Origin of the sequence: Moraxella sp. CTOTU47616 (assembly GCF_032017465.1) — a bacterium.
Classification (GTDB): Bacteria; Pseudomonadota; Gammaproteobacteria; order Pseudomonadales; family Moraxellaceae; genus Faucicola; species Faucicola tetraodonis.
Genome location: NZ_DALZPU010000003.1, coordinates 230,687 through 288,357, shown reverse-complemented (window position 1 = coordinate 288,357; position 57,671 = coordinate 230,687). Strand labels below are relative to the sequence as shown.

Below are 57,671 nucleotides of genomic sequence, written 5' to 3'. Positions count from 1 at the left end.
TACAATCGGTTTAATACCGAATAAATTGGCGAAAAAGCCGACTGGCGCTGAAATACGCTTGGTACGAATCATACCTTTAAGGTTATCAACTGCCAAATAGATATGGATTTTATCGCGCAGGCGGTTGATTTCGGTGATGATTTGTGGGACTTCCATGCCTTGTTTGAGTAAGCGTGAGGCTTCTTGTACAAGAACCGCTTCGCCATGTGAAATCGTGCGTGAATCATAGAGATAAATTTTCATGCGATGACTAAACATCGAGCTAATATTGAGCAAGTTATTGTAGGTTTGGCTTAAAGAAGAGGATAAACAGATGATTAAAACTTCTTGCACATCTTCTTTGATGAGTTGATAAAAGAATTCAATGAGCTGATTTTCAGTGGGCGCTGAGGTACTGATTTCGATATTGGGGTTATCGAGTAGAACACGCGACAGCCTATCTAGGCTTAGGTCTTGTCCATCTAGATAATTGGCACCGCCCATATGGATATTCATCGGCAACATTTTGACATTGTCTGGAATGCCAAGGTCGTCTAGACATGACGTGGACGTGCTAACAATCATTTTCTTCACAGTAATTTCCCTCCTGTTGTACTTTTATCCTAGCGTGATATTAACATTGTCGCAAAAATAAGCATGATTTTTTTGTAGACTCATCGGGACAAAATTTGCCTTATGCTTTCAAAGATGACTATTTATAATAGGTTGACCTAATTTTGGTTTGATGTATGCTTAAGGTATGTTGATATAGCTACATTGCGTGACCACATTGACGAATTGATTATGATAACGAACTCATTTACAAAATGACAAGATTAGTTGCTTAATGTGACCAAATAGTGAAAGGAAATTACTGCCAAGGATTATTTATGTCAAATAACAGCCAGATATCTACTCATAACACCCATTATCCGCATATTTTTGAACCCCTGGATTTAGGATTTACCACGTTAAAAAATCGTATTGTGATGGGCTCGATGCATACAGGGCTTGAAGATCGGTTCTTTAACTATCCAAAGCTAGCCGCTTATTTTGCCGAGCGCGCCAAAGGGGGAGTTGCCATGATGATCACGGGCGGTATCTCGCCCAATCATGAAGGTTGGTTAGTGCCGGCAGGCGGAACGCTCAATCACAAAGGCGATGTAGTCAATCATCGTAAAGTCACCAAAGCTGTGCACCAATATGACTGCAAAATCATCTTGCAAATTCTTCACAGCGGTCGCTATGGTTATCATCCATTGGCGGTATCAGCCAGTGCCATCAAATCGCCTATTTCACCCTTCAAACCTCGTCAAATGAGTGAAAAAAATATTTTGGCGACTATCAAAGACTATGCCAAAACTGCCAAACTTGCACAAATGGCGGGCTATGATGGCGTCGAAATCATGGGTTCAGAAGGCTATTTACTCAATCAGTTCTTAAGCAATCACGTCAATCAGCGTACCGACCAATGGGGTGGTAGTCTAGAAAACCGTATGCGTTTTGCGCTCGAAGTCATCAAAGCGGTACGCGAGGCGGTGGGAGAAGCGTTTATCATCACCTTCCGTTTATCGATGATTGACTTGGTGCCCGATGGCAACACCATGGATGAAGTCATTACTATCGCCAAAGCCATCGAAAAAGCCGGGGTGACCATAATAAATACCGGGATTGGCTGGCATGAAGCACGTATCCCGACCATCGTCACGTCGGTACCACGCGCAGCGTTTGCCGATGTGATTGCTGAAGTCAAACGCCACGTGACTATTCCTGTGATTGCTGCCAACCGTGTCAATATGCCAGAGACTGCCGAGCAGCTGCTAGCAGAGAACCAAGCTGACTTGGTACAAATGGCGCGTCCGTTCTTGGCAGACCCAGACTGGGTGGCAAAAGCCAGTTTAGGACAAACTGACTTAATTAATACCTGTATTGGCTGTAACCAAGCGTGTCTAGATCATACATTTGACAATAAACGCTCAACTTGTCTGGTCAACCCCCAAGCCTGTTATGAAACCGAACTGGTCTATAAACCTGCCAAAAAAGCCAAAAAAATTGCCGTCGTGGGCGCAGGCATGGCAGGGCTATCAGCGGCGACGGTCGCCGCCAAACGCGGTCATCAGGTCACTTTGTTTGAAGCACAGGATAAAATCGGCGGACAGTTTAACTATGCCAAAGTGATTCCAGGTAAAGAAGAGTTCTTTGAAACCATCCGCTATTTTACCAATTTGGTGGACAGTTTAGACATTGAGCTCAAACTCAATCATAAAGTAAGCAAAGAGGAACTAGAGTCAGGTCAGTTTGATGATGTGATTATTGCGACAGGCGTTGTTCCACGGGCGCTTGACTTTGAAGGGGTGGAGTTACCGCAAGTAATGAGCTATGCCGAATTGCTATCGGGTCAAAAAGTCGCAGGTAAGCGAGTCGCGGTAATCGGTGCAGGCGGAATTGGTTTCGATGTTAGCGAATATTTGACCTCCACCCATGTGAAACCGTTTGAAAAAGATGCGCAAGGCAAGGTGATTTATCAACCCCATCCGCAAAGCGTAGCCTCATGGAAACGTGAGTGGGGTGTGGACACCAACCCACACTATGACAGCGAAGGTGGACTGGTAAAACCAGAGCCCATTACCCCGACCCGTGAAGTGTATTTGATGCAGCGTAAAAAAGGTCGCTTGGGGGCAGGTCTCAATAAAACCTCAGGCTGGGTGCACCGTGCTCATATCAATAAGCATGGCGTCAAACAGGTGAGCGGCATTGGCTATGAGAAAATTACCAATGAAGGCATTTGGATTACTAACCCAGACGGTCATAGCCAATTATTGCGCGTTGATAGTATCGTTATCTGCGCGGGGCAAGAATCGGTCAATGACTTGATGCCTGCGGTGGGTGATGACTTGACAGCCCAATATCACTTGATTGGTGGGGCAAAATTGGCAGGCGAATTGGATGCTAAACGTGCCATTCGCGAAGGCGCGGAAGTCGCTGCCATGTTGTAGCAGCTTTTACTATGTCATAAAAAAGGCGATGAATGAATGTCATCGCCTTTTTTATGTTGGCCGCTTATTATTGAATGGCATCAGACGCCAAGAAAAAATTGCGGGCTTGCTGAGCGTCAATCAGCTTGTCTACCGCACCTTGCAAATCATGCGTAGTATGGGGCTGCTCAATCATCTCGCGAATGGTGTCATACAGCCGTGAAAACAACGAGAAATTACTCTGTAGCAAATAACTCATAATTAACTCGCTCACCCCAGTCACTTCCAAATCAAGCGACGTCTTAAAGCGCAGCTCGCCGTCCATCACATCCATTTCCAAATTACCAATCATCAAATCATAATTTAGATAAGCCAGCATGGCGAGCATCTCAGGACGATTGGCTTCAGCAATCGCCGTAGGATAAATACTGTACACCGCAATCAATTGCTGCTCACTAAAAAAACGAATCATACAACCCCAATGCCGCTCTTTATCTGACACTTGCATCGTATAATGATGAATGCTTTGCTCATCTTGTTCGCTGGCAGGGTGATACATAAATTGATAACCCATACTGGCTAAGATATGCTCTATGTCATCGGGGGTAATCGGTTGTAGCTCGAATTCGTCATCTGCATTTAGCGCGTCACTGGCTAAAATCGGTTCATCTTGTGAATGGCTATCCTCATCAAACGCTGGATTGATTCGATTTTTAGTAAAAGGCTGATAGTCAGTAGCATCGCTATGCTCGCTTGTCTCAGCATAATAGCCAGAGTCAGTTATTTTATCGGCTACAGGGAGTGGCGCTGATTTTTCAGCAGTAAAGAACAGTTTTAGGCGTTGCCATAAACGCTTCGGATTTTTGGACATTGATTTCACTTACCCAAGAAAAAATAGCTAAAAATAGAAAGAAAAACGAAAAGCAGAACAGTTAAAAAACGAAAAAGTTAACAAACAGGTTGGCAAAACTTTGACGCTATCACCAAGCTTTATATGGATACTTTATATTGATAATAGCAAAGACCTGTCGCAAGTTAGTATATAATAAGCGTTCTACACAACTTTAGCCAATTATCTATACAATGGGTATAGGGCTGTGATTTATCAATTTAATCTGTTATCTATTTAATGACTTGCAAATTTTAACCAATGCTATGCCAAATCCAACACCCACTGCTATACCTACCTTAACGACCAGTTCGCTGCTAAACTGTCACAATGTCACTATACAACGTGGCGAATTTCCGCTGTGTGAAGCGGTGAATTTGGTGCTAAACCGTGGCGATATTTGTCATTTGGTGGGTGAAAATGGCACTGGCAAAACTACATTTTTGATGCAGCTTGCAGGGTTGATTCCTGTTTTAACCGGTGATATTAGCTGGCAGGGCAAGGCAGGGCTACCTGTGCAGCCATTTTATGTGGCGCACCAATTGGGTATTCATTTGCAACTCACCGTTGAGCAAAATTTGCGATTTTTGTTAGCCTTGTATGGTATCAAACCAAGCGCAGATGCTCTTGAGCAAGCACTCGATTGGGTTGGGTTAGCAGGTTATGAGAAAATCAACTGCTATCAACTCTCGGCAGGGCAGACGCGCCGCGTGGGTTTGGCACGCTTGCTGTTTGCGCTGGAGTATGTAGCGCAATTTCCTTGCTGGCTACTTGATGAGCCGCTGACCGCGCTTGATGTCAATATGATTGCCAAAATTGAACACTTGATGCAGACATTCGTTCAGCGCGGCGGGGCAGTGCTCATGACCAGCCACCAAACTGTCGCCGTCGCCAACAAGCAATTAGATTTAACTTTGTATATGGTTTAGGGGCAACTGCAATGATTGATTTTTCTGCCCTGTGGCAACGCGAATGGCAAATCAAACAGCAAAACAAAGTGCAGTGGTTATATCCACTGGTGTTGTTTTTAATTATCATCACCTTATTTCCACTGGCGATGGGCACCGAGCCAAAATTACTGCAGCAACTGGGCGTGCCTGCGGTATGGATTGCAGCGTTATTGTCGCTGATTATGGGTATGGAAAACTTATTTCGCCCAGCCCTCGATAACGGTACACTGGCGCAATTGGTTGTCGCTCGTGCCTCGATTCCCACTTGGGTACTAGTACGGCTCATCGTGCATTGGCTAACCAGTGCGGGTATGGTGTGTCTGCTCGCATTTTTGGCGATGCCGCTTTTTGGTTTGACGAGCCAAGCAGCCATTGCCCTGAGTGCTTCTATTTTGGTGGGCAGTCCGATTTTGTTGTGCTTATCAGCGATTGCCAGTAGCTTGACATTATCGCTAAAAAACGGCGCGGTGTTGGTGCCATTGATTTCGTTACCGATGCAGCTCCCTGTGCTGATTTTTGCTACGGGGGCAGTGGGGCAATTTGCCATGGGGCTGAACGGTTATCCGATTTTAGCACTATTACTGGCGGGCAGTATTTTGGCAGTCATCGTCACGCCTTTTGTGATTGCATTTTCATTAAAACTGGCTTGGTTAAGCTGATGATTTTTAGATGAAAAAATCCCCAAATACCAGTAAAATAAGCGAACAAATATCTTATTGTTGATGGCTTACATTCATTTTAGAAAAAAAAGCAAGGCGCATTCCATGGCAGAAATTACCCCAAACGTTGGCAAAAATGGCTTTTTTTCTCGCCTTTGGCAAGGATTTCTTAAAACTGTTGGCACCAAAGAGTTTTATCGTATTTTTGCCCCTTGGGTGAGATATTTAGCTGTCATTGCTGCGCTGCTATTAGCGGTGGGTGCCGTTTGGGGATTAGCGTTTGCGCCTCCTGACTATTTGCAAGGCAATAGCTATCGCATTATCTTTATCCATGTCCCCACTGCCAGTCTAGCCATGTCAATTTATTTGGGCATGGCAATTTTAGGGGTGATTTTTTTGGTCTGGAAAATTAAAACCGCCAATTTGGTTGCCCAAGCGATTGCGCCGATTGGCTTCATGCTTTGTGTGTTAAGTTTACTTACAGGCTCTATTTGGGCAAAGCCTACTTGGGGCACATACTGGGTATGGGATGCGCGTCTCACTTCTATGCTGATTTTGGCGTTTTTATACGCAGGCGTGATGGCGCTATTTGCTGCATTTGAATATACCGCTAGTCGTGGTAAAGCGGCGGCGATTTTATCGATTGTAGGTGCGGTTAATTTGCCGATTATCAAATATTCTGTCAATTGGTGGAACACCCTACACCAAGGCTCGACATTTACCGTAACTGAGCGTCCAAAAATGCCGCCTGATATGTATATTCCGCTGTTGCTGATGATGTTAGGCAGTTATTTTTTGGTGGCTGCGCTTACCATCTATCGTACCAACACCTTGATTTTGCAACGCGAAAGTAGCAAACAGTGGGTGATTGATGAGTGCAAACGACTATATCGTTAAAGTGTTATCGTTAGAGCCTGCTTATTGACATAAAGTATCGCCATTTAACTAGCGATAGCTTTAATCCTATGCCATCAATCTATTCTCTAAACCTACATTCAAACCTGAGGTGACCAATGAGCCCGTATTTTCGTAATTTTGCCGAGTTTATCGCCATGGGTGGGCATGGTAGTTATGTGTGGTCAACTTGGCTACTGACTTTACTAGGCATTATCGCGCTCGTCTTTTTTAGTCGTAGTCAGCGTAAAGCGACCTACCGAGATATCACTACCCAGCAGGCGCGCCAACAACAGCGTCATCAACGTACGGCTAAGGGCAGCGGATAATAGTATTTATCGCCCTAATCAGTGTTATAATAGACAAGTAGCCCCATAGGGTGTGGTTCATCAAAAGTGAGATGAAAAAAAGCGATGAATAAAGTACGACAAAAAAAATTAATGTGGGTGATGGCAACCTTATTTGGCGCAATCATTGCCGTCGTCCTTGTGATTTATGCGGTAGGACAACAAACCGACTATTATTTTGACCCCACAGCAATCAGTCAAGGCAAGGCACCTGAAGATACCCGTATCCGAGCAGGGGGCATGGTCGTGCGCGGTAGTGTCGAGCGAGATAGCACAGACCCACTCAATGTCAAATTTAAAATCACCGATTTTAAATCCACCGTGCCGGTATCCTATAAAGGCATCTTACCAGATTTATTTGCCGAAGGTTCGGGCGTGGTAGCCACAGGTTCGCTTGAAGGCAATACTTTTGTAGCAAGCGAAGTATTAGCAAAGCATGATGAGAATTATATGCCGCCAGAAGTGGCAAAATCACTAAAAACCCAGCATCAAGCTAACGGCACGGATGTTAACCAAGCCCAGTTTATGCCAGCTACCCCTGTTAAACAATAAATTCACTTAGCTAAAAAGCCACTTAGGTAAAAAATTAATTAGCTAAAAAATCAGCGGGCTAAGAAAGCCATGTAGCTAAAAAAGTGGGCATTGACCCACTTTTTTAATATCTAAATAATGTTAAAAATTTTATGCCATACAAAATCTTTAACCATAAAATTTTTAAGCATAAAAAAAGGAAACCGCTCGGGTTTCCTTTTTGTTCAGTTTAAAAAACTGATTATTTTGCAGCAGATGCAGAAGCGTCAGCAACAGTTGCAGCAGCAGAAGCGGCAGCATCAGCTGAAGCTGGTGCAGCAGCAGATGCAGTGTCTACAACAACAGTAGAAGCGTTAACAGTTGCAGCAGATGCAGTTACTGCTGGTGCAGAAGCTTCAACAGTGGTAGTAGTAGTTGATGAAGCAACTGTAGTTGAAGCAGTGGTAGAGGCAGCAGCTGGTGCAGCTTCTTCTTTTTTGCTACATGCAGTCATAGCTAAAGATGCAGCAACTAAACTCGATACAGCGATTAATTTAACGTTCATTACGTGTTCTCCTAAAGAAAATAACCCCGTATTCACTCGACGATACTCTAAATAAACGGTTTATTTAGAATTAAAGACACACGGGACATGAAACTGGCAATATTGTAGCGGAAACTTAGTCAAGATAGAATAACTTTCGCATAAAAAAATATAATAAATCTGATAAAAGGTTGTAACAAAATAACACCGCAATCACAAATACAACTTTTTAGATTTATTGATATCGCACGAGAAAGATATCTTTTTTAGCTTTTCGCGGAAAATGACGTATTATACGCATAAAAATATGGCAAAGATATCTTTATTTTTGTAAATTTACAAAATTTTTTCTATTTCCCGTACTGTATTAAATAATACCAAAAAAATAATTTTTTTTTGGCAATAAATGGTTAATTTTAATCAGGTTTGGCAGATTTTAGATAGGTAATAATAAGTTACATTAGTGGTATATTGTTAGGGTTTATTGTCAAAAATCTGTATAAAACTACGATTTCACACAGTAATTTTTAGGCAAAATGCTACAATGCCAAAATAAGCATATTATAAAAGCAAGATAGTATTTAAGGAGGTATTGGTATGAAGTGGGAAGATCGTGATGGTAGCTCGAATGTATTAGTCAGCGGCGGTAAAGCCGTGGGTGGCGGTATTGGTACTATTATCATTGGTTTGATTTTATGGCTGGTGTTTGGTATGAATCCTATGACTGCGATGCAAACAGGTTCTGCAATCACAGGTGGCAATAGTAGCGGTCAACAAACCCTTGACCAGCAAACGGCTGACCGCGACCAAAAATTTGTCTCAGTGGTGTTAAAAGACACGGAAGAAGTGTGGGGTCAGATTTTTAGTGAAAACAATATGCAATACCAACAGCCTAAATTAGTGTTATTTAATGGTATGGTACGTTCGGGTTGTGGTAATGCGTCTTCAGCGACAGGGCCTTTTTACTGTCCTGCTGACCAACGCATCTATCTTGATACCAGTTTTTTCCAAGAAATGCGCCAAAAATTGGGTATCACAGGTGACCAAAATGGCTCAGGTGATGCACAAAACCAAGGTAAAGCAGGTGACTTTGCACAGGCTTATGTCATTGCTCACGAGGTGGGTCACCATGTACAAAATCAGTTAGGTATTAGCCAAAAAGTAGATGAAGCCAGTCGCCGTGCCACGCAAGCGCAAGCCAACAATTTATCAGTGCGTCAAGAACTACAAGCGGACTGTTTTGCGGGTGTTTGGGCAAACCGTAACCAACAACGTGTTCAATTCTTAGAGCAAGGCGATATTGAAGAAGCGATTAATGCGGCGGAGCAAATCGGTGATGACCGTTTGGCCCAAGCCAGTGGTCGTGCCGCTGTCCCTGATAGCTTTACCCATGGTACCAGTCAACAACGTATGACGTGGTTTTCACGCGGTTTAAAATCGGGTGATATCAACCAATGCGATACTTTTAGTGGTGCAATTTAAGTAGCGTTGCGATTTAAGCCCAAAGGACGCCAATAAAAAAGACACCAACAAAAAGCTCAACACCAGGTTGAGCTTTTTCATTTCTATGAGTCAGCTAATTAACAGGATTAAGCGGTAACATGATTAAGATTTATCTTTACGCGTCATTTGCTCAAAGAATTCATCATTGGTTTTTGAGTCTTTAAGTTTTTCTAGCAAAAATTCGGTAGCTTGTAGTTCATCCATGGGGTGTAGCAGTTTGCGCAGAATCCATACTTTGCGTAGCATCGCTTCATCCATCAAACGCTCTTCACGGCGAGTGCCCGATTTTTTGATATTGATGGCAGGGAATACCCGTTTTTCGGCAATGTCTCGCTCAAGGGTAATTTCTTGGTTACCTGTCCCCTTAAACTCTTCATAAATCACCTTATCCATGGTACTGCCTGTGTCAATCAAAGCGGTTGAAATAATGGTCAAGCTACCGCCTTCTTCGACATTACGTGCGGCACCAAAAAAGCGTTTTGGGCGTTCTAGTGCATTGGCATCCACCCCACCAGTCAATACCTTACCCGATGAAGGCAATACCGTATTATAGGCGCGGGCTAAACGCGTAATGGAATCGAGTAAAATCACCACGTCTTGTTTGTGCTCAACCAAGCGTTTGGCCTTTTCAATCACCATTTCGGCGACTTGTACGTGACGGGTTGGCGGCTCATCAAAGGTCGATGCGACCACTTCACCACGCACCGTACGCTGCATTTCGGTCACTTCTTCAGGACGCTCGTCAATGAGCAGCACGATGAGATAACATTCTGGGTTGTTTTTGGTGATGGATTGCGCGATAGATTGTAGCAGTACAGTTTTACCCGCTTTTGGTGGGGCGACAATAATCGAGCGTTGTCCTTTACCAATCGGGGCAATCAAGTCAATGATACGGCCGGTTAAGTCTTCTGTGGTACCGTTACCCAGTTCTAGGCGAAGCTGCTGGGTGGGGAAAAGTGGGGTTAAATTTTCAAAAATCAGTTTGTGGCGAGAGCGGTCTGGGGTATCGAAGTTGATTTCGTTAACTTTTAATAGGGCAAAATAACGCTCAGAATCCTTGGGTGGGCGAATCGTCCCTGCGATTGAGTCACCCGTCTTGAGATTGAAACGGCGAATTTGGCTCGGACTCACATAGATATCATCGGGACCCGCTAGGTAAGAGCCTTCCGACGATCGTAAAAAACCAAAGCCATCGGGCAAAATCTCAAGCACGCCATCCCCATAGATAGCTTCACCGTTTCGGGCGTGGGTTTTTAAAATGGCAAAAATGATATCTTGTTTGCGACTACGGGCCATGTTTTCTAGACCCATTTGCTCGCTAATCAACAACAATTCAGCAATCGATTTTTTCTTGAGTTCAGTCAAATTCATAGGTAAATCATCAATAACTAATTTTGAACCACCTCAAAACGTGAGTCGAGCAAAGGCGCTGCATCGTTTTAAGACAGTAGGGTGTGAAGAGAATATAAAGAGAAAAAAATAGAAACGTTTGAAATGATTAACTGAGCGTTGCAAACAGACAATACCAAGTACTAAACCAAATAATAGTAAATGCCTGCTAACGTAACGTTAAGCATATCGATAAGATAGTTATTTTGTGAGACACACTATACGACTTGACATATTCATTTGTCAATGTATGGGCATAAAAAACCGCGATTTTTTTACTCACAAGTATCAAAATCGCGGCGAATCTCACTGGTAATTATCAAAAAAATATACCGTTACCAATATAAAAATTCAATTTAACCTATTAACCTACGCTAATGATTCTTACCCTAGCGATTATAAGTGTTTGTTGATAAGAGCAGTCAATTGGGCTTTTGGTTGCATACCCATAGTAGCATCCACTTTTTCACCGTTTTTGAACATAAATAAGGTAGGGATACTACGGATACCATATTGTGCAGCTAGGTTTGGATTTTGGTCAACGTCGATTTTAACAATTCGCGCTTTACCCTCATATTCTGAAGAAAGCTCGTCTAATACAGGGGCAATGGCTTTACATGGACCACACCAAGTTGCCCAAAAATCAACCAATACTGGGGTATCTGATTGTAATACTGCTTTTTCAAAAGTACCTTCATCGGCATGAATAACTGAAGACATAGTAACTCCTACGTGTTGATGTTGTTAACTGTTAGGTTTTGGATTACGGTTAAGTAATGACCCAAATGCTTGTTTTTGCCCAGTGCTTGTTTTTGCCTAATAAAAAAATCTTAATATTGGATACAATCAAACAGTGATAGAAACATTGAAGTGATAGAAACAATGATAGGATAGTGAAATCTATTAAACAGACACCCAAAGGCAAATTACTTTATAGTGATTATTATGATAGGGTCATCTTAGCATAACACAACCCCAAAACAGGGTATGGCTATGGTTAATTGTTTTGATAGTTATGATAAGAAACATTAATGGTATCTAACTAATGGTATCTAAATGATTGTAACGATAGAAGTTTTTAGAAAATGTTAAAGTCAATTTTTTTCACTGATGGACAGGCATGGGGGGAGGCAAAAGTTGCAGTTGCAATAAAATGGCTTTTACTCAGGGGTGAAAATGCGTAAAATGGTGTTTAATCGAATTATTGACTTTAACCGACACTAAGTGAAATATGCCTGACTTACTTGCTAACAACGAACTTATGGCCGCCATTGATATTGGCTCAAATAGCTTTCATCTTGCCATCGCGCGGTTAGACCATGGGGAAGTACGCAAATTAGCATCAATGTCAGAAAAAGTGCAGCTTGCCGCTGGACTTGATGAAAACAACTATTTGTCGCTTGAGGCACAAAAACGTGGGCTGGATTGTTTGACCCGTTTTGTTGGACGACTAGACGCTGTCTCACCACAGCGGTTGCGGATTGTGGCTACCAATGCCCTACGCCAAGCCAAGAATGCCGATGAATTTATTCGACAAGCCAATTTAATTTTACCCAAACCCTTAGAAGTTATTGCGGGGCGAGAAGAAGCGCGTCTAATTTATTTGGGTGTTTCTCATACCAATGCCAGTACCGACAAACGCTTGGTGATTGATATTGGGGGTGGTTCGACGGAGTTTATTATTGGCAAAGGCTTTGACCCGATTTTGACCGAAAGCCTACAGATGGGCTGTGTTGCTTTTACCAAATCCTATTTTACTGACGGCGCTATCACCGAAAAAGCGTTTGAAAAAGCGATTGCTGCGGCGAGAAAAGAAGTGCTTGGTATTAGCCGCTTGTACCAAAAAACGGGTTGGGACAGTGTCACGGGCTCAAGTGGCACAATTAAAGCCGTCAATCAAATTTTGCTGCAACTTGGACTTGCCGATGAAAATGCTCGTGTGACCTACAGCGGTGTCAAAGAAATCCAAAGATTACTGATTAAAGCAAAACATATCGACAATATTGATTTTGCCGATATTAAAGACACCCGTAAAGTAGTGTTGCCGGCTGGTGTCGCGGTGCTGCTCGCAGCGATGAATGTTTTGGGCATTGATACCATCTCTTATTCAGATGGTGCACTGCGTGAAGGCGTCATGTACGATATGCTCGGGCGTTTTGCCAGTGAAGATGTGCGTGATCGCAGTGTACAAGCCTTGATGACGCGTTATTCGGTCGATAGAAAACAAGCAAAACGTGTGGTACGTACCGCGCAGCAGCTGTTTGACCAAGTGAGAAATCGCTTGGGGCTTGATGAAGAAGACGCGGATTTACTTCGCCGTGGTGCCTATCTATACGAAATTGGTCTTGCCATTAGCCATAGTAGCTATCATAGGCACAGTGCCTATTTGCTAGAAAATTCGGATATTGACGGGTTTTCACAAGTCGATAAAACACGCTTGTCGCAGCTCGTGATGCACCATCGCCGTAAATTAAAACCTGATAGTTTTGATGAAGTCAAAATGGTGGGTGGTGACAATCTGGTGTATTTAACTTTGATTTTACGCCTAGCGGTACTGGTGCATCACAGCCGTAGCAAACATGATACGCTACCGATTCACCTAGCGGCTAAAGATAACCATACTTGGGAAGTTTCGGTAAATTTAGCGGATGATAACGCAAGTCTTGTGCTATCAGATTTGCAAGATGAAATTGATATTTGGCAAAAGTGGGGCATGAGCTTATCCATTACCACTTACGAGCCAGCTATTGGGTAAGCAAATGGCTAAGTAAATAGTTAAACAAATGGCTAAGAAAATTTTTAAATAAAGTTAAGCGTTTAGGTCTGTCATACGATATTGAGATGACAACAGTTGTAATAAAACAAGGGAATAACGACAATGAGTGTTTGGGAAAAAGTACAGCTTGCACGTCATGCAAAACGACCATTATTTTTGGATTATGCCAACCAGCTGTTCACGGAATTTGATGTGCTGCAAGGGGATCGCGCGTATGCTGATGACAAAGCGATTTTGGGGGGTATGGCGATGTTTAACGACCAGCCTGTCATGCTGATTGGTCAACATCGCGGTCGCAGCACCCGTGAGCGTATAGAATACAATTTTGGTATGGCAAACCCAGAAGGCTATCGCAAAGTAGTTAGACTGGTGCAAATGGCAGAACGGTTTAAATTGCCGGTGCTGACCTTTATCGATACCCAAGGCGCATATCCTGGCGTGGGTGCAGAAGAGCGGGGTCAAGCCCAAGCGATTGCCCAAAGTATTGCGGTATTTTCATCCTTGAATGTGCCTGTGATTGCCACGGTAATCGGTGAAGGGGGGTCAGGCGGTGCATTGGCGATTGGCGTCGCTGATCGTATCAATATGCTAGAAAACAGCATTTATTCCGTGATTTCGCCTGAAGGTTGCGCATCGATTTTGTGGAAAACGGCTGAAAAAGCGCCACAAGCCAGTGAGGCGTTGAAACTCAGTGCAGCAAATTTAAAATCCCTTGGCTTGATTGATGAAGTCATCGCAGAAGGCGAGGGCGCACATATTAACAGCGATGTCGCTATGACCAACCTTAAAGCCACGCTGGAGCAACAGCTAGCGGGGCTTATAAAGCTGGATGAACAAACACGTCTGCAACAACGCTATGAAAAATTGATGAGCTTTAATTCTACGGTGTCCTTACCAAAAGCCTCTGCTTGATTGTCAGTGATTTAACCTATTTTAATGACCCATGGGCGTTTATTTAGACGCCCATTATTTTATCCCATTTGTTTTATCTCACTGTTTTTCTCTTGCCGCATGAGCTTGAGCGCTATGTGTACTATGTCGTCTATCCTTATGTCATCTGTCCCTATGTCACCTGTCATTGAAGCGATTAAACAAAGTTATCAAACCCATATCAACCCGCACCCCAAGGCTGCCACTAAAATTTATATTGCGTGCAGTGGCGGGCGAGACTCGATGGTATTACTGTTCGCCTGTCAGCAGCTACAACTACCCATTCATGTGATTCATATCAATCATAAATTGCAAAAAGTCAGTGATGAGTGGCAACAACTGGTAGAAGGCTATTGCCACAAGCACCACATCGACTATGACAGCGTTTGTATCGAGTGGCAATCGCAGCAAGTTTATGCCGCCGATAGCACAATCAGCCAAGAACAACAAGCCAGCACACAACAAGCCAATGAACAACAAGCCAATGAACAACAAGCCAATGAACAACAAGCCAATGAACAACAAGCCAGAACCGCTCGCTATCGTGCCATCATACAGATTGCAGGCGAAAACGCCATTGTTGCCTTGGCGCATCACGCCAACGATCAGGTGGAAACCTTGTTGATAAACCTATGTCAAGGGACAGGATTGGCGGGGCTGACAGGCATGACGGCGTTTGGGGTGCAACATGAATTTGGCAAACCCATTTGGTTATGGCGTCCGTTGCTTGGGGTAACGCGTGATGAGATTAGCGACTTTGTAGCAGCGCAACATATCCCTCATGTCGATGATCCTACCAATTTTGGGGTAGCTAATCAGCGCGCTTTTTTACGTAATCAGATTTTGCCACTCCTGGGTGAGCGCTTTCATAAAGTAGTGCAAAATATCACCCGCACCCAGCAAAACCTGACCGAAGCGCATCACATAGTCGATGACCAATATCAACAAGATTTGGCGCTATGTCAGCGGTCAAATGGCTGGACAAATCATCAGCAATGTTTGCATATCCCCGATCTAAAATCATTGAGCCAAGCAAGACGCTTTAACCTATTGCATCATTGGGTCAAAGGCTCACAAAAATTTGCCCCCACTCGGCAATTGATTTTACAAATTGAGCAGTTACTACAATCAGCGCAAACAGACCAGCAAGCGATTTTACAGTGGCAGGGAATTGAAATTAGAAAATACCGCGATACCTTATACCGCCTTGATGCCGATTATGTGAAGGCGATTCATGGCAAATCAGATAACAAGGTATTAGCCAATTTGGCTGCCGATGTGGGGCTATCTGAGGAATTATCTGTGGGGCTATCTCTAGAATTGGCGCTTGCTATCAGAGCCGTGTTGCCCAATGAGTCTTTTCAATTATTGTCACAATCTTTTCACCAATCGTTTAAAAAACTGTGCCAACGATTTGATATTCCTAGCTGGGAGCGACAATTTGCCAAAGTGGTCATACTGGATGACAACAAAGAAAAGGCACTCCCGGCGTCTCAAACACCAAAACGGTTTGCTTTATTATTGCCCAATATCAGTGTTTGGCTGGCAGATGCCAGTGAGCTGAATTTGGCTACCCAAGCAGCTTGTCCGTGGCAATTGGTTTGGACATGCGGTCTTGATAGTGAATGTCATTGATTTAAGCCTGTCATGGGCTAAGACTGTCATGGACTTAGACTATCAAACGGGCATGAATCGCTTGAATTTGCGCCATGTACACCAATTTACGCTGTAAATTTGTCATCAAAATTTGCAGTAGGTATGGTAGACTTATTTGCGAATAATAGCGAGGGCGAACCCTTTAACTGCTTTCGTCACCCTACAAAAAATGACTACAAAGGACATCTATGGCAACCACAACTTCTCTTAATATCGCCTTTATTGGTGGCGGTAATATGGCATCGGCGCTCATCGCAGGGCTATTAGCAAAAGGTCAGCCACCTAGCCTACTGCATGTGGTTGAAACCGATGCTGAGAAGTTAGCGGATTTTCAAGCCAAAGGGTTGAATACCTACGATGCGAGCAATATCGACGATACCAAGCACGCCATCGAAAAAGCTGATGTGGTCGTGCTCGCTGTCAAACCGCAGGTCATTAAAGATGTGCTACTGCCAGTCAAAGACAGCTGGGGCGAGCAAGTGGTTATTTCAATTGCCGCGGGGATTGCTACCGATAGTTTAGCCGAATGGTTGGGACCGCAAGTCAAACTAGTGCGAGCGATGCCAAATACCCCTGCGATGATTCAAATGGGCGCCACAGGCCTGTACGCGACAGCAGCGGTGAGCGAGGCGGAGCAGCAACTTGCGCAGCAAGTGATGTCCGCAGCAGGACTGGTGTTATGGGTAGATGACGAAGACCTACTGCACGCCGTGACTGCTATCTCAGGGTCAGCGCCTGCGTATTTCTTTTATATGTTAGAGAACATGATTGCCACAGGTGAAAAATTGGGGCTGACCCAAACCCAAGCCACGGCTTTGGCAATGCAAACGGCACTGGGCTCAGCGCAAATGGCATTGACCAGTCATGATACGCCAGCTGAGCTGCGTCGCAAAGTGACCTCGCCCAATGGGACTACCCAAGCGGCAATTGAAGTGATGGATGCTAAACAAATGCATCAAACTATTGCCGATGCCATGCTAGCATGTGAGCAGCGCTCGCGTGAGCTCAGCCTAGCGTTTGGCAAATAACTCGACTTGGCTACAACATGGGCTATAACATTGGCTCCAACAGTAAATTTTAATTGACTATCTTAACGGCTTATCGTTAACAAGTGTGTAAGCAGCAAATAAGGATAAAAACAGGGCATGACTAATCTTTTGGCAGGGTTGTTTGATATCGTCGTCGCGGCGGCGATGATACTGGTTTTCTTTCGATTTATGCTGCAGTTTGCTGGCATTACTGCAAAGGATGCGTTTGCCAAACCCATTTATCGTATGACACGCATTGTCGATGTGTTTGGACGTATTTTCCCAACCCTTGGCGATGGCAGAATCAATACCGCAAGTTTGGTGTTGCTGTTTTTGCTGCGGATGATTTTTATTTGGGGCGTGCTTGGCATGATGCGTATTGATAGTCAAAATATTGGCCTGTTCTATATGCCAGAGGTGAACTTAGCCATGGTTGATTATCTATCGCGGCATTTTTCACCTGTCATGATGTTTTTTGTGGCGGCCGTGACCTTGCTGATTGATTTTTTAAGAATGTGCCAGTACATCATCATTGGCTCCTTTATCGGGGGTTGGGTGATGCTTTTTACCCAAAAAATGCCAGCGATTTTTGGCCTGCTCACCTTGCTTAGTGAGCCAATTATTCAGCCATTTCGCAAAGTATTACCTGCCACCGGAATGCTTGATTTGGCACCTATGCTGGGTTTTTTCTTGATTATTTTGCTAGAAACCTTGGTGCAAACCGTAGGCGTTTATCTATTAACCCTATAGTCTTTGTAACCCTATAGTCTTTGGCAAACGACGATTAAATGAGTAAACTTTAAAGCAGTGGGCTAAACAGGCGAATAGCGTTGTCCAAGAATTTTGCCCCAAAGCTACGCTGCTGCCATCCATCGCGCTGTAATGGCTCACTTTGTTGCAGGTATTCATGTTGGCAAGTGAGCATTTGCTGGGTCATGGTACGATTATAAATCGCCATACTCACCTCCATATTCAGATAAAAACTGCGCATATCCATATTGACGGTACCAAATAAGCAATAATCGTCATCCACGCACAAAATCTTGGCATGTAGCAAGCCTGCATTGAACAAATAAATCTGCACCCCTGCTGACAACAGCGGCTCAAAATAAGCCTGTGAGGCAAACCGTACCAACAGCGAATCTACTTTTTTGGGTACATTTAAAATCACCTTGACCCCACGCTTGGCAGCGGTAGTGAGGGCAAGCAGCAGTGCATCATCTGGCACAAAATAAGGCGTGGTAATGACCACTTGTTTTTTGGCGGCAAAAATCGCACACACCAAGGTTTCGTAGATGACATGCCCCGTTAATTCTGGCGCCGATGGAATCAGCTGCAAACTGACTTGACTCACCGATGGGTAGGCTTGTAGGTTGCTTTGCAGTGGCAAAATGTTAAGCAGGGGCGGCTTAGGGGCACCAGTGTTAGCGTTTTGACCTACCTCGCGAGCGTTAGTCACATGTTGTAATTTATGATGATGCAGCTTTGCGGTGCCAATATAGAGCGACTTGGTAAAGCGATTAACGATTTTTTCAAGGCTTGAAAAATTGGCGTTGGTTTCTGCGCTGATATCCGTGGTCGTGACAAGTGACATGGCTTTCACCGAATTGACAGTATCATGGCTTTCCACCCGTATCATGACATCAATCCATTTGCCCACATGCTCGTTTTGTTTGAAAAAATCGGGGTCGATTAAATTAAAACTTCCCGTATAGCCATAGCAATTGTCAAAAATAGCTAGCTTACGATGGTTGCGGATATCAATGCGTTTGACAATAGTTTTGAACAAACCCACGGGCAGCGACTCATGCACAAAGACATCCGCATCTTTGAGTTTTTTCACCCACTGACTGCGAAAAAATGCATGACTGCCAACGCTATCAGCGAGCAAATGCACGGATACGCCGCGCTGGCTAGCCGCCATCAAGGCTTCTAATAACTCAATCACCCGGCCTTGTGGCGACACAATATAAAATTCCAGCAAAATCATCGTGTTTGCCGCACGGATATCGGCTAATAAACTGGCAAAAATATGGTCAGCGTCTGTCATCAGCGTCAGCGTATGATGGTCGTACACGCCAAGCCCGGTTTTTAGTAGGGCGATATTGCTCAGTTGTCGTGCTTCGGTATCTAAATTTTTGGAAATTTCATTAAAATCAATCTGCTGGGCGTTGGCAAAGTCACGCAGTAATTTTTGCGCCATCAAACTGCGCTTACGGTACTGGTGTCCAATATTGATTTCACCAAATAACATATAACCGATGATGCCAACAACAGGCAGGGCAAATAACACCGCAATCCAAGCAATGGCTACGCTTTGGTGGCGCTGCTGTTGAATAACCCGCACAACTAGCCAAAGCGTGATGAGAAAATGGGCGATCACACCTAGCTGTAATAGCAACGTCTTGACAATCGACCACTCCAATAATAACCCCATAGTAGCTTGCCTAACCTAGCATTGAGCTATAATGAAAGCGTTTGGGAATTCTTTGACCATGAGGGTGGACAATGTCAGCGACTTTGAGCACGTGTTGTGTCCAAATATCTGCGCATTGTACCGCTGTCACAAGCTCATCACCCAGTGCCAAGCGACCTGCGATATAACTTGCTAGACTACAGCCTGAGCCATGATATTCACCCGCCAGTCTTGGCAAAATCGCTTGGTATGCCAGTCGGCAGGTTTGGTTGTCATTAACGTATAAATACTGCTCGATACCAGAGGCTTGGTTATCGTGAGACGTCTTGACTAGCACTGCTTTGGCACCTTGTTGACACAAATCTTTGGCGGCGGCGTGGAGATTGTCGATGCCTGTCAAATCACGCAGTTCAATGCTGTTGGGGGTCATTAGGGTCGCAAAAGGGGTTAGCTGGGCAAAGGCAGTCACCAAGGTGTCTTTGTCACCTAAAGCACCGCCACTGTTGGCCACCAGTACCGGGTCAAGCACATACGGCGTACCTGTTGCAATACTGCCATCGGTGAAAAGCTGCGCAAGCATTGCAATATTGTCAGTGGTGCCAAGCATCCCTGACTTGATAGCTTTGACAGGCAAATCATTGAGCACCGCCAGTGCTTGCGCCCTTACCAGCTCACTTGCGCATGCCTCAAACCCAAAAACTTGCTGTGAACTTTGAACGGTCACTGCGGTACAGGCAATCGCTGCATGACTCCCTGCTTGCCCAATCGACTCAATATCCGCTTGCAAGCCTGCACCACCTGATGGATCTAACCCCGAAAAACACAATACAGTGGGGCGCAGTGTCATGCTGGGTACTAAAATAGGGGCAAGGGTAGCAGGGGTTGACATAAGATTCTCACAGGCTGGTTATCAATCCTTATAAAGGATTGGTTAAGTGGTTTTTTTAATCATTAGTTTCAAACAGATTATCACATAACGACTAGGTCATGGGTAGGTATCGTGCTACTGCCAAGGTGCTGCAATTATTCTCACATAATTTTTTTAAAAAGTCTTGCAAATTTGGATTGGTTTGTTATAATGCCCACCCACAATACTTGAGGTTAATGGTAACATTGACTAAAATTATTGTACGGTGTGATAGATAAGTAAGAACAATTCGGTGACGTGGGTGAGTGGCTGAAACCACAGCCCTGCTAAGGCTGCATACGGGAAACTGTATCGAGGGTTCGAATCCCTCCGTCACCGCCATTTATTGAAGCAAAATTAGTTTTAAAATTATTTAAAATAAAGTTTGACAAAATAAATAATCTAACTTATAATAGCGCCCACTTCAAACGAAGACATTAGTTAAGCGCTTGTAGCTCAGTTGGATAGAGCATCAGGCTACGAACTTGAGGGTCGGGGGTTCGACTCCCTCCAAGCGCACCACTAATTACTTTGTTAAAATTAATCGCCACTCTTTGAGTTTAGGCGATTTTTTTTATGCCTTATTTTTTTATGCCTCATATTACTCGGCGGGTTATTTTGCCGTTCCGTTTTTTTCACCACTGCCTCACTATTGCCTAAGGCATTTTTATCCCAGTTATGTTTATCTGAGCCATGCGTTGATGTGTCTCGAAGGGGCGTTTGAGTCATAGCCTTTTGGTTGTATTTAGGCTACAATTTCGCTTAATTGCTACCATCATTCGCTTGCCATACCTATGCCTAAAACCGAAACCCCAATGTTAAAAACAGCTAAAACCAACAACCAGCCGCAATCCATGCAATCAGCGCCATTGCCAGAACAACAACCGGTGATGGCAAAAGCGGCTACTCGGCTGATTGCTATGCTGTATGATGGTATGTTGATTTTGGCGATGCTATTTTTTGTGCAGATGCTGCTTATTGTATTGGGGACTAAACTGCTAGGTTTGGCAGGGACGGATATGAAGCAAGCGGCGACATTACCGCTATGGTATCGTAATGTTGTGCAAATTCCCGCCTTTGTGATTATCTTGGTCGGGTTTTATGGGGTATTTTGGCGTAAGGCAGGGCAGACGCTTGGCATGCAGACTTGGCGACTCAAAACCATGAACCGTGATGGCTCATTGCTAAGTTGGCGGCAATCGATGATGCGGATATTAGCCGCGTGTTTATTGCCGGTGCTCTGCGGGATGATAGGCTATCTTATCCACCAGTCGGTGGGTGCGCTGTATTTTAGTATGTTTATTGGGCTATTGTTTAATTATTGGTTCGCATGGGTCAATAAGCAAGGCTTGGCGCTGCATGATTTGCTGTCAAACACCGTGACCATGAAAATGCCAAAAATTAACCACGAAGGCTTGTTTGCTGGGTTTAGAAAGAAATAATTACTTGTCTCTCGCCCACAACCAGTCTGCCAAATCGAGCAAATAGTTATTAGCGCCAAATTCAGCAATCACCGCATTTTTAGCGGCATCAAATAAGCTTTGCGCGTAGGTTTTGGCAGCTTCCACGCCCAGTAGTTTGACATAAGTGGATTTATCCAATTTCTCATCACTACCCGCGGGTTTGCCAAGCTGCTCGGTATCGGCAGTCACATCCAAAATATCATCTTGTACTTGGAAAGCCAAACCAATCTGCTCGGCAAAGCTATTGAGGGCTTGCCGCTCGCTGTCAGTCGCGTTGGCACAGATGGCACCCATCAATACTGCAGCTTCAATGAGCGCGCCTGTTTTGTCACGGTGGATGGCTTCAAGCGCAGTTTGGCTAAGCTGTTGGTGCTCGCCATTTAAATCCAGCATTTGCCCCATGACCATCCGCCGTGCCCGTGGCGCAAACGTAGCAGAAAGCGGAGTGGCAAACTCGCTGTTTTCACCAAAATACGCATGGGTCAAGGCTTCAAATGCCAAGGTCTGTAGCACGTCACCAGCAAGCATGGCAGCGGCTTCACCATAGGCGATATGGGTGGTAGGGCGACCTCGGCGCAGCGCATCATCATCCATACAAGGCAAGTCATCATGCACTAGCGAATAGCCGTGCAGACACTCCACCGCCATCATGGCACGGCGCACGTCATTAGACAATGGATGGGATGGGTTGGCAAGACTGTTGTCGGTTTTTACCGTGGCAAAAGTTGCGGCAACCAGTAAAGGACGTACCCGTTTGCCGCCATTGCTCATCGCGTATAGGCTTGCTTCATGCAGCGGTGAGGGTAACTTGCAGACTTGGAGGTAGGCTGTGATATCCGATTCTAGTTGGTCAATGACTTGGCGCGAAAAAGCAGTAAATTCCATAATCAATTCTTTTGTATGTGTTAAAATTTTGAGCAATAAAAAAGCTGCCCCCATTAAGGTTGAGCAGCCTTTTTGTAAAATGGCGCAACAAGTTTAACCCATTAGTCTAGGAAATTAAAGCTATCTAAATCCATCGCCATTAACTCGCTTGGTGCCAACATGCTCTCTGAGTGACCTGAGGCGCGTGGCAATAGTTTTTCAAAATAGAACTCAGCGGTTTTGATTTTGGCTTCATAGAATTCTTTGGTTTCGCTGCCGCCATTTTTGAGTTTGTCGTACGCTACTGCTGCCATACGTGCCCAGTGATAGCCCATGATGACATAGCCTGAGTACATTAAGTAATCATCGGATGCCGCTGAGACGATTTCACGGTCTTTACGAGCCGTGAGCATAATACGTGTGGTAAGGGTATTCCACTCTGCACAGTATTTGGTCAATTCCCAAACGAATTTACGCATCCCTTTATCTAATGCATATTCACTACACCATTTCATGATATTGGCGGTGTAATCCAGTAGCACTTTGCCTTTTGATTGGATTAACACTTTACGACCTAGTAGGTCAAGCGCTTGTACGCCTGTGGTACCTTCATACAAGGTTGAGATGCGCGCATCACGGGCGATTTGTTCCATGCCCCATTCTTTGATGTAGCCATGACCGCCGTAGATTTGCATACCATGTTTGGCACATTCAATGCTTAGTTCAGTTAAGAAGCCTTTGAGTATTGGGGTATAAAAGCCCAATTTATCATCCCATTTGTGGAATTCAGCATCGTCACCGAGCATCGCTCCTTCAAACATTTTATCAGCATAGCGTGATGCGTGATAAATCATTGAGCGCGCGCCTTCTGAGAAGGCTTTTTGGGTGAGTAACATACGCGCAACATCGGCATGATGGATAATCGCATCAGCCACTTGGTTTGGCTCTTTGGTACCTGATAGGGTACGCATTGAGCGGCGTTCTTTGGCGTAGGGCAATGAGTTTTGGAAAGCCAATTCCATATGCGCTAAGCCTTCCATACCTGTCCCTAGGCGGGCAGTGTTCATAAAGGTAAACATGGCTTTTAAGCCTTTATTCGGCTCACCGATTAAGTAGCCTGTGGCATTATCAAAGTTGAGTACCGCAGTGGCTGAAGCTTTGATACCCATTTTGTGCTCAATTGAGCCACAGTTAACGGGATTGCGCTCACCAATCTCACCGTTTTCTGTGACCAAGAATTTTGGCACGATAAATAACGAAATACCCTTGGTGCCTTCAGGCGCATCAGGTAGGCGTGCTAAAACGATATGCACGATATTTTCCGTTAAGTCATGTTCACCAGCTGAAATAAAGATTTTGGTACCACTAATCTTATAAGTACCATCTTCTTGTGGGATTGCTTTGGTTTTAACTTGACCCAAGTCAGTACCACATTGTGGCTCAGTCAAACACATGGTGCCCGACCAACGACCTTCTACCAAGGCTGGCATATAAGTGGCTTTTTGCTCAGGGGTGCCGTATTGCATGATGGTATTCATACAGCCTACCGACAGTCCTGGATACATGGCAAATGCCCAGTTTGCCGTGCCCATCATTTCACTTTTGATGAGGTTGACAGACATTGGCATATTCAAGCCACCAAATTCTTCAGGAAACGGTATGGCTTGATACCCAGCTTCAACGAACATATCATAAGCTTCTTTAAAGCCTTTTGGCGTGGTGACAACACCCTTGTCAAAATGGCAGCCTTCAGCATCGCCTGATTGGTACAGTGGCATCAAGACATTGCTACAATAATCTGCAAAGCTGTCTAGCATCATATTCACAGTTTCAGGATCGGCATTTTCACCAGATTTTAAGGTTTTATAGTGTTCGGGGTAATTAAATACTTCATTGGTTAAAAAGCGAATATCACGCAGGGGGGCTTTATATGATAATGGCATACGCTGAAATCCTTTTAATAGGCTATTAACTAAGATAGAAAATGAAAGGTAAAAATAAGTCTGCTCAGTATAAAGGTATTTGCCCCTAAAAGCTTTAAATCATAATAAATATTCATAAATAATACTAATTATCATAAAATTATTTTATGATTTTGTGTGAAAAGCTTCATATGGACAAGAATGCAACAATTACCAACTACCTAAAACGCAGTTGTTTTATTTACACTTTACCAAAAATATTAAGTAACCAAACGTATTGAAAAATCATTTGTGAGCCACTCTTGCCAAATCTTCCCAATCCATCCCCTAATCCATCGCTCTCTAACACGTTGACACTGCCAGCCAAACCTGCACCGCCATCACTCAACAAACGCGAGCGCGGCGCCGTGCTGTGGTCAATTATCAAAAAATTATCCGTTTTTGCAAAACCTTATCATTCATTAATCATAGCGACGTTGCTGCTTACGGTGATTGGTTCATTTGCCGCGCAGGTTAATGCTTTTGTACTGCGTTACACCGTCGATCATTTGACCGAGATTCTCAAGCTCAGCGAGCCGTGGCAGGAAGGTGCAAAACTGCTCATGACTATCAGCATCGTGCTACTGCTCAAAGAACTGTTATACGCGGCAATTAGCTTTGGACAGCGCTATTTTGGTGAAAAAATCCGCATTAATTTATCCCGGGATTTATCGCAAAAAGTCGTGACGCGTATTTTAAGTTACCGCATGGGGTTTTATACTCATCCTGATAACGACAGTGGTAAGCTGCAGACGCGCATTGATTTGGGTGTCAGTAGTCTGACGCGTTTGGTGCAAAACTTTTTTATTGATATGTTGCCCTTATTTGCCAATGCGATGGTAGCGCTGGTAGTGATGTTTAGCGCCAATGTGTGGGTGGGGATGGTAGGGCTGGTGATTGTGCCGATTTATTTTTATATCAGTCAAAAACAAGCCACGCGCTTGCAAGGCTTTCGTCGGCAGATGCGCCACTACCGGGAGAGCAAAAGCGAGCAAATCATTTCGCTCATTAACGCTATCACTGTGATTAAATCCTTTGTCCGCGAGCCGATTGAAGCGCAAAAACATTTTGCCATTCAAAAGGAGATGACCGATAACCAACTCAAAACGCGCGGTATTGGCTTTGGCTATGATGCACTCAAAAGCTTTATCGAGCAGATTGGTGTCGTGGCGATTATTATTTTAACGGCGTATTTTGTGCTGGATGGGCAGATGACCATTGGCATGATTATGTTTCATGTGTTGTTATTTCAAAACGTGGCATCGCCGATTCGCCAGTTGCATCGTATCTATGATGAGGTGAATGATGCGCTGACTTATGCCGAAGGGTTTTTTGATATCTTAGAAGATGATAGCCAAATCGAAGTGGTAGGCGGTGTCAATCCTGCGACGGTGCAGGGCGATATCGAACTTCAGCACGTGGATTTTGTTTATCCCAACGGCAACCAAGCCTTGCAAGATGTCAGCTTTCGCATTCGGCGCAACCGAATTACCGCGTTGGTCGGGTTGAGTGGCGCAGGTAAAAGCACCATTATCAATCTGTTGGTAAAATTTTATCAGCCCACGCACGGGCAAATTTTGCTCGATGGCAAGGATTTGCAAGATTATGATACCCATGAGCTACGCCAACAAATCGGTTTGGTGTTGCAAAAAAACCATATTTTTGGCGGGACTATTGAAGAAAATATTCGTTATGGCGATTTAACGGCCAGTCAAGCTCAGATTGAGCAGGCAGCAATACAAGCCTCTATTCATGAACAAATCACCCAGCTGCCCAAAGGCTACCAAAGCGAAGCCAAATCCTTGTCAGGTGGACAGCAGCAGCGTATTGCACTGGCACGTATGTTTCTCAAAAATCCGCCGATTGTCTTTTTGGACGAGCCGACCGCAAGCCTAGATGCCATTGCCAGCCAGCAAATCAAGCGCAGTTTGGATTTAATCAAACAAAATCGCACGGTGATTATCGTGTCGCACAATATCGCGCAGATTATTGACGCTGATGATTTGGTGGTCATCGAGCAAGGGCGCGTGGTGGAGACAGGCACGCATGATGAACTATACCGCAAGCAAGGCAAATACTATGAGATTTTTAATGCCATGTCCGATAGTTTAAATCTTGATAAAATCACCCAAACGTTAGAGAGCCATTAATTTCGGGTTCATGATGTAGGCTTGGTATGCGTACTGGTAGCGCTAAGCGGATTAACGCCGTAACCTGGCTTACTTAAATTTATGCTACCATAACTGTTTTGTCATATTCACCCAACTTCACCCAACAAGTTAGTCAATACTCATGGAATCTCAAGTCTTAAAAATATTTTTGGCACTGGTGGTACTGGTCAATCCATTTGCCGCGTTATCGTTATTTATTGATATCACCAAAGACGCCAATCGACAACAAACTCGCAAAGTTGCACTGATTTCAGCCATTACCGTGTTTGTGACCATCGCGATATTTTCGTTGGCAGGCGAGCCTATCTTAAAGGTGCTGGGGATTTCGCTTGGGTCATTTCGTATCGCAGGCGGTATCTTGGTATTGATTATTGCTATTGGCATGATGAATGGCGCTGGCAATGTTGCCAAACCGCATGTCGGTAAATCCGGGGATTTAAATGGCGTGGCGTTTCAAGGGGCGGCATCTGCCGTGGTGCCATTGACGATTCCGATGGTGATTGGTCCTGGTGGGATTTCTACCGTGATTATTTATGCCGCGAGCGGGCATAGTTATTTTAATATGCTAGCGATTATCACCGCAGGTTTGATTATCAGTATTATTACTTATCTAAGCTTCATGGCCGCGGGGCAGGTAAGTCGTTTTTTAGGTGATACCGGGCTTAACGTGCTCAATCGTATCATGGGGATGCTACTGGCGGCCGTTGCGGTAGAGATTTTTGTTGGCGGCTTAAAAAGCGTATTCCCGCAGTTGTTGTAAGTTCAATGTTTCAAGCTGCATGGTTCGCTAAATAATTTATCACAGCAACCCTTAAGCATTATGCATTGTAGTCGCTGTGTTAATATCACAAATTATGCTTGATTTTTACCGTTAAAGCCGCCATTTTAATAATCATGCAATATGCCAAACCCTGTTAATAAGCTGTCAACAAGCTTTTAAAAAGATGCAAGCGTTAAACCATGCTACGTTGATTAAAGTGATATCACAGGGTGACTAACAGGTTAATTCTCCTAGTTCATAAGATAGTTACTAAGGTAGTAACCAAAGTAGTCACTGGGGCGGATAAAAGATTGAGGAGCGACGATGCAAAAAGATACAAAATCAGATTACCAAAGCCTACTGCAAGCGGCAAAGGATGCCAAAGCAGAAGCGATGATGCTAGAGTTTGTTGAGCAAGATGACGGCAAGATGGTACTACGTACTTCTAATGATGAGTCAGAAGACTTGGTAAGTATTGAATTTTCTGACAAAGTGAAAGAACTGTTGGGCGATGATACCCAGTTGATTGGTCAAAGCATGATTCATGCTGCCATTCAAACCTTAATGCAAAAGCAGCTTTCGCAGTGGCATGCCAATGTGTATGATGAAGAACCCGTGCATTACAGTTAACGTGTAAAGCCTATTCATTGATTTGTTGAACCCATAAGACTAAAGACTTATGGGTTTTTTTGTGCTTGGATTTTTTATTTGTGGGCAAATCCTTTATAATTAGCCATAATTTTTCTTCTGTGTTTCACTTATCAAAAAGAGCCGCCACCATGCCTATGCAAACCGCCAATTTTTATACCATCAATCATTCCAATTATCCTGTCAAAACCATTGGGATTTTAGGTGGCGGACAGCTAGGTATGATGTTGGCGCAAGCGGCGTTGCCACTCGGTATCCGCTGCGTGTTTTTGGAGGATAGTGCTAATTGCCCGGCACGCTTACTGGGCAAAGTGTTTAGTAGCGAGCAATTTGAAGATTTTGCCCAAAGCTGCGATATTTTTACCTTAGAATTTGAAAACACCCCGCTCAAACCTGCCCAGTTTTTGGAATCGACCAAAACCTTGTACCCGTCGTCATTTGCGCTATCAGTGGCACAAGATCGGTTAAATGAAAAAAACTTGTTTAACCAATTAGATATCGCCACCGTGCCTTTTATGGCAGTGCATAATAAAGCCGATATCCAAGCCGCCGCCGACAAATTGGGATTGCCTTTGGTACTCAAAACCACACGTGGGGGCTATGATGGCAAAGGGCAGTTTGTGGTCAAATCCGCTGACCAAATTGACACCGCGTGGGCAGAACTTGGTGACGCGACCAAAACAGCGCCGCTCATTGCCGAAGGCTTTATTCACTTTGAGCGCGAAGTATCTATCATTGCCGTGCGCGCCCAAAATGGTGAAATCCGCTATTATCCGCTCGTGCAAAATGAGCATAGTAATGGTATTTTAGCCAAATCAACCGCACCAGCACCGAAAGTCGAGCAATTGACCGAACAAGCCCAAAGTAATATCAAAAAATTGCTCGAACATTTAAACTATGTGGGCGTGTTGACGTTAGAATTATTTGTGACTTCTGAAGGCGGGGCTGAAAAATTGCTTGCCAATGAAATCGCACCCCGCGTGCACAACTCAGGGCACTGGAGTATTGAAGGCGCGGTAACCAGTCAATTTGAAAATCACATGCGTGCGGTGGCGGGGTTGCCATTGGGAGACACAGCCATTGTCAAACCCTCTGTCATGCTGAATGTCATCGGAGAGTACCCAAAACTGGACGAAGTCCTAGCCATCGCTGGCGTGCACGTGCACAATTATGATAAAGAAGAGCGCGAAGGTCGAAAAATCGCTCATATCACTGTCATGCCGAGCGATAGCAGTCAGCTCGAAGCGGCGGTTGCAAAAGTCATCGCTTGTCTGCCTTGTGAAGTTACTCTTTAAACGACAACTTGATAAATTCCAATTGCTAACCCAAAAAATTGGGCTGTTGCAGGCGGTTTTCCAAAAATCGCTGATTGACTAATAAAGCTTGTGCGTCCTCATTGTAGATACTGTGTACCACCTGTTGCATACTATTATCAATCAAGGCGAGTTGTTCATTGAGTAGCATTTTAGGTGTTTTACCATCCTGAACGACATGCATAGAGGCATAGACGGATGGTAATTTTAAGTAGTTTTCAAGGGTGGTAGGCAGATAATCGAATACTGTCTTTTTGATAGTAAATAAATCTTGATTGGCAAAGCGACCCGCGACCAATTGTGGCAATACCGACATGATTGAACTTTGAATATTTTGCAAATGCGTATAGGAATCTGGCGAGATTCGGTTTTTGACTTTATGCATTAAGCGGTTTAATTCATCGGTAATTTGCTCGGCAGTTAAGGTCTGCTGAAAGTGCAACATGTCATCTTTTTTGCGGATTAGAAAACCGAATAACCACCCTAGCGGATAAGCCAATATGACCGCTACTAAAAATACCATTGTCGAGCTGATATCATTGGTCGTCAAAGCCAGCCAAACATAGCTTATTAGCGCAATCAACAAAAAAGCTAAGCCAAATATATTGGGTAATCCATAAAAAAATAACCAAAAACGTTGCATAGCGGTTTCGTTTTCCTTGTGATTTTGTCTAAGTTTTATTGATAACCACGGATTTGCTTGAATACATTGGCTAAATTCTCTTTTCGTCCATCGAATACTTTACCAGCCGTCAAATCGGCAATTTTTTGCATTTCGGTCGGATCGGCATCGCCAAATAGCACAGTAAAAGTTTTGACATTCTTGGCATTGGCAGGTAGTGTGTTGTAAAACTTTTCAAATGCTTCAAAATTTTCACCGTTGGTATTTTGGCCATCGGTCATAAGGACAATAGTATCGTAGTACGGTTGGGCAATGGCAGCATTGGATTGTCGCGCGACAATTTCTTGATAGCCTTTGTGTAGTGAACTATAAATCGCTGTACCACCACCTGCAGTAAGGTCTTTCACAAATTGGCGTACTGGTTCACGGGCTTTGGCATCTTTACCGATGGTATATTGCTTTTCTGCCTCTGGTGTACTATTAAATGGAATAAAAGTGACTTGCTCACGTTCAGAGAATTTGGCAAAATCGCCCATTGTAGTACCATCGCCATCGGTTAATGTCATCAATGCTTTTTTTAGCTGCTCCATGCCATTCCCAGACATCGAGCCTGAAGTATCAATGATAAAAATCGGACGAGCGGGCAAGCGTAACTCATTCATATATGAGCCAAGAATGCTGTTAATTACCGTCTTGGCATTTGGGAAAGGTAACTCAACCATCATCGCTTGATTAAAACTTGAATCAAGTTTGACGCTACTATTGACTGGACGGCGAAAGGTTTGTTGCATTAATTTGGTTTGAAATTCTGCTGTTTTAAGATACGAAACAACTTTGTCATACGCGGCTTGTTTGCTGGTATTTAATAACATAAGCGGATAGTCAGCGGTGATGATTCCCTCTTTAGGATATAGCAAAACTAAAGGCTCTTTGAGCTTGCTGCTTTTGTTCAATTGCATCAATACGGATTCGTAATTGATCATGCCGTCCAGGTTGTTGGTAGTATCCAAATTTTTGACGAAGGCATCCGCAAGCCAGCCAGAACTACCAGCAGTCAAGGTTTGACCTTTAAAAAATTGCTTTAGCTTAGGTTGTGCTTTGGCAATATCAGCTTCAGTTGGCGCATCGGATGTCCCAGCAAAAGCAGAAACCACACCCATGAGTGCAGTAAAACCCGAATTGCTAGATGCGGGGTTGGTCATAGCATATTTAAGTTCACCATTGTTGGCTTTCTGCGCAATAGTTTGCCAAGTGATATCTGTTTTGGCGGTCTTGCCATCAGCACTAACCAAATCTAACTGCTGGGCTTTGCTTTGTTTGACACCCATAATCACGGGCGACAGCATAATCGGAGTTTGGGTGATGATTTGTTTGCCATTGATAAGGCTGAGATATTTACCATGTGAAAACCAAGCCCCATCGGCTTTTTTACCTTGTGCGATGGCTTCGGCACCATCAATTGTGCCAGTATAGTCAAGTTTGATAGATATGCCAGTTTTGGCTTTGATATCATCCAAAAAAGGCTCAATATCTTTGAGTTCTGAACCTGCCAAGATATATAGCGAATCAGGGTTATTGATGGCTTGTTCACTGGTAATGTTGACAGTTGCAGGTGCCTCATCTTTTGCGGTGCTGTTACCAGATTTGCTACAAGCAGAAAGGCTAATGATCGCAGCGAAGCCAACACCAAGTGCTAGATAAGTGTTGAAATACTTTGATGGTTTATTATAGTAGTAAGTCATCAAATATCCTTTTGTGATAAAAAGGGGCATTTTTGAGATAAGGTGAAATCACAAACATCCCTGTTTTTGCCAGTCATATTGATTGGCTAGATTTTAACCTCACCCAATTTTTTATCGTCAATTTGCAAGTTGTTTGCAACATCAATCACCGTTTGGCGATTGGCGCGGTCAAGATAAGTTTGGGCTTTATCGACTTCTTGGGTTAGTACGTTGACTGTTTGTTGCATATTACCCAATGCTTTGACTTTGAAGTCGTCAATCGCGTCCATAGTTTCATAGATATTGTTAAAGGCTTTTTGCAGTTTTTCCATATCTACTGAGCTACTACTGGCTTGCTCGTGTACCTGTGCGGTTTGGCGTTTTAATAGCACTGAGGTTGATTCAATCAAACTACTTGTGGTCGAATTTAACGCATTGATTTGGTCAAGTACCAGTTTTTGACTACTCAGCGCTTGTGACACCATCACCGCAGTACGCAGCGCAGCAACCGTTGTCGTCGTGGCACGGTCAACACCTTTGATAAGCTCTAAGTTGTTTTTGCGAATCATATCAAGCGCCAAATACCCTTGGATATTCACCGCCAGTTGGGTCAAAAAATCCATATTTTTTTGGCGGACATAAAACAGCAATTCTTCTTTGACCACGCGTGCTTTTTCAGGGTCGGTGGCTTCAAGCTCACCGATTTTGTGCTCAAGGCGTTCGTCAATTTTTTGACCGACATAAATATATTGACGGAGCGACTGCATGATTGCCCACATATTGACCTTTTCTTGCTCAATGCTGGCATTGTCTTTCATCAGTTCGTCTTTGCCGTGATATAGGCTTTCGATGATGGCATTGATATGGGTCTGCGAAGATTGGTATTTGCGAAAATAATCTTGTACGGATTTGCCCATTGGGATAATGCCCAAAAATTTGCGTGGACTTGACAGCGAACCTTGTCGGGCTGGATCTAGGTCTTCGACCACGCTGCGTAGCTCAGTCAAGGATTTGGCAATCGGGGAGTTGTCAAATAAGGCTTTGTCCATGCTTTTGGCGGGACGATCTAGCATTCGATTGGAAATTTGTGCTGAGGCTCGAATTTCGGCACTACCTAATTGGTGAATAGAATTAACTTTTTCATCAAATACTGGCGTGTTGACAGGAGTTTGAAGCACATTCATGACAAAGTCATTGACCTTTGCATCAAGCTCTGGAACTTTGGTTTGGTCGAGTTTTACCATTTGGTCGGCTTCGTCTTGTGGTACGACTGCGACTGGCTTTGGCGGTTCTAGAGTAATGACGGGTGTGGTGGTTTCTGGTGGGGTTAATTCTTGCATATACTATCCTTTATTTTTTTATTATTGCTTTTATATTTTAGCTGACCGATCTAACGCTAAGTTGAACGCTGTTTTTGATTACTTCATCTGTTGTTCGATTTGAGTAATCATTTTTTCTAGCACTTCAAAGGTCGGTGGATCGATCACTTCGTCTAAATGTGTTGGTACATAGGTAATTTTATGCTGGTTGATAGAGTTTTGAAATTTGTTTAACATTTTTGGGTCGTTGCTACGAAAACCATATTTGATGGCGATTTTTTGCAGTTCTGGGTCGGTAGTTAAAGCATTGCCTAATTTGCTACCGTTGCTATTTAGCGATAATAAAATATGTTGTGCATAAATGGTTGGCTCAGGGTAGAGCAGTACCATGTCGGGACGAATTCCACCCGTTTCAACTTGCGATAAAAACTGCGCTTCATAAATCATTACCATTGGTGAATCTCCCATGCCTTTGAGCAAATAATCTTCAAATGGAGTAGCTGATGAGCCTGCCATGTAGCCTTGCCCAATAAATAGCGGTGCGACTTGAGGTAGTATTTGGGTAATTTCAGCATCGTTGGTGACGGTGGATTTATTGTTAGCGATATAGCTTGCCAAACTCAGATACATGGCGGCAGAGTTGGATGATTTGATATCGGTTGACTTGATAAGTACCTTTCGCCCAACTTTGAAACTAGTATTGTTGGGTAAATCTTGCCAACGAGTCTGCTGATTCATCAATGTCAGCAATTTGGCCATGTCGATGATGTTGTAATGATTATCAACTTTTCTGACGATCGCATTTTGCTCCAGTACTTTTACTACAGGCTGCCAGCTTGCGACAGCCATAGGGGTAAAGAATACTCGATAGCTATTTTGGATTTTAAAGTCTTTTTTGATTTTGTCGGCAGCAGGTTGTCCAGAGGGAAATACAAAGTCGTATTGACTTGCATTGCCTTTTTGACCGCCTTGGGTGGCGATACTGCGCGAACCCGCAGTTTGGATATCGACGTGTAGTCGATATTTGTTTTCTAAGATTTTTTTGACATCGGGGTCATTAAAAAAGGTTTCTTTTTCAGAACCAATGAGTCCAGACACTGTTTGGATAGCGGCAGCTTTATCTTGTTCGGCTTGCGCAACTTGGTCAGCTTGTTGCTTTTTACTAAATAATGAAGTGGTAGCTAGCAATGCCCCAACAATCGCTAGACTGACTAAGAAAAACAGAATGAGAGCAACTTTTTTATCCAAATGCGTACCTGCTAGAATTGTGTTAGCCAAACCAAATGTGCAAATAGTTTAGATGATTTTATTAATATATTTTTATGAATTTTTCTAAAGTTGATTTTAAACTTATTTGCGTCTGACGAATTGTTAAATTTTTACTTAATTTCATTGTATTGATGATACATGAAGGTTTTATTACAAAAAGCAAAGTTATAAAAAGGAGTTTGAAAAGATTTGCAATCATGGCTTGTAATTTTATATATGAACAATTATCTCAAGACAGATTGACCTATGGCTTTGAAGAAGCCAATGTTACCAATTACACATATTTAGATAGTTATTTGGCTAATCAATATGGTGTAATCACCGCAAGCATTAAAAAATACAATGTAGGTTTGAATAATGAATGGCAAGTGGTTGAATGCAATACCACAAATAGTGACAGTAAGGACTATGCGGTCTTATATAAAGGTAAAGTCTATGAAAATGCTGGTAAAAATGAACTGGTTGAAAATAAAATACCGCTGTGACTAAAAGTGAAGTGGATTGTGAGCCACTAAATACATCTGTAGCAAACCATAGGGAACAACAGCTAATCACCGCTTATAAATAAGCGTTTTAGAAATAAAAAACCCGCCAATATAGCGGGTTTTTTGATGTATTCAAAAATTATTGCACACGTGATAGATATTCACCAGTGCGGGTATCGACTTTGATTTTTTCGCCTTGTTGGACAAATAATGGTACACGTACTACCGCGCCTGTTTCAAGAGTTGCAGGTTTACCGCCGCCACCTGATGTATCGCCTTTTAGACCTGGGTCAGTTTCGGTAATCACTAACTCAACAAAGTTTGGCGCAGCAACGCTTAAAGGCACGCCATTGAATAGGGTAATGGTACATTCTTCGTTGCTATTTTCTTTTAACCATTTCGCCGCATCGCCCATCGCGTTTTTGTCGGCTTGTAGCTGCTCAAAGCTTTCTGGGTGCATAAAGTGCCAGAATTCACCATCGTTGTATAGGTAGTTCATTTCAGTATCAACAACGTCAGCGCCTTCAAGACTATCGCCAGATTTAAAGGTGTTTTCTAATACTTTACCCGTTTTTAGGTTACGCATTTTGACGCGGTTGAATGCTTGACCTTTACCTGGTTTAACATATTCATTTTCTAAAATTGCAAATGGATTGCCTTCATGCATGACTTTTAAGCCAGCTTTAAATTCATTGGTTGAGTAAGTTGCCATAAAATTTCCTAATAAGGTGTTGCGACTAAAAAATAACCGAGGTAAATCAAATCTTTGTATAATAGCCAATTTGCTAAAAACGCGCTGCCTACGGGGTAACCCTATCAGCGACAGGCGTTATCAGCAAGCGGCATTGACAATTGGATAAACAGTATATGATAAACTATTTGGCGACACAAAAAAACTGGCAAAATGCGTTTTCTGATACCATCACGAGCTTTGCTGAATTGGCGCAAGCGTTAGATTTGCCGATAGATAGTTTTGACAGTCAGGTCGGTCAATTTCCCCTAAAAGTGCCACGTCGCTTTGTGCAAAAAATGGTGAAAGGCGATATTAATGACCCTCTGCTTAAGCAAGTGTTGCCGACGTTTCAAGAAACGGTACAAGTCACCGGCTTTGTCACCGACCCACTCGATGAACAACACGCCAATCCCGTCAAAGGCATCATCCATAAATATGCATCACGGGTGCTGATTCCTGTCACCGGGGCTTGCGTGGTCAATTGCCGCTATTGTTTTCGCCAGCACTTTGACTACCACGAAAATCTACCAACCCAAAACGATTGGCAAGCCATTAGTGCCTACATCACAGCGCACCCCGCGGTCAATGAAGTGATTTTAAGCGGCGGCGACCCATTATCACTGAGCAACCGTCGTTTATTGGAGATTTTCACCACCCTTGAAGCACTACCCCAAGTGCAGACCATTCGTATCCATACCCGTGTACCTGTGATGATTCCTGAGCGCTTAGATGAGCCGTTACTTGCGCGATTTGCCAACAGCCGCTGTCACATCGTTATGGTCATTCATGCCAATCACCCCAATGAAATTGACCAAGAAACACAAATATTTCTGGGTAAGGCAAAAAAAGCGGGTGTTACGTTACTTAACCAAACTGTGCTACTCAAGTCGATTAATGACGATGCGAATACGCTTGCAAGCTTGAACGAAAAATTATGGCAAGCGGGCGTCTTACCTTATTATTTGCATGTGCTTGATAAAGTTGCCGGGGCGAGCCATTTTTATATTTCAGATGAGCAAGCAGTCTCTCTGTACTGGGAATTACTCGCCAAATGTGCTGGCTACTTGGTGCCAAAGTTAGTACGAGAATTACCTAATAAGCCATTTAAGACACCCATTGATTTGTATGACCACTAAAATTTGTTGAAAAACAACAACTAAATAACAGTTTATCTGTTAAATAGTACAATTATCTTAAAATATCTAGATAAAATTTGGTTTTTATGTTATTTATTGTTGTTAAATAAGTCGAAAAATGTTGTGCATTTGGGTGCAAAAAAATGGTTACGGATCTCACACTAGACGATTTCTTACAGCGCATAAACGATACACCGACCAGTCCTATTGAACTTAAAGTGACGCAGAGTTCATTGCAGGATACGACCGATTGGCAGATGCACTTTAATCGTATGTCGGCGTGTGAGATGTATGACGAATATAAATTCGTGATCAACCAGTTGATGTTTGCCGATATTGACGACGTTAAACGCTTTGCCTTGTTTGAGGAGGTTCATAAAGCAGTCAGCGTATTACTCGGCAAATTACGGGTGAATTACCAAACCCAGCCAGGGATTTTGGATGAAGAAAAACAGCAAGGCTTAGATACCGTATTATCGGTGCATTATCTAAGCATCATGTTTTATCATGTCATCTGGCAGCGTGCGGCGGCTCGCCCTGAAGTGGCTGATAAAAAAGGCATCACTGGCTTATTTCGCCAAAAACCTCAATCCCTTACCCCCACCCAAGTCATTCAGCGCTGCCTATATAGTATCATGCTATTACTGCGCCAATCGCTGTTTGAAAAACACATCGGCTATCGTAAAGATACACAGGTGATTTGGCAATATCTGAATGCCTGCTATCGATTTGCGGTTACCAATGACTGGCAATCTATCACCCTGCCAGTCAAACTGCATTCTGCCAATGAATATAGCAAACAGGGCGCACCGCTATCGATTGAGGCTATTTATTTTCACTGCTTGATGGTGGCGGTCACCAATCCGTATGCTTGTCGGCGTGCCGATATTTTAGCCATTCAAAAAGTAAGTACCCAGTTGATGCAAGAGCTCATTATCAGTAAAGATTTGGTTGAAAAACCTTACCTGTATATTGATTTAGAAGGTAAACAGCCGCCCAAACTGCTGGCAGTCGATGATTTATTCAATCCTTTTGCAGCAACCAGTAATTGCCTGTTTGTGATGTTTAGTCGGTTATTTAAACGCTTGCATCAAACCATTACCCAAGGTCAAATCAGCACTGATGCTGAGATAAAAAATAGCGCGCGTCAGGCCAAATTGATATTGAATAATCTGCAAGATGGGTTAAAACCAGCGGCAGAGTATTATCATAGCCATGCAAAATGTGAAGTCGTGCTCGGCTTTAATAATATCCACTACATGCTTGCCAATAAAACCAGTTTGGGCAATCTTATTCAGGCCAATGAGCTGCCTGAGCGGTTAAAACCCAAAACTCAAAATACTGAGTATCTTAAAAAATATACCGTTGTCGCGCTGAACAGAGAAAATCCCCAATCTATGTGTCTGTCGTATGTGTTTAGCTACCACAATCAGCTCGTTGACCAATATCCGAGCATCAGCCGTGGCGATAACTATCACCCGCTGAGTCAATTGCAAGTCAATTCCTTAATTGCGATGCGAAAGGTTAATGGTTCAAAAACTTGGCAGCTCGGCTATATTAAAGACAACCGTCAGGGTTTTATCGATACGCCCGCTGGGCAACCAACCAACAAGACCTACTTGGAAATTGAGGCACAAGTGCACGTGCATTGTCAAAATGCGATTCCCTGTGGCGTGCGCTTTCAAAATGCCGGTAGCCGTCAGCCACATTTTGTTGCGGCATTTATAATTCCAACCGCCCCAAACAACGCTGCTAGCCAGCCCCGTTTACTGATGGCGCGCTTTGGCTACCAAGTGGCAGACAAGCTAGTGATACGTATTGATAACAAAGAAATTAACGTGCGTTTAACTGAGCTACTTAATATGACTGATGATGTCGAGGAATACGCTTTTGTGAGAATTCAGTTTTAATCGCTAAAAAATGGCAACAAAAGTTGCCAAAATAAATCTAACCCATTAAAAATAAAAGATTTTCATCGCTTTATAGCCGTTTTGATTGATTAATCATATAATAAGAAATTGAATCTAATATTATAAATAATTTATCAAAAAATTCGCTTATAATAGCTCGCTTAGTGCTCTATAAACCAAGCGTTTAATGGGATAGTGAATCGATGCAAAAACAAAAACAACTCAACCTGTTAATCATTGATGATAACCAGCTGTATGCCGAACATTTGGTTGGATTACTAGAAAAACATTATTATAGACAGGTTAATTTAGGATTTTTGGATGCCAAAGACGAGCTGATAAAGTTATTGCGCCAGTCTTGGGACATTATTTTGATGGGGAATGCGTATGATTTATCGTTTAAAGACGTCAAAGAGATTTTAAAAGCCCACGATGCTCACATCCCCGTCATCGCTTTGTTGCCTGATGACGCGACTGATTACCCAGAGGCATTAACTGCCAATGAGCAAGCCCAGACCCAGCTTGTTAGCGGCCCTGATAAAACCCATAAGTTATTACCTTTATATACCTATTGGGGTGCAGCGGATGCTTTGCGCAAAAATAAGTTACTGCGCATGGCCATTCGTATCTGCCGTGAACACGAGCATCATAAACTCGTCCGCGAGCTTGAGCGCCTAAAAATGGTATTGAGCGATGCCGAACAGCGTGCCAATATTCTTATCAAAAACTCCAAGAGTGCAGTGGCTTATATTGAAGATGGTTTACATATTTATGCCAATGAGCCCTATCTTGAAATGTTTGGGTTTAAAACGCTCGATGAATTGATGGGGATACCCGTTGTTGACTTGATTGCGCGCAACAATATCCAAGATTTTAAAACGTTTTTAAAAGACTTTGAAAAAGGCAACCGTAAAAACGTCGAATTTAAATTTGAAAGTGTGAGAAAAGATAATACCACCTTCGCGGCTAAGCTGCAGTTAGCGGCTGCTACCTATGATAGTCAGCCGTGTCTACAAGTCATTATCCAGCCCAACGAACAAGCCAATAGCGCTGAGCTTGCCAAAAAACTTGAGGTAATGGAACGCATTGACTCAATCACAGGGCTATTTAATCGTCATGGTTTTGAAAGACTGTTTAACCGACTGCGTGACGTGATTGTTGAAAAAAACCTATCTGTGGGTTTGATGGCGTTACGCGTCGATAATATTGGTAAAATTCATGCCAGTGTGGGGATTGAAGGGATTGATGGGGTGGTGGTTGCCGTTGCCAATATTCTTGAGCAACATCTCACTGAGATTGTTGGGGTAGAGCGGGTGAAAAATGGCTATTTGAGCCGTTTTAATGATAGCATGTTTATGCTAATTATCCCTAATATGCGACAACAGGATTTGACAGCGTTAGGACAAAAATTGGTTGCCGATATCAATAGCACCATTATTGAAATTGGTCATCGTACGGTTAAGACCACAGTAACCATTGGTGCAACCTTAGTCAACGCCAGTGCACCTGATACCAATACTATTATTAACCGTGTCATCCAAGCCGTCGGCATGGCAACCAAAGCCAATAAAGACAGCAACGACGATAAAGATTTATTCTATCTATATGACCCAAGTAGTTTTGCCAGCAGTGATGACAGTGCGCTGTACGAATCGTTACGTGATGCGCTAGAACACAGCAAATTTAAATTATTATATCAGCCGATTTATGACGTTGAAAACGATGTCAGTAACATGTTTGAGGTGTTTTTACGCCTGCCGCTCGCAGATGGTAGCTTAATGGCACCTGATAAATTTTTAGAAGTGGCGACCCGGCATCAGTTAATGGATAAAATCGACCGTTGGGTGTTAATTCAAGCCTGTAAAGATTTAAAACGTTACCGTCATGAGGTCGATGCCAGTGCCCGATTATTAGTGCATTTAAGCCCGATATCACTAGCCGATGCCACCTTACCAAGCTTTATGAGTCGATTGATGCAAGCATTAGGTACCAGCGAGCGCGGGGTATTGACGTTACAGTTTAATGAAACCATGGTAATTGATTATCTGGCAGTGGCAGCCAAACAAAGTAATGCGCTTAACCAAATGGGTTGTCACCTAGGTATCTATAATTTTGGCTCGGCGGTCAACGCCATGGAAGTATTGGAATTTGTCAAACCACAACTGGTACGACTCGATCGCAGCTATATCAAAGATTTGAGCAACAATGACAATGTCAATACCGTGGCAACGGTGGTGCGCGAAATCACTGAACGCGGCTCCAGTTGTTTGATGCCCTTTATTGAAGACCCTGCCGCCATGTCAGCGGCGTGGACAGTCGGTGCGCGTTATTTGCAAGGGGCCTATTTGCAAAAAGCCAGTGACACCATGCACATCGAGAATGAAACCAGCTAAATCCAAGCGCTGAATTTATAAGATAAAAACGAGTTAGCCAACATGCAGCAAACAATCATTCATAAAACCAAACCATTGGCTATGCTAGGATGGGGTCTTTGTATCGTCATTGCGACAGGTTGTCAACATCAGCCACCCGCCGAGCGCCCAGCAGTTACCTTGCCCGTTTATAGCCAAGGGGACGCCGATAACGGTAAAAAGCAATACGAAGAAGTCTGCCTCAAATGCCACAAGCTGCAGCCAGGAAATAACGAGAAAGGCCCGCAATTACTGCGTATTTATGGGGCAAAATCCGCCTTATTAACCGATTATCAATATACAGACGCACTAAAAAACAGCAATATGACGTGGACAGCGGAAAATTTGGATAAATATATCGCCGATCCAAAACAAACTATCGCAGGAACGCGTATGCGTTCTGACCCGATTGCTGATGCCAAAGTCCGCCAAGACATTATTGCCTATATTTCGACGCTTCGTTAAATCGCTTTGTGGCTATGCCTTTAAGCGATATTTTTAGTTAACATGATTGATAAACAACATTTAAACCTTTAAAGGATAGACCACACTGTGATGGGTAACTTAGACAATCAGCCGTTACAACAACGATTGCAAGCCATGTTGGTGAGTATTAATGAGATCGTGTTGGATAAACCTGCCGTGGTGAAGCTGGCGGTCGCTTGCTTGTTGGCCAATGGTCATTTACTGCTTCAAGATTTACCAGGAATGGGTAAAACCACGCTGGCGCACGCAATTGCCAACCATCTGGGGTTATCGTTTAATCGCGTGCAATTTACCAGCGATATGCTACCTGCCGATATTTTAGGAATTTCGCTGTATAAAACCGATACTGGCACATTTGAATTTAAGACAGGGCCGATATTTTGCCAGCTGTTACTTGCCGATGAAATTAATCGCTCAAGCCCAAAAACCCAATCTGCGCTGTTAGAGGCGATGGAAGAGCGGCAAGTGTCGCAAGATGGGGTAACGCGAAAACTCCCTGAACCTTTTTTTGTGATTGCCACCCAAAACCCGACGCAGCAATCGGGTGTGTTTATTTTGCCTGAGTCACAGCTGGATCGGTTTTTGATGTGTTTATCGCTGGGTTATCCCTCGGTTAATGCAGAGCGAGAGTTGCTACTGGGTAAAGATAGACGTCAAATGCTGAGCCAAATTACCCCGATGTTAGATACCCAGTCATTGCAGCAGGCACAAGCGCAAGCCAAAGAGGTATATATCGCAGATGTTGTGATTGACTACTTGCAGCGATTGGTAGCAAAAACGCGTGAAAGCCGAGACTATCATGGCCTATCTACCCGTGGTGTGTTGGCGCTCAAGCAAGCGGCACAGGCCTTCGCTTATTTGGGTGGCTACCATGAAGTGACGCCAGAAGATATCCAAGCAGTATTTGCTGCCGTCGTTGATCACCGCTTGGGGCAAGCTTTTATCCCATTTAATCATTTGGGCGGTGAGCCGCCGCAATCGATTGCCACCCAGTTATTACGCCAAGTACCGGTACTGGTGTAAACCATGAGGTATAACGTGTTTTAGCGTTAACAACTTTCTTATTGCTGTATTTTTATCATCCGATTAAATTATCCCAATTATAAATTATCCCAATTAAGAGCCCGCGCCTATCATGTTTGCCATTCGCCAGCGACTTGAAAACTACTTGCAAACATGGTTTAAGCGTCGGGCGCCGGTCAGCCGCGACATCACCCTCAATCTGCGCAACGTATATATTTTTTTGAGTAAAGAAGGATTGCTGTACGCTTTTTTACTCATCATTCTCTTTGTCGCAGGGATTAATTATGCCAATAATTTGGTGTTGGGTTTGTGCTTTTTGTTAGGTAGTCTACTCGTGGTGACTATCCATTATACCTTTGCGCACTTGGCAGGGTTACAAATCAAACTGGTGGATATCAGTGACACGCAAGTGGGTGGCAAAGTGCAAGTGCGACTGCAAATTAGTAGTGAGTCAAGTCAGCCGCATCGGCAAGTTCGGTTAAGTTTTACCAACAACGCCTTTGATTTTAAACAGCCGATACACCGCAAACCCAATGCACAGTCCGCACCAAATGATTGGCTATTGGTCAGTCAAATACAAGCGCCGCAACAGGTCAGCTTATGGTTAGCAGCCGACAAACGCGGCAAATTTGTGTTACCGAGGCTCACAGTGAGTACCCTATATCCCTTAGGGATTTTGCAAGCTTGGTCGTATGTGTTTTTTGAAGGACACGCGTGGATATATCCTGCACCACTGAGCTATGAGATGAAAGCCAGTCAGTTTGTGCCATCTGATGACGAGCAAACTGCTGCCTTACACACCCAAGCAGGGCAGGAAGATTTTGACCAGCTGGATAACTATGTCCCAGGGGAATCATTGGCGCGTATTTCGTGGGCGCATGTCGCGCGCGGGCAAGGACTTATGTCAAAACGTTTTGTGGAGAGTGTGGGGCAGCAGCAATTGCTGGATTACTATCAGATGCCTGCGGTGACGCATGAGGAAAAACTCAGCCAGCTGCGCTACGGGGTGGATAGTTTGACCCAGAGCCAAATCGCTTTTCAATTGCGACTGCCGGATGGTGAAGGCGCAATAGGTGAAGGACAAGCATTTCGTCAGCAATGTTTGCTAAGATTGGCAAAAACGCCATGAATCGCCCTAGCCCAAATCGCGCCAGCTTAACCTTGTCTGCGCGCCTAAACCAAATCTCAGCGTATCAGTGGCTATTGCTGTCTCAACTGTTGATTGTGGCTTTTCACGTCAAAAACTTACCCATTTGGCTATCGGTGTATGCCTTTTTTATTATCCTCTTTCAATTGCAGCCCCTGCGACGTTGGTTGCCCAATGCTTTGTATCGTCCGCGCTCATTACAGTTGATACAGTACACAGGATTCATTGCAAGCTTGGTGGGGCTGTATTTGACCTATCGTACTGCCTTTGGATTGGATGTCGGTATCGCGTTTTTGCTATTGTGTGCCGTCAGTAAGCTACTAGAATTGCATACCAGGCGTGATGGCTATGTGGTGCTCAGTTTATCGCTATTTGTGCTTGCTGGGCTGTTTTTAATCAACCAAGATTTGATGACAACGCTACAAGTAGCGATTGGCACGATGGTCGTGCTGTTTGCCATGATTGCGCAAAATGATGATGGTACGGGACGCTACCGCACGCTTGGCTTATTGGTCGGTCAAGCCATTCCTTTGACCATTATTCTGTTTTTATTTTTCCCCCGATTGCCGCCATTATGGTCGGTGCATTTGAGCGGCGCGCAAGCAAAGACGGGCATGTCAGATAGTATGTCACCGGGCGATTTTGCCAACCTCAGCCAATCGACTGAATTGGCGTTTCGGGTAGAATTTTTAGGCAATCAGCCAAGCCAACAAAATTTATATTGGCGCGGTTTGGTATTTTCTGATTTTGATGGTACCACTTGGCGAGCCAATCCTAACACCTCGCTTTGGACGCCCGATCAGCCGATTGCTGATTGGTTGTTGCCGACGTTGAAGCTGAGTAAACGCTTTACCTTAGCCGTTATCCCTGACTATCGGGTGATTTTGGAGCAGACGGGACAAAATTGGTTGTTTGGGCTTGATTATCCGATAATCAACCAAAAAGGCATTGGGCTGACGTCGGATTTTACCCTGCGGTATTGGGATACTGTCAATCAGCGTTTCACTTATCAAGTGCATTGGTTAGATGATGCACCTATCAATTTAGCCTTATCCACCCAGCAGCGTCAGGTCAATTTAGCATTGCCAGCAGGCGGTAATCCGCAAAGTCGCCAATTTGCCCAGCGACTCTATCACCAAGCAGGCGATGACCCGATTGCCTATACCAACGCCATCGCCCAGTGGATGCGTAGCCAGCAGTTTCGCTACACCTTATCACCCCCTACCTTGGGTAGTAATCGCATCGATGATTTTTTATTTGCTACCCGTGCAGGGTTTTGTGAGCATTATGCGTCAACTTTTACTTACCTCATGCGAGCGGCAGGTGTACCTGCTCGGGTGGTAGCCGGGTATCAAGGTGGGCAGTTAGGGCGTGATGGTAAAAGCTGGGAAGTGCGGCAAATGGATGCCCATGCATGGAGCGAGATTTGGGTGCAAGGGCGCGGCTGGGTGCGTGTAGATCCTACGGGCTTTGTCGCTCCCAATCGGGTCGAGCAAGGGATGCAAACGGTGACCCAAACGGCTGGGGCAAAAATGTTTGGTGAGGGCGTGGCAGGGCAAATTAGCTATCAGCAGTTTCAAATGCTGCAGCAAGCGCGCCGCTTGTTTGACCAAGCTAGCTACTATTGGCAACGCGATGTGGTCGGCTATGACCAAGACCGCCAGCGGTCATCGCTGTTTAAATGGCTCAATATCCAATCTGTCTATCAGCAAGTGATGGTGATGTTTGTCACCCTTGTGAGCGTCCTTGCGCTATTGGGATTGTGGCTGTGGTGGCGTCGCCGCCGGGTGTGGGATAGACATGATTGGATTATGGTGCAGTTATCCAATCGCTTGGCAAAAAAAGACAAAACGCTCGCAAGGCAGGATAGTGAAGGGGTGCTGGCTTGGCTTACTCGACTTGAGCCAAAAGTCACCGATAAGGCAGCCCTTAAAGCACTTGCCGCGCTATATCGACAAATCCGCTATCAGCAGCCTACGGATAACAAACAACCCATACGGCAATTAGACAATTTGGCAAAAACCATCGCGCTAAAAAAACATTAATATTCAATATTTGTTTGCTATACTCTATAGGATATAAATAAAGCGCTGCAGCAATTTGTGGCAAGCAAAGGCTTTAGCATATCTAGTCAAAATGTCACGCCTATCAGCGTTGAGCCGTATAATGAGGACTATGTGGATGAGCAGGGACAAACCCGCACCCGCCAAAATGGCTATAAAGCTACGCAAACGCTGTCAATTAGCAGTCAAGAACTCAATAAAATCACCAATATGCTCGCTCAAGTGCAAAATTATCGTATCAGCCATGAATCAGTGACGTTTGAAAAGCCACAATATCTGCTCAATGACCTTGAGAAAATCAAGCATGATTTGATTGCCAAAGCCACCGATGATGCCAACAAACGCGCCGAAGAATTTGCCAAAACCGGTCATGCCAAAGTCGGGGTGATGCGCTCAGCGTCGCAAGGGTCATTTAATATTTTGGATGCGCATAACCCTGACAGCGATGACTCAGATTATGGTGGGACGTATGATAAAGATGGTGTGGATAAATTGGTGCGGCTCGTTGTCACTATTGATTATGCGATTGAGCAGTGAAATTTTTTCTTTCAGACAAGACTTATAAATTAATATATAGCTGATCAGTATTAGGGTTAAATATATCTGTAAACTTATCCAAAGATAAATTTTTATTTAGTCCAAATTTATAGGTAGCATGATTACAATAAGATAAATCAAAATGAAATAATGGATGGATTTTTCCATTAGCATTTTTCGCATCTTCATCAAATCTAATATACCCGAAATCATAAGTCATTAAGTTAATAAATTTGTTCCAAATATCTTCTGTACTCCATGTTAAATCTGGATAGTCTTCAAATATCTCTTCAATATTTGAATATACCTCTAAAGGATCAGTTAAGTTACAAATATTTTGGCTATTAAAAATACGTTTTAGTAAAGAAAGTTCTTGGTTGCTAATCTTACCAATTTTTTTATCAGATACCTCAAACCCATTCTCTAATAATGTAATTTTGAAAGGTAGGCAGATAGAGAAAATTTTATTAGGTTCTTGAAATATTATTCTGAACCCCTCATTTTTTATAATTGCAATCTTATGTATACTCGAATTGTTCAAATCATCGTGACAATGGTAATTAAGAATATAATCAATAAAATTTAATATTAAATTCACATTATCAATACTACTTCTTATAGTGAAGCTTAAAAGTTGTTCATAATAATTTTCACTAACATTAATTATAATTTTCATGTTTTAAGTGTTTTAGCAAAACTATTGTAAACATCTCTTATTTCATCTTTAGTTATTCCAGGATTATCGCTGACCTTACTTTTTAAAAGAGTTGCAATAGATGTTAAAGTTTCAGGTTTAAGATCAGATGTATTAATTAGTTCCTGTATAAATTCATCGTTAGACATTTCTTTGAAGTTATTCTCTAAATGCATTTTTATTCTTTGTTGATGTTCTTTAGAGGGAATAGGACATAGTATCTCATTATTTTTATTTATATATTCTAAACCAGCTTTTAAATCAACAATCCTATTCTCATTTGAATCAAACGTTATTAAATAGGATTCTAGGAAAGAACGAGTTAAAGACATATAGAGACTATTTCTCAAAAAGTAACTGTTAGAAATCTCATTAGCTATACATATTACAAATGGAAATTCTAATCCTTTGATATTATTAGTATTAGTTATAAATACTTGATTTGGTATCTTTTGCTTTGACTCATAACCAATATTGCATTTCCAACCTGAAAAATTTTCGGGAATGATTCTCTCTAAAAATTTAGCAATATTATATAAATTAGCACTATTAGTCTTATCTGTGACAATAATAATTGCTAAGTCTTCAGGAGAAAATGTAGGATATTTATCAATAAGATTATTAATAATCTTTATCACATTTTTACCATCAAAAATTCCATTATCGCTAGGATCTATAATTTTAACTCCTAATTGATTATCTTCTATATCTTCAAATCTTCTGACAGGTTCTCTATACAATTTATATTCATCCCCTAAATCATTTACATGGTATCCACACTGCTCCCATTGGGATTTTTCTAACCACCTTAATTGTCTATCTTGTTCAAATAAATTCATTCCAAGAGCATGGCTAAACATCAGAGTTTTTGGGTCTGTTCTATAACATTTATTTAATAAGAAATCAGCTTCTACAAAATCTTTTTCTGGGTCATCAAAAATACTTTGAAAGATATCGCCCGCAACGAAAATTTTTCTTGCACTAACCATCTGACATAATTGAAAAAAACTTTCAGGGAAATCTTGACTTTCATCAATTATTATATAATCAAAAGCTTTTAATAAACTGTTCTTTTCTTTAATTTCCTTTATTGCTCTTTTACACACTTCATCAAAAGTTGTGTTTCTTGAATAGGTTTCAAAAGGTATATCATAAAAATCAGAAATATATCTTAATGCACCAGAATTTTTATCACTTCTCGAACCCCATGCATTCACGCACCATAATCTCTCATTCCATAAAATCTGTTGTTCAACTCTCATGAAATCAAAAAATTTAGGGATTCTGTCTCGTAAGCTTTCTGCAAGAATTTTATTATGACAAGTAAATAGAATCTTTGGTTTTTCTTTTCTTTCATCAGAATAAATTTCTTTAAGTTTATGAAGTAGTAATTCAGTCTTGCCTGTTCCCGATAATCCTTGGATTCTCACTAGAGATTTATCTATTTTTTTATGAATAAATCTCGTTTGATCTCCATCAAATAAAACTATTTTTTTCTTTATGGCTTCTAGAATATCAAGGGGTTCATTAATCGAAACCATACTAATATCATTAATACTGCCAATAACTAAAGATATCAAAAGATTAGTATTTCTTTTAGCCTCATAATTTACTAATAATTTAGTATCGAATAGTTCAGATAGATCTAATTCATCAGTTAAAATAATACTTTCAACTAAGTCCTCTTTCCATTTTTTTGCTCTACCTATTAACTCAAGATGCTTATACTTCTTCGTCAAATACCCAATATCATCAATAAAATTATCAACAAATTCTTCAAAATATTCATCATCTGTGTGCGGAGATTTTACAAAAATTAGTTTATGGTCAGGCATAAGGATTAAACCTAATCCAGTCTTAGGACAATCTTCGGTATCCTCTTCTACTAAAGGACTATTAAGAAAATATATTAACTTTTTAGATTTTTGTGCAAAACTAGCTAATTTAAGATTCAAAGGATCTAATAAAGGGTCATTGCCTATATTCGTAAAATAATAAGAACATTCATTCTGATATATTATTGATTCCACTTTGATACCTACTTTCTCTAAATTTTTTTAAAATCTATAATTTAAATGTGAAAAGCCTAAATTTTATAATATAGATAATTAGGCTTTATTTGTATACACTTAGTAGTAACTACACGAAAATTTGTGTCGTATGATGTTATAAGTTCGGATTTAGCCACTTTTCTGCGGTAGCTTTATCCCAACCCTTACGTCTAGCATAATCTTCAAGCTGGTCTTGACTGATTTTACCGACATTAAAATAATCACTCTCTGGGTGCGAGTAGTAAAATCCACTCACACTAGACGCAGGGTACATGGCATAGCTTTCCGTCAAATACGTCCCAATGGCGTTGGTGGTGTCCAGCCAGTCAAACAGCTTGCCTTTTTCGGTGTGGTCAGGGCAGGCAGGATAACCCGGCGCAGGGCGAATACCCACATATTTTTCTTTAATCAGCTCTTCATTGGTCAAGTGCTCGGCGGCTTGGTAGCCCCAATACTGTTTACGAATCAACTCATGCAAATGCTCGGCAAATGCCTCAGCAAAGCGGTCGCAAAGCGCCTGTACCATGATGGCACTATAATCATCGCCTTTGGCTTTATAGTCATTGGCAAGTGCTTCTGCGCCAAACAATGACACGGTAAAACCACCGAGATAATCGGTTTTTTCAGGACTGATAAAATCCGCTAGGCTGTAATTAGGTTTACCACTGGCTTTATCAGACTGCTGGCGTAAATGCTCAAAGGTATGCGTGACATTGCCTTGCTCATCGAGTACCTGCACCGTGTCTGAGCTTGGGCGTTGGGCAGGGCTTAGTTTAAACACCGCTTTAGCTGTGACCAATTTTTCCTTGATTAATTTATCAATCATGGCTTGGGCATTGGCAAATAAGTCTTTGGCTTCTTCCCCGACGATGCTATCATCAAAGATTTTGGGATATTTGCCGACCAATCCCCAAGAGATAAAGAAAGGCGTCCAGTCGATATAAGGCAATAAATTTTGTAACGGATAATCGTCCAAAATGACTTGTCCTAATTGGTTGGGCTTAGGCGGCGTGTAGTTTGCCCAGTCGTATTGGAAACCTTGTTCAATCGATTCCGCATACGACAGCTTTGCCGCTTTGGGTTGGCGATTGGCAAGACGTTCACGGACTTCGCCATACTCTTGACGCAGCTCATTGATAAAATCGACGCGTTTTTCTTTGGATAGTAAAGTCGTCGCTACGCCCACTGCGCGGCTGGCATCGGCAACATAGACAACCGCATCGTTTTGATAGTTGGGCTCGATTTTTACCGCGGTATGGGCTTTTGACGTCGTCGCACCGCCAATCAGTAGGGGTAGATTAAAGCCTTGCTCCTGCATTTGTTTGGCGACATATACCATTTCATCAAGGCTTGGGGTAATCAAGCCTGACAAGCCGATGATATCGACGTTTTCATCTTTGGCGACTTGTAGGATTTTTTCACAAGGCACCATCACGCCTAAGTCGATGATGTCATAGCCATTACAGCCGAGCACCACGCCGACGATGTTTTTGCCGATGTCATGCACGTCGCCTTTCACCGTTGCCATGAGCACTTTGCCTTTGGTTTCGCCTGCAATTTTTTCTTTTTCGATATACGGATTAAGCCATGCCACCGCTTGCTTCATCACACGGGCGGATTTTACCACTTGCGGTAGGAACATTTTGCCTGCCCCAAACAAGTCACCGACCACATTCATACCGTCCATCAAAGGTCCTTCGATAACGTCTAAGGGACGCGGGAATTTTAGCCTCGCTTCTTCGGTGTCTTCGTTGATATAGGTGGTTATCCCTTTGACTAGCGCGTGCTCAATGCGTTTTTCGACGGGCAATTCACGCCATGATAAATCGACGGTGCTGTCTTTTTTCTTACCGCTTAAATAGTTTTCTGCCACTTGCATCAAGTGGTCGGTAGCGTCTTGACCTGACTCGCCTTGGTTACGGTTCAAAATCACGTCTTCAATGGCGTTTCTAACGTCTGGGTTGATATCGTCATACAACTCTAGCATGGCGGGGTTGACAATCCCCATGGTCATGCCGTTTTTGATAGCATGGTACAAGAACACGGCGTGAATGGCTTCTCGAATGGGATTGCCACGAAATGAGAACGACACATTCGACACACCGCCTGAGACCATGGCGTTGGGCAAATTGTCGGTAATCCATCGGGTGGCATTAATAAAGTCTAAGCCGTAATTGTTATGCTCTTCAATCCCCGTGGCGACGGCAAAAATATTGGGGTCAAAGATGATGTCTTCACTCGGAAAACCGACTTCATCAACCAAAATATCGTATGAGCGTTTGCAGATTTGGATTTTACGCTCAAAGCTGTCCGCCTGTCCATCTTCATCAAACGCCATGACGATAATTGCCGCCCCATAACGCTGACATAGCTTGGCTTTTTGCACAAACTCTGTCTTGCCTTCTTTTAACGAGATCGAATTGACCACAGATTTGCCTTGTGTGCATTTAAGACCGGCTTCGATGATGTCCCATTTTGACGAGTCAATCATCAGCGGTACACGGCTGATATCTGGCTCACTGGCAACCAAATTAACAAAGTGAATCATCGCCGCCTTGCTATCTAGCATGGCTTCATCCATGTTGATATCAACGATTTGGGCGCCGCCTTCGACTTGGTCACGAGCCACTTCCAGCGCTTCGGTGTATTCTTCGTTTTTGATGAGACGCAAAAACTTCTTTGAGCCTGTGACATTGGTACGTTCACCGACATTGACAAACAGGCTATCACGGGTGATGTTGAAGGCTTCGAGTCCCGACAATCGGCAAGCTGGCTTGTAGTCTGGCAGTTGGCGTGGGGCAAAGGGTGACGTCATCTCGACAATTTTGGCGATATGTTTGGGGGTAGTACCGCAGCAGCCGCCCACGATATTGACCAAGCCAGATTTGGCATAGTCGGCAACCATGGTGGCAGTTTGCTCAGGGGTTTCGTCATATTCGCCAAACTCGTTGGGCAAGCCTGCATTGGGGTGAGCGGACACGAAAGTTTCGCACACATCCGACAAGGTTTTGATATGCGGCTTTAATGCATCTGCGCCCAGCGCACAGTTAAACCCAATCGAAATCGGCTTGGCGTGGCGGATTGAGTTATAAAACGCCTCGGCAGTTTGCCCCGACAGCGTACGTCCCGACGCATCGGTAATGGTGCCCGAAATCATAATCGGCAATTCAAACCCAATGGCCTCAAACACGCCCGTCACCGCAAAAATCGCTGCTTTGGCGTTTAGGGTATCGAACACGGTTTCTATCAAGATGATATCGGCACCGCCTTCAATCAAAGCGTAAGTCGCCTCGGTATAGTTATCAACCAGTTCATCGAAGGTGACGTTACGAAAGGCGGGGTCATTGACATCGGGTGAAATCGAGCAAGTGCGAGAGGTGGGACCAATCACGCCTGCCACAAACCGAGGTTTTTCTGGGTTTATCGCAGTGACTTCATCACACACTTGACGGGCGAGGGCGGCGGCGGATTTGTTAATCTCATAAACGAGATTTTCCATGCCGTAGTCTGCCATCGAAATTTGCGTGCCATTAAAACTGTTGGTTTCAATGATATCTGCGCCTGCCTCAAGATACGAGCGGTGAATATCACGGATGATATGCGGCTGGGTCAGTACCAATAAGTCATTGTTGCCTTTGACGTCACGTCCAAAATTGGCAAATCGCTCACCACGGTAGTCTGCCTCGATGAGTTTATAGTTTTGGATTTCTGTCCCCATCGCCCCGTCAAGGAACAAAATCCGCTGTTTTAACAGGTCAGCTAAACGCGCTTTATTGGTCGCTTGTATGGCTTTGAACGGAAAGCTGGCAGGGGGTGTAAGTTGAAAATTGGTTGGGTCGTGGGGTTTGTGACTGGTAGGTGCGTTACTGGTGCTGATACTCATCGAAAGGCTTGTCCTGATTCAAATTGTCATAGGTATCTGTTAATAAGTCGATTATAACATTTTGTCGCCGCTCAATCGTTAGATTTGTGGAATAACCTGTTGAATGAAAATTTTAGCTAAAACCTAATTTGTGTATAAAAGCATGAGGCAGAGAGAATGAAAATAGCGTTAATCTTTAATATGTAGATTAACGGCTATTCTCATATACACTTTGCTATAATATATATTTTAAATACATGTTAAAACGATGGTTGCCCTAATAAGTGAGCATAGCCATGCAACAAATCAGATTACCTAACAAACCCCCTTATTCTCCCCATCCTGTACTCAATTTAGGCTTTCGCATTTTCTTTTTAGGTGCAGCAGTGTTTGCGATTTTGACGATGCTGAAATGGGCATACATAACGTTTGCCACGCGGTTTGAGTTTGATGGTACGAATCAGATGATGCCGTTTTACTGGCATGGTCATGAGATGTTGTATGGTTACGCACTGGCAGTGATTGCAGGGTTTTTGTTGACCGCCGTGAAAGCTTGGACTCAGCAGTCTATGCCTTACGGTTATAAGTTGTTGGTAATTTTTGTACCTTGGGCGTTGGCTCGAGTGTTATTTTTGGCCAACGGCATCAATATCAACACCGGCACGCTGATAGCGGCTGCGAGTGATATCATATTTTGGTTATTAACCGCCTCTTTTGTTATCTTACCGATTTATCGCGTTCGGCAAAAACGCCAAATCGGTATCGTGGCTAAGTTGCTTTTATTATTCATCGGACAGGTTTGGTTTTATGTTGCGCTATTTACCCAAAACAATAATGGCATGCATATGAGCCTGTTATTTGGGTTGTATTTGATTGTTGGCGTGGTGCTTACCATCGGTAGACGCGTGATGCCAATGTTTATTGAACATGGGATAGCTACGGGTGGGGAAGTACGACAGAAAGTTAAAAATTCTGATTTGCTGGATCGGCTCAGTCTGTTAGGATTTTTTGCCTTTATGCTGAGTGATGTGTTTCTAACGGGCTATCGTTGGGCAGTGTGTGCCAGCGGTACGGCAGCGCTAGTCATTGCGATCAGCAATTTAATACGACTTAAAAACTGGTATTTGCCAGAAATTTGGTCAAAACCACTACTGTGGTCACTTTGGCTAAGCTTTTTTGGTATGGTGATTGGGTTTTTCCTATTTGTATTAGTCCCTTTTGGTATCATCAATCACAGCTTAGCGATGCATGCCGTTGTGATATCAGGTATTGGGCTAATGACACTGGCAATGATGTCGCGGGTATCTTTGGGTCATACCGGACGTAATATCCATCAGCCGCCCAAAACCGTTACTGTCATTTTTATTAGCATGACGATGGCTTGGTTGGCGAGGGCGGTATTGGGTTGGATACTGCCTGATTATTACTTTGCTACGCTGGCAATGGCTCAAGCGTTTTGGATTGTCGCCTTCTTGGTATTTGTAGCGAGTTATGCGCCTATCTTAACTTTGCCAAGAACAGATAAATTATTTGGTTAGTTTATTTAACGGTAAACTGCTCATCAGCTATGGCAACTTTGGGTGGCTCGATATAAGGTAACACAGCGCCACGGCAACTTTCTCTACTATTTTTAGTCGCAGCAAGCAGCTTTAAGCGCGCCAAATACTGGGCTTTTAACGCATTAAAGCTTTGTTTATCCACACCCGATGTATTTAAGGCGGTTAATTCAGCCGTAGCTACCCAGCGGTCAACAGTATTATAGTGCTCGCGAGAATGGCGCCAACCAAACTCACAAAATTCTGCTTCTGCCCAAATAAGTTTGACTTCACTATCGGCTACTGTTTTGACGAGCGGGGTAAACGCAGGCGTTTGTTTAATGGTCAACAGACTTGCCCAAAGATCGGGACGCTGTAAACCTGATGTAGGCGGAATGTCGAGACTGTAAAATATTTTGTGTAAACCCAATTTTAACACAAGGATTTACACAGGAACATTTACATGAAAGAATCAACAGAAGTTTTACTTGACGAACTATTAAAAGATTATCAAACACCAGAACAAATATTAGGTGAAAACGGTATCTTAAAACAACTCACCAAACGACTTGCTGAACGAGCCTTACAAGCCGAAATGACCCATCATCTTGGCTATGCCAAACATGACTATCAAGGCAAAGCTCAGAAAGATACCCTTGACGACTTCATCAATCATGAACCCAATAATGATTTGCTAGAGGGCGAACCACGATCAGATGAAGACGAAAATACCCAGCCTAGCACCATAAGCGAAGAAACCGCAATGCTTGCGGGCAAACCCGCTCGTAAAAAAGGCAATGCCCGTAACGGCACCACTAAAAAAACCGTCCGTACCGACTTTGGTCACATTGAACTTGATGTTCCCAGAGACCGTGAAGGCAGTTTCGACCCACAGTTTGTTAAAAAACATGAACGCACGTTAAACGGCTTTGATGACAAGGTTATCTCCCTGTATTCTCGCGGCATGAGCACCCGTGACATACAAGCGCATTTAAAAGAAATCTATGGCGTTGACGTTTCCTCCACCTTTATTTCAACGGTCACCGATAGCGTGCTTGATGAAGTCAAGCAATGGCAACAACGTCCATTAGAATCAGTCTATCCTGTCGTCTATCTTGATGGATTGGTGGTGAAAAACCGAGAAGAAGGCATTGCCCATAATAAATGTGTTTATCTGGCTTTAGGCATTAATACCGAAGGACGTAAGGAATTACTCGGTCTTTGGATTGCCAAGAATGAGGGCGCTAAATTCTGGGTTTCAGTGATGAACGAATTAAAAAACCGTGGAGTGAATGATATTTTTATCGCTTGCCTTGCGAAGCAGTGCTTCTCAGGGCTAAAAGGCTTTCCTGAAGCGATTGAAACGGTATTTCCTAAAACCAAGGTTCAACTGTGTATTGTGCATCAAGTCAGAAACTCGCTTAAATACGTCAGTTATAAGCAAAGAAAGGAAATCGCCACAGATTTAAAAACCATCTATGGGGCTGATACCCTTGCTGAGGCGGAAGATAACCTTTTAGCATTTGCCGAAAAATGGGATGGCGAACATCCACAGATTTCCAAGTCATGGCAGGAGAACTGGGGTCGCTTAACCACGTTCTTTGATTATCCAAAAGATATTAGACGAGTAATTTATACCACCAATACCATTGAATCATTGAATGCCAGCTTAAGAAAAGTCACAAGTACCAAAAAGACTTTCCCGAATGATGATGCGGTGTTTAAGGCAATTTATATGGCGCTGATCAATACGATGCAAAAATGGACGATGCCGATTCAAAATTGGAAACCTGCTATGCGTCAGTTTGTGATGTTATATGGACATCGGGTGGAGGGGTATTAATATAGAATATTTGTTTACTAGTTAGTATGATGCTATTTTAGGCTGCCTTTAAAGGTTTACACAAAAAAATTTGCAATCTCTCTTAAAGATAAGTAAGGATTGGTATAATTTTAACGACAATTAAATTGAAATAAAACCTAAAACAGCAAACATATGTCAGAACGTTGTTTTTTTCCGATAAGCTGATGTTTTTAACCTTTTGTATCATCATACCTTCATAATTTTGTCATATTATCAGCATTTTTAATGCTCATTAGAGAACGTCAATATGCCAAATAATCAGCCCACTGCACATAGCAACCTCACTATCAGCGATCATATTACCGATATGCTTGATGACTTACCCCAATCACATTTTTTAAATGATGAAACCCTCAAAAATAATGACAAACTGCGCCAACAAATGCATGAAGACTTGATTGACAGCTATGATGAAGAGATTGAGTCCGAAATGGACGACTACATCCAAGATTTACGGTATGACGGGCAGCCGTTAACCGACAGCCAAAAAATCGCTCGCCATATTTATTTTAATGAATTGATTCGTCTGCAAAAAGAACTCATTAAATTGCAAGATTGGGTAGTAGCAACCGGTGAGCGCATCGTTGTCATCTTTGAAGGTCGCGATTCAGCAGGTAAAGGCGGTGCTATCAAACGTATCACCCAACGGCTCAATCCGCGCGTCTGCCGTGTAGCCGCACTGCCTGCACCCAATGACCGAGAAAAAACCCAATGGTATTTCCAGCGCTATGTCGCGCACCTGCCGGCGGCGGGGGAGATTGTGCTATTTGACCGCAGTTGGTACAACCGTGCTGGGGTTGAGCGAGTGATGGGGTTTTGTACTGACGCGCAATACGAAGAGTTTTTTGAGTCAGTGCCAGAATTTGAGCGTATGTTGGTGCGCTCAGGGATTCGCTTAATCAAATATTGGTTTTCTATTTCAGATGACGAGCAAGAGTCACGCTTTATGAGCCGTATTTATGACCCGCTCAAACAGTGGAAACTCTCACCGATGGATTTAGAATCGCGTCGCCGCTGGGAAGATTATACCAAAGCCAAGGAAGTGATGTTTGAACGCACCCATATTCCTGAAGCCCGCTGGTGGGTAGTCGAGGGTGATGATAAGAAAAAAGCGCGGCTAAACTGCATCAACCATCTGCTCTCACAAATTCCCTACCAAGAAATACAACGGGATGAAGTGGTATTGCCAGAGCGTGAGCATCACGATAACTACCAGCGTGAGCCTATCGCTGAAGATATGTATGTGCCCAACGTGTACTAATTTTTTTAGT

Annotated in this window: 47 protein-coding genes and 2 tRNA genes (1 of these 49 cut by a window edge); 31 read left to right on the top strand and 18 right to left on the bottom strand. The window is 43.2% G+C overall.

What is annotated here, in order from left to right; translation table 11 throughout:
• Positions 1-564, bottom strand: partial view of a DegV family protein gene (locus RTS10_RS05500; RefSeq protein ID WP_050324569.1) — the 5' portion only. 273 nt of this gene lie to the left of the window's left edge; 564 of the gene's 837 nt are visible here — the first part of the coding sequence; it begins with the start codon at positions 562-564; its stop codon lies beyond the left edge, outside the window.
• Positions 565-869: 305 nt separating this feature from the next.
• Here RTS10_RS05500 and RTS10_RS05495 point away from each other — a divergent pair, with 305 nt between their 5' ends.
• Positions 870-2,975, top strand: a complete 2,106-nt coding sequence (locus tag RTS10_RS05495; RefSeq protein WP_219332184.1) for a 2,4-dienoyl-CoA reductase FMN-binding domain-containing protein — start codon at positions 870-872, stop codon at positions 2,973-2,975.
• 67 nt (positions 2,976-3,042) lie between these two features.
• Here the strand turns inward: RTS10_RS05495 and RTS10_RS05490 are convergent, their stop codons facing one another.
• Complete coding sequence (locus RTS10_RS05490; protein ID WP_312539535.1) at positions 3,043-3,825, bottom strand: YbjN domain-containing protein; 783 nt, start codon at positions 3,823-3,825, stop codon at positions 3,043-3,045.
• Positions 3,826-4,109: 284 nt separating this feature from the next.
• On the opposite strand from RTS10_RS05490, the gene ccmA reads away from it, so the two are divergent.
• From ccmA to ccmE, 5 genes are all read left to right on the top strand, one after another.
• Positions 4,110-4,772, top strand: coding sequence for a heme ABC exporter ATP-binding protein CcmA (gene ccmA, locus RTS10_RS05485; RefSeq protein ID WP_312385362.1), 663 nt, complete (start codon positions 4,110-4,112; stop codon positions 4,770-4,772).
• 11 nt (positions 4,773-4,783) lie between these two features.
• Complete coding sequence (locus RTS10_RS05480; protein WP_007117161.1) at positions 4,784-5,452, top strand: heme exporter protein CcmB; 669 nt, start codon at positions 4,784-4,786, stop codon at positions 5,450-5,452.
• 105 nt (positions 5,453-5,557) lie between these two features.
• A complete protein-coding gene (locus RTS10_RS05475) occupies positions 5,558-6,349 on the top strand; it encodes a heme ABC transporter permease (RefSeq protein WP_312385360.1) in 792 nt (263 codons plus the stop codon).
• A 116-nt stretch (positions 6,350-6,465) separates the two neighbouring features.
• Positions 6,466-6,675, top strand: coding sequence for a heme exporter protein CcmD (gene ccmD, locus RTS10_RS05470; protein ID WP_062332181.1), 210 nt, complete (start codon positions 6,466-6,468; stop codon positions 6,673-6,675).
• Positions 6,676-6,759: 84 nt separating this feature from the next.
• Positions 6,760-7,245, top strand: coding sequence for a cytochrome c maturation protein CcmE (gene ccmE, locus RTS10_RS05465; RefSeq protein WP_040404183.1), 486 nt, complete (start codon positions 6,760-6,762; stop codon positions 7,243-7,245).
• A 220-nt stretch (positions 7,246-7,465) separates the two neighbouring features.
• Here the strand turns inward: ccmE and RTS10_RS05460 are convergent, their stop codons facing one another.
• A complete protein-coding gene (locus tag RTS10_RS05460; protein WP_312539534.1) occupies positions 7,466-7,768 on the bottom strand; it encodes a hypothetical protein in 303 nt (100 codons plus the stop codon).
• Positions 7,769-8,344: 576 nt separating this feature from the next.
• On the opposite strand from RTS10_RS05460, the gene ypfJ reads away from it, so the two are divergent.
• Positions 8,345-9,229, top strand: coding sequence for a KPN_02809 family neutral zinc metallopeptidase (ypfJ, locus tag RTS10_RS05455; protein WP_100270536.1), 885 nt, complete (start codon positions 8,345-8,347; stop codon positions 9,227-9,229).
• A 123-nt stretch (positions 9,230-9,352) separates the two neighbouring features.
• Here ypfJ and rho read toward each other — a convergent pair whose 3' ends face one another.
• Together rho and trxA are read right to left on the bottom strand one after the other, a co-directional pair.
• Positions 9,353-10,621: a transcription termination factor Rho gene (gene rho, locus RTS10_RS05450; protein WP_060994528.1), complete on the bottom strand. Its 1,269-nt coding sequence runs from the start codon at positions 10,619-10,621 to the stop codon at positions 9,353-9,355.
• A gap of 414 nt (positions 10,622-11,035) precedes the next feature.
• Entirely contained in the window at positions 11,036-11,359 is a 324-nt protein-coding gene (gene trxA / locus RTS10_RS05445) for a thioredoxin (protein ID WP_036589854.1), read from the bottom strand.
• A 511-nt stretch (positions 11,360-11,870) separates the two neighbouring features.
• Here trxA and RTS10_RS05440 point away from each other — a divergent pair.
• From RTS10_RS05440 to RTS10_RS05420, 5 genes are all read left to right on the top strand, one after another.
• Positions 11,871-13,394, top strand: coding sequence for a Ppx/GppA phosphatase family protein (locus RTS10_RS05440; RefSeq protein ID WP_312539533.1), 1,524 nt, complete (start codon positions 11,871-11,873; stop codon positions 13,392-13,394).
• Between the two features lie 123 nt (positions 13,395-13,517).
• Entirely contained in the window at positions 13,518-14,327 is an 810-nt protein-coding gene (locus RTS10_RS05435) for an acetyl-CoA carboxylase carboxyltransferase subunit alpha (RefSeq protein WP_312539531.1), read from the top strand.
• A 123-nt stretch (positions 14,328-14,450) separates the two neighbouring features.
• Positions 14,451-15,980 (top strand): tRNA lysidine(34) synthetase TilS, encoded by a 1,530-nt coding sequence (tilS, locus tag RTS10_RS05430; RefSeq protein ID WP_312539530.1) that lies wholly within the window; start codon positions 14,451-14,453, stop codon positions 15,978-15,980.
• 209 nt (positions 15,981-16,189) lie between these two features.
• On the top strand, positions 16,190-17,029 hold the full coding sequence (gene proC / locus RTS10_RS05425) for a pyrroline-5-carboxylate reductase (protein WP_312539529.1): 840 nt from the start codon (positions 16,190-16,192) through the stop codon (positions 17,027-17,029).
• A gap of 117 nt (positions 17,030-17,146) precedes the next feature.
• Positions 17,147-17,779 (top strand): YggT family protein, encoded by a 633-nt coding sequence (locus RTS10_RS05420; RefSeq protein WP_050324582.1) that lies wholly within the window; start codon positions 17,147-17,149, stop codon positions 17,777-17,779.
• 49 nt (positions 17,780-17,828) lie between these two features.
• Here the strand turns inward: RTS10_RS05420 and RTS10_RS05415 are convergent, their stop codons facing one another.
• Both RTS10_RS05415 and RTS10_RS05410 read right to left on the bottom strand, forming a co-directional pair.
• Positions 17,829-19,466, bottom strand: a complete 1,638-nt coding sequence (locus tag RTS10_RS05415; protein ID WP_312539528.1) for a phospholipase D-like domain-containing protein — start codon at positions 19,464-19,466, stop codon at positions 17,829-17,831.
• A 10-nt stretch (positions 19,467-19,476) separates the two neighbouring features.
• A complete protein-coding gene (locus tag RTS10_RS05410) occupies positions 19,477-20,286 on the bottom strand; it encodes a hydroxymethylpyrimidine/phosphomethylpyrimidine kinase (protein ID WP_312539569.1) in 810 nt (269 codons plus the stop codon).
• 318 nt (positions 20,287-20,604) lie between these two features.
• Between RTS10_RS05410 and RTS10_RS05405 the strand changes: the two genes are divergently transcribed.
• The 3 genes from RTS10_RS05405 (at position 20,605) to RTS10_RS05395 (ending at position 21,794) form a co-directional block, all read left to right on the top strand.
• A tRNA-Ser gene (locus tag RTS10_RS05405) sits at positions 20,605-20,694 on the top strand.
• 103 nt (positions 20,695-20,797) lie between these two features.
• Positions 20,798-20,874: transfer RNA gene (locus tag RTS10_RS05400), tRNA-Arg, on the top strand.
• Positions 20,875-21,146: 272 nt separating this feature from the next.
• Entirely contained in the window at positions 21,147-21,794 is a 648-nt protein-coding gene (locus tag RTS10_RS05395) for an RDD family protein (protein WP_312539527.1), read from the top strand.
• Here the strand turns inward: RTS10_RS05395 and RTS10_RS05390 are convergent, their stop codons facing one another.
• Both RTS10_RS05390 and RTS10_RS05385 read right to left on the bottom strand, forming a co-directional pair.
• Positions 21,795-22,700, bottom strand: a complete 906-nt coding sequence (locus RTS10_RS05390; protein ID WP_312539526.1) for a polyprenyl synthetase family protein — start codon at positions 22,698-22,700, stop codon at positions 21,795-21,797.
• A 101-nt stretch (positions 22,701-22,801) separates the two neighbouring features.
• Positions 22,802-24,622, bottom strand: a complete 1,821-nt coding sequence (locus RTS10_RS05385) for an acyl-CoA dehydrogenase C-terminal domain-containing protein (protein ID WP_312539525.1) — start codon at positions 24,620-24,622, stop codon at positions 22,802-22,804.
• A 386-nt stretch (positions 24,623-25,008) separates the two neighbouring features.
• Here RTS10_RS05385 and RTS10_RS05380 point away from each other — a divergent pair, with 386 nt between their 5' ends.
• The 4 genes from RTS10_RS05380 (at position 25,009) to RTS10_RS05365 (ending at position 29,514) form a co-directional block, all read left to right on the top strand.
• Positions 25,009-26,790 (top strand): ABC transporter ATP-binding protein, encoded by a 1,782-nt coding sequence (locus tag RTS10_RS05380; RefSeq protein ID WP_312539568.1) that lies wholly within the window; start codon positions 25,009-25,011, stop codon positions 26,788-26,790.
• A 142-nt stretch (positions 26,791-26,932) separates the two neighbouring features.
• Entirely contained in the window at positions 26,933-27,571 is a 639-nt protein-coding gene (locus RTS10_RS05375) for a MarC family protein (RefSeq protein WP_007117140.1), read from the top strand.
• Between the two features lie 324 nt (positions 27,572-27,895).
• Complete coding sequence (locus RTS10_RS05370; protein ID WP_083102070.1) at positions 27,896-28,201, top strand: hypothetical protein; 306 nt, start codon at positions 27,896-27,898, stop codon at positions 28,199-28,201.
• Positions 28,202-28,356: 155 nt separating this feature from the next.
• Entirely contained in the window at positions 28,357-29,514 is a 1,158-nt protein-coding gene (locus tag RTS10_RS05365; RefSeq protein ID WP_312539567.1) for a 5-(carboxyamino)imidazole ribonucleotide synthase, read from the top strand.
• Between the two features lie 25 nt (positions 29,515-29,539).
• On the opposite strand, the gene RTS10_RS05360 is transcribed toward RTS10_RS05365, so the two are convergent.
• The 4 genes from RTS10_RS05360 to RTS10_RS05345 form a co-directional block, all read right to left on the bottom strand.
• Positions 29,540-30,175, bottom strand: a complete 636-nt coding sequence (locus RTS10_RS05360; RefSeq protein WP_203172350.1) for a hypothetical protein — start codon at positions 30,173-30,175, stop codon at positions 29,540-29,542.
• A 35-nt stretch (positions 30,176-30,210) separates the two neighbouring features.
• Positions 30,211-31,896: a VWA domain-containing protein gene (locus RTS10_RS05355; RefSeq protein WP_203172349.1), complete on the bottom strand. Its 1,686-nt coding sequence runs from the start codon at positions 31,894-31,896 to the stop codon at positions 30,211-30,213.
• Positions 31,897-31,982: 86 nt separating this feature from the next.
• Positions 31,983-33,215 (bottom strand): toxic anion resistance protein, encoded by a 1,233-nt coding sequence (locus RTS10_RS05350; protein ID WP_312539524.1) that lies wholly within the window; start codon positions 33,213-33,215, stop codon positions 31,983-31,985.
• A gap of 78 nt (positions 33,216-33,293) precedes the next feature.
• On the bottom strand, positions 33,294-34,472 hold the full coding sequence (locus RTS10_RS05345) for a hypothetical protein (RefSeq protein ID WP_312539523.1): 1,179 nt from the start codon (positions 34,470-34,472) through the stop codon (positions 33,294-33,296).
• A gap of 188 nt (positions 34,473-34,660) precedes the next feature.
• Between RTS10_RS05345 and RTS10_RS05340 the strand changes: the two genes are divergently transcribed.
• Positions 34,661-34,948 carry a hypothetical protein gene (locus tag RTS10_RS05340; RefSeq protein WP_312523381.1) on the top strand — a complete coding sequence of 96 codons (288 nt, stop codon included), beginning with the start codon at positions 34,661-34,663 and terminating at the stop codon, positions 34,946-34,948.
• A gap of 139 nt (positions 34,949-35,087) precedes the next feature.
• Here the strand turns inward: RTS10_RS05340 and efp are convergent, their stop codons facing one another.
• Complete coding sequence (gene efp, locus RTS10_RS05335) at positions 35,088-35,660, bottom strand: elongation factor P (RefSeq protein ID WP_007117135.1); 573 nt, start codon at positions 35,658-35,660, stop codon at positions 35,088-35,090.
• Between the two features lie 155 nt (positions 35,661-35,815).
• On the opposite strand from efp, the gene epmB reads away from it, so the two are divergent.
• The 8 genes from epmB to RTS10_RS05295 all read left to right on the top strand — a co-directional run bounded on the left by epmB (position 35,816) and on the right by RTS10_RS05295 (position 46,394).
• Positions 35,816-36,817: an EF-P beta-lysylation protein EpmB gene (gene epmB, locus RTS10_RS05330; RefSeq protein ID WP_312539522.1), complete on the top strand. Its 1,002-nt coding sequence runs from the start codon at positions 35,816-35,818 to the stop codon at positions 36,815-36,817.
• A gap of 143 nt (positions 36,818-36,960) precedes the next feature.
• Positions 36,961-38,727 (top strand): hypothetical protein, encoded by a 1,767-nt coding sequence (locus RTS10_RS05325; protein WP_312539521.1) that lies wholly within the window; start codon positions 36,961-36,963, stop codon positions 38,725-38,727.
• Between the two features lie 203 nt (positions 38,728-38,930).
• The gene (locus tag RTS10_RS05320) at positions 38,931-41,120 is read left to right on the top strand and encodes a GGDEF/EAL domain-containing response regulator (RefSeq protein WP_312539520.1); all 2,190 of its coding nucleotides are present in this window, start codon (positions 38,931-38,933) and stop codon (positions 41,118-41,120) included.
• 42 nt (positions 41,121-41,162) lie between these two features.
• Positions 41,163-41,603, top strand: coding sequence for a c-type cytochrome (locus RTS10_RS05315; RefSeq protein WP_312539519.1), 441 nt, complete (start codon positions 41,163-41,165; stop codon positions 41,601-41,603).
• Between the two features lie 90 nt (positions 41,604-41,693).
• Positions 41,694-42,647: an AAA family ATPase gene (locus tag RTS10_RS05310; RefSeq protein ID WP_312539566.1), complete on the top strand. Its 954-nt coding sequence runs from the start codon at positions 41,694-41,696 to the stop codon at positions 42,645-42,647.
• Between the two features lie 112 nt (positions 42,648-42,759).
• On the top strand, positions 42,760-43,776 hold the full coding sequence (locus tag RTS10_RS05305; protein WP_312539518.1) for a DUF58 domain-containing protein: 1,017 nt from the start codon (positions 42,760-42,762) through the stop codon (positions 43,774-43,776).
• Positions 43,746-45,839 carry a transglutaminase TgpA family protein gene (locus RTS10_RS05300; RefSeq protein WP_312539517.1) on the top strand — a complete coding sequence of 698 codons (2,094 nt, stop codon included), beginning with the start codon at positions 43,746-43,748 and terminating at the stop codon, positions 45,837-45,839. Before RTS10_RS05305 ends, RTS10_RS05300 begins: the two co-directional genes overlap by 31 nt.
• 33 nt (positions 45,840-45,872) lie before the next feature.
• A complete protein-coding gene (locus RTS10_RS05295) occupies positions 45,873-46,394 on the top strand; it encodes an SIMPL domain-containing protein (RefSeq protein ID WP_312539564.1) in 522 nt (173 codons plus the stop codon).
• A gap of 22 nt (positions 46,395-46,416) precedes the next feature.
• On the opposite strand, the gene RTS10_RS05290 is transcribed toward RTS10_RS05295, so the two are convergent.
• The 3 genes from RTS10_RS05290 to metH all read right to left on the bottom strand — a co-directional run bounded on the left by RTS10_RS05290 (position 46,417) and on the right by metH (position 53,022).
• Positions 46,417-47,070 carry an STM2766 family helicase-associated protein gene (locus RTS10_RS05290; protein ID WP_312539516.1) on the bottom strand — a complete coding sequence of 218 codons (654 nt, stop codon included), beginning with the start codon at positions 47,068-47,070 and terminating at the stop codon, positions 46,417-46,419.
• Positions 47,067-49,118 carry an STM2767 family DEAD/DEAH box helicase gene (locus RTS10_RS05285; protein WP_312539515.1) on the bottom strand — a complete coding sequence of 684 codons (2,052 nt, stop codon included), beginning with the start codon at positions 49,116-49,118 and terminating at the stop codon, positions 47,067-47,069. The genes RTS10_RS05290 and RTS10_RS05285 overlap by 4 nt, the downstream gene beginning before the upstream one ends.
• Before the next feature lie 136 nt (positions 49,119-49,254).
• A complete protein-coding gene (metH, locus tag RTS10_RS05280; RefSeq protein WP_312539514.1) occupies positions 49,255-53,022 on the bottom strand; it encodes a methionine synthase in 3,768 nt (1,255 codons plus the stop codon).
• Between the two features lie 275 nt (positions 53,023-53,297).
• Here metH and RTS10_RS05275 point away from each other — a divergent pair, with 275 nt between their 5' ends.
• The gene (locus RTS10_RS05275) at positions 53,298-54,539 is read left to right on the top strand and encodes an NnrS family protein (RefSeq protein ID WP_312536180.1); all 1,242 of its coding nucleotides are present in this window, start codon (positions 53,298-53,300) and stop codon (positions 54,537-54,539) included.
• 1 nt (position 54,540) lies between these two features.
• Here RTS10_RS05275 and RTS10_RS05270 read toward each other — a convergent pair whose 3' ends face one another.
• Complete coding sequence (locus RTS10_RS05270) at positions 54,541-54,885, bottom strand: hypothetical protein (RefSeq protein ID WP_312539513.1); 345 nt, start codon at positions 54,883-54,885, stop codon at positions 54,541-54,543.
• Between the two features lie 114 nt (positions 54,886-54,999).
• Here RTS10_RS05270 and RTS10_RS05265 point away from each other — a divergent pair, with 114 nt between their 5' ends.
• Positions 55,000-56,379, top strand: a complete 1,380-nt coding sequence (locus RTS10_RS05265; RefSeq protein WP_312539512.1) for an IS256 family transposase — start codon at positions 55,000-55,002, stop codon at positions 56,377-56,379.
• A gap of 268 nt (positions 56,380-56,647) precedes the next feature.
• Positions 56,648-57,661, top strand: a complete 1,014-nt coding sequence (ppk2, locus tag RTS10_RS05260; RefSeq protein ID WP_312539511.1) for a polyphosphate kinase 2 — start codon at positions 56,648-56,650, stop codon at positions 57,659-57,661.
• Positions 57,662-57,671 lie beyond the last annotated feature (10 nt).

What these genes read in the sequence shown, in the direction of transcription:
- RTS10_RS05495 (WP_219332184.1), top strand. Translation starts at nt 870, where the DNA reads ATGTCAAATAACAGCCAGATATCTACTCATAACACCCATTATCCGCAT.
- RTS10_RS05490 (WP_312539535.1), bottom strand. Translation starts at nt 3,825, where the DNA reads ATGTCCAAAAATCCGAAGCGTTTATGGCAACGCCTAAAACTGTTCTTT.
- ccmA (WP_312385362.1), top strand. Translation starts at nt 4,110, where the DNA reads ATGCCAAATCCAACACCCACTGCTATACCTACCTTAACGACCAGTTCG.
- RTS10_RS05480 (WP_007117161.1), top strand. Translation starts at nt 4,784, where the DNA reads ATGATTGATTTTTCTGCCCTGTGGCAACGCGAATGGCAAATCAAACAG.
- RTS10_RS05475 (WP_312385360.1), top strand. Translation starts at nt 5,558, where the DNA reads ATGGCAGAAATTACCCCAAACGTTGGCAAAAATGGCTTTTTTTCTCGC.
- ccmD (WP_062332181.1), top strand. Translation starts at nt 6,466, where the DNA reads ATGAGCCCGTATTTTCGTAATTTTGCCGAGTTTATCGCCATGGGTGGG.
- ccmE (WP_040404183.1), top strand. Translation starts at nt 6,760, where the DNA reads ATGAATAAAGTACGACAAAAAAAATTAATGTGGGTGATGGCAACCTTA.
- RTS10_RS05460 (WP_312539534.1), bottom strand. Translation starts at nt 7,768, where the DNA reads ATGAACGTTAAATTAATCGCTGTATCGAGTTTAGTTGCTGCATCTTTA.
- ypfJ (WP_100270536.1), top strand. Translation starts at nt 8,345, where the DNA reads ATGAAGTGGGAAGATCGTGATGGTAGCTCGAATGTATTAGTCAGCGGC.
- rho (WP_060994528.1), bottom strand. Translation starts at nt 10,621, where the DNA reads ATGAATTTGACTGAACTCAAGAAAAAATCGATTGCTGAATTGTTGTTG.
- trxA (WP_036589854.1), bottom strand. Translation starts at nt 11,359, where the DNA reads ATGTCTTCAGTTATTCATGCCGATGAAGGTACTTTTGAAAAAGCAGTA.
- RTS10_RS05440 (WP_312539533.1), top strand. Translation starts at nt 11,871, where the DNA reads ATGCCTGACTTACTTGCTAACAACGAACTTATGGCCGCCATTGATATT.
- RTS10_RS05435 (WP_312539531.1), top strand. Translation starts at nt 13,518, where the DNA reads ATGAGTGTTTGGGAAAAAGTACAGCTTGCACGTCATGCAAAACGACCA.
- tilS (WP_312539530.1), top strand. Translation starts at nt 14,451, where the DNA reads ATGTCGTCTATCCTTATGTCATCTGTCCCTATGTCACCTGTCATTGAA.
- proC (WP_312539529.1), top strand. Translation starts at nt 16,190, where the DNA reads ATGGCAACCACAACTTCTCTTAATATCGCCTTTATTGGTGGCGGTAAT.
- RTS10_RS05420 (WP_050324582.1), top strand. Translation starts at nt 17,147, where the DNA reads ATGACTAATCTTTTGGCAGGGTTGTTTGATATCGTCGTCGCGGCGGCG.
- RTS10_RS05415 (WP_312539528.1), bottom strand. Translation starts at nt 19,466, where the DNA reads ATGGGGTTATTATTGGAGTGGTCGATTGTCAAGACGTTGCTATTACAG.
- RTS10_RS05395 (WP_312539527.1), top strand. Translation starts at nt 21,147, where the DNA reads ATGCCTAAAACCGAAACCCCAATGTTAAAAACAGCTAAAACCAACAAC.
- RTS10_RS05390 (WP_312539526.1), bottom strand. Translation starts at nt 22,700, where the DNA reads ATGGAATTTACTGCTTTTTCGCGCCAAGTCATTGACCAACTAGAATCG.
- RTS10_RS05385 (WP_312539525.1), bottom strand. Translation starts at nt 24,622, where the DNA reads ATGCCATTATCATATAAAGCCCCCCTGCGTGATATTCGCTTTTTAACC.
- RTS10_RS05375 (WP_007117140.1), top strand. Translation starts at nt 26,933, where the DNA reads ATGGAATCTCAAGTCTTAAAAATATTTTTGGCACTGGTGGTACTGGTC.
- RTS10_RS05370 (WP_083102070.1), top strand. Translation starts at nt 27,896, where the DNA reads ATGCAAAAAGATACAAAATCAGATTACCAAAGCCTACTGCAAGCGGCA.
- RTS10_RS05365 (WP_312539567.1), top strand. Translation starts at nt 28,357, where the DNA reads ATGCAAACCGCCAATTTTTATACCATCAATCATTCCAATTATCCTGTC.
- RTS10_RS05360 (WP_203172350.1), bottom strand. Translation starts at nt 30,175, where the DNA reads ATGCAACGTTTTTGGTTATTTTTTTATGGATTACCCAATATATTTGGC.
- RTS10_RS05355 (WP_203172349.1), bottom strand. Translation starts at nt 31,896, where the DNA reads ATGACTTACTACTATAATAAACCATCAAAGTATTTCAACACTTATCTA.
- RTS10_RS05350 (WP_312539524.1), bottom strand. Translation starts at nt 33,215, where the DNA reads ATGCAAGAATTAACCCCACCAGAAACCACCACACCCGTCATTACTCTA.
- RTS10_RS05340 (WP_312523381.1), top strand. Translation starts at nt 34,661, where the DNA reads ATGGCTTGTAATTTTATATATGAACAATTATCTCAAGACAGATTGACC.
- efp (WP_007117135.1), bottom strand. Translation starts at nt 35,660, where the DNA reads ATGGCAACTTACTCAACCAATGAATTTAAAGCTGGCTTAAAAGTCATG.
- epmB (WP_312539522.1), top strand. Translation starts at nt 35,816, where the DNA reads ATGATAAACTATTTGGCGACACAAAAAAACTGGCAAAATGCGTTTTCT.
- RTS10_RS05325 (WP_312539521.1), top strand. Translation starts at nt 36,961, where the DNA reads ATGGTTACGGATCTCACACTAGACGATTTCTTACAGCGCATAAACGAT.
- RTS10_RS05320 (WP_312539520.1), top strand. Translation starts at nt 38,931, where the DNA reads ATGCAAAAACAAAAACAACTCAACCTGTTAATCATTGATGATAACCAG.
- RTS10_RS05315 (WP_312539519.1), top strand. Translation starts at nt 41,163, where the DNA reads ATGCAGCAAACAATCATTCATAAAACCAAACCATTGGCTATGCTAGGA.
- RTS10_RS05310 (WP_312539566.1), top strand. Translation starts at nt 41,694, where the DNA reads ATGGGTAACTTAGACAATCAGCCGTTACAACAACGATTGCAAGCCATG.
- RTS10_RS05305 (WP_312539518.1), top strand. Translation starts at nt 42,760, where the DNA reads ATGTTTGCCATTCGCCAGCGACTTGAAAACTACTTGCAAACATGGTTT.
- RTS10_RS05300 (WP_312539517.1), top strand. Translation starts at nt 43,746, where the DNA reads ATGTTTGCTAAGATTGGCAAAAACGCCATGAATCGCCCTAGCCCAAAT.
- RTS10_RS05290 (WP_312539516.1), bottom strand. Translation starts at nt 47,070, where the DNA reads ATGAAAATTATAATTAATGTTAGTGAAAATTATTATGAACAACTTTTA.
- metH (WP_312539514.1), bottom strand. Translation starts at nt 53,022, where the DNA reads ATGAGTATCAGCACCAGTAACGCACCTACCAGTCACAAACCCCACGAC.
- RTS10_RS05275 (WP_312536180.1), top strand. Translation starts at nt 53,298, where the DNA reads ATGCAACAAATCAGATTACCTAACAAACCCCCTTATTCTCCCCATCCT.
- RTS10_RS05265 (WP_312539512.1), top strand. Translation starts at nt 55,000, where the DNA reads ATGAAAGAATCAACAGAAGTTTTACTTGACGAACTATTAAAAGATTAT.
- ppk2 (WP_312539511.1), top strand. Translation starts at nt 56,648, where the DNA reads ATGCCAAATAATCAGCCCACTGCACATAGCAACCTCACTATCAGCGAT.